39 protein-coding genes (1 of these 39 running past the window's edge) are annotated in these 57,671 nt (G+C 51.3%); 28 read left to right on the forward strand and 11 right to left on the reverse strand.

The annotated features are described in order from the left end of the window. Positions 1-333 precede the first annotated feature (333 nt). From QEH54_RS09930 to QEH54_RS09975, 10 genes are all read left to right on the forward strand, one after another. Complete coding sequence (locus QEH54_RS09930; RefSeq protein ID WP_309018514.1) at positions 334-1,473, forward strand: AAA family ATPase; 1,140 nt, start codon at positions 334-336, stop codon at positions 1,471-1,473. 647 nt (positions 1,474-2,120) lie between these two features. Beyond that, positions 2,121-3,107, forward strand: a complete 987-nt coding sequence (locus QEH54_RS09935) for a hypothetical protein (protein ID WP_309018515.1) — start codon at positions 2,121-2,123, stop codon at positions 3,105-3,107. Positions 3,108-3,759: 652 nt separating this feature from the next. After that, positions 3,760-4,698 carry a DUF4007 family protein gene (locus QEH54_RS09940; RefSeq protein WP_309018516.1) on the forward strand — a complete coding sequence of 313 codons (939 nt, stop codon included), beginning with the start codon at positions 3,760-3,762 and terminating at the stop codon, positions 4,696-4,698. A gap of 356 nt (positions 4,699-5,054) precedes the next feature. Next, the gene (locus QEH54_RS09945; RefSeq protein ID WP_309018517.1) at positions 5,055-8,117 is read left to right on the forward strand and encodes a hypothetical protein; all 3,063 of its coding nucleotides are present in this window, start codon (positions 5,055-5,057) and stop codon (positions 8,115-8,117) included. Beyond that, positions 8,114-8,959, forward strand: a complete 846-nt coding sequence (locus QEH54_RS09950; RefSeq protein ID WP_309018518.1) for a phosphoadenosine phosphosulfate reductase family protein — start codon at positions 8,114-8,116, stop codon at positions 8,957-8,959. The genes QEH54_RS09945 and QEH54_RS09950 overlap by 4 nt, the downstream gene beginning before the upstream one ends. Then, positions 8,947-11,319, forward strand: coding sequence for a sensor histidine kinase (locus QEH54_RS09955; protein WP_309018519.1), 2,373 nt, complete (start codon positions 8,947-8,949; stop codon positions 11,317-11,319). The genes QEH54_RS09950 and QEH54_RS09955 overlap by 13 nt, the downstream gene beginning before the upstream one ends. A gap of 23 nt (positions 11,320-11,342) precedes the next feature. After that, positions 11,343-13,235 carry a hypothetical protein gene (locus tag QEH54_RS09960; protein WP_309018520.1) on the forward strand — a complete coding sequence of 631 codons (1,893 nt, stop codon included), beginning with the start codon at positions 11,343-11,345 and terminating at the stop codon, positions 13,233-13,235. A gap of 85 nt (positions 13,236-13,320) precedes the next feature. Then, positions 13,321-15,117 carry a hypothetical protein gene (locus tag QEH54_RS09965; protein WP_309018521.1) on the forward strand — a complete coding sequence of 599 codons (1,797 nt, stop codon included), beginning with the start codon at positions 13,321-13,323 and terminating at the stop codon, positions 15,115-15,117. 275 nt (positions 15,118-15,392) lie between these two features. Further along, on the forward strand, positions 15,393-16,640 hold the full coding sequence (locus tag QEH54_RS09970) for a hypothetical protein (RefSeq protein ID WP_309018522.1): 1,248 nt from the start codon (positions 15,393-15,395) through the stop codon (positions 16,638-16,640). Between the two features lies 1 nt (position 16,641). Then, positions 16,642-21,849 (forward strand): FtsK/SpoIIIE domain-containing protein, encoded by a 5,208-nt coding sequence (locus QEH54_RS09975; protein ID WP_309018523.1) that lies wholly within the window; start codon positions 16,642-16,644, stop codon positions 21,847-21,849. A 42-nt stretch (positions 21,850-21,891) separates the two neighbouring features. Here QEH54_RS09975 and QEH54_RS09980 read toward each other — a convergent pair whose 3' ends face one another. Together QEH54_RS09980 and QEH54_RS09985 are read right to left on the reverse strand one after the other, a co-directional pair. Further along, positions 21,892-23,028, reverse strand: a complete 1,137-nt coding sequence (locus QEH54_RS09980; protein ID WP_309018524.1) for a cysteine desulfurase family protein — start codon at positions 23,026-23,028, stop codon at positions 21,892-21,894. 40 nt (positions 23,029-23,068) lie between these two features. Beyond that, complete coding sequence (locus QEH54_RS09985) at positions 23,069-25,003, reverse strand: DNA phosphorothioation-associated putative methyltransferase (protein ID WP_309018525.1); 1,935 nt, start codon at positions 25,001-25,003, stop codon at positions 23,069-23,071. Positions 25,004-25,168: 165 nt separating this feature from the next. Here QEH54_RS09985 and QEH54_RS09990 point away from each other — a divergent pair, with 165 nt between their 5' ends. After that, positions 25,169-25,384 carry a helix-turn-helix domain-containing protein gene (locus tag QEH54_RS09990; RefSeq protein ID WP_309018526.1) on the forward strand — a complete coding sequence of 72 codons (216 nt, stop codon included), beginning with the start codon at positions 25,169-25,171 and terminating at the stop codon, positions 25,382-25,384. Positions 25,385-25,922: 538 nt separating this feature from the next. Here QEH54_RS09990 and QEH54_RS09995 read toward each other — a convergent pair. The 3 genes from QEH54_RS09995 to QEH54_RS10005 all read right to left on the reverse strand — a co-directional run bounded on the left by QEH54_RS09995 (position 25,923) and on the right by QEH54_RS10005 (position 29,704). Next, complete coding sequence (locus tag QEH54_RS09995; protein WP_309018527.1) at positions 25,923-26,207, reverse strand: hypothetical protein; 285 nt, start codon at positions 26,205-26,207, stop codon at positions 25,923-25,925. Positions 26,208-26,436: 229 nt separating this feature from the next. Further along, the gene (locus QEH54_RS10000; protein WP_309018528.1) at positions 26,437-28,632 is read right to left on the reverse strand and encodes a hypothetical protein; all 2,196 of its coding nucleotides are present in this window, start codon (positions 28,630-28,632) and stop codon (positions 26,437-26,439) included. A 544-nt stretch (positions 28,633-29,176) separates the two neighbouring features. After that, a complete protein-coding gene (locus QEH54_RS10005) occupies positions 29,177-29,704 on the reverse strand; it encodes a hypothetical protein (protein WP_309018529.1) in 528 nt (175 codons plus the stop codon). A gap of 303 nt (positions 29,705-30,007) precedes the next feature. On the opposite strand from QEH54_RS10005, the gene QEH54_RS10010 reads away from it, so the two are divergent. The 3 genes from QEH54_RS10010 to QEH54_RS10020 all read left to right on the forward strand — a co-directional run bounded on the left by QEH54_RS10010 (position 30,008) and on the right by QEH54_RS10020 (position 31,437). Further along, positions 30,008-30,361, forward strand: a complete 354-nt coding sequence (locus QEH54_RS10010) for a CHC2 zinc finger domain-containing protein (protein ID WP_309018530.1) — start codon at positions 30,008-30,010, stop codon at positions 30,359-30,361. A gap of 259 nt (positions 30,362-30,620) precedes the next feature. After that, positions 30,621-30,932 (forward strand): hypothetical protein, encoded by a 312-nt coding sequence (locus QEH54_RS10015; protein WP_309018531.1) that lies wholly within the window; start codon positions 30,621-30,623, stop codon positions 30,930-30,932. Further along, positions 30,922-31,437 carry a hypothetical protein gene (locus tag QEH54_RS10020; protein ID WP_309018532.1) on the forward strand — a complete coding sequence of 172 codons (516 nt, stop codon included), beginning with the start codon at positions 30,922-30,924 and terminating at the stop codon, positions 31,435-31,437. The genes QEH54_RS10015 and QEH54_RS10020 overlap by 11 nt, the downstream gene beginning before the upstream one ends. A 399-nt stretch (positions 31,438-31,836) precedes the next feature. On the opposite strand, the gene QEH54_RS10025 is transcribed toward QEH54_RS10020, so the two are convergent. Then, on the reverse strand, positions 31,837-32,103 hold the full coding sequence (locus QEH54_RS10025) for a hypothetical protein (RefSeq protein WP_309018533.1): 267 nt from the start codon (positions 32,101-32,103) through the stop codon (positions 31,837-31,839). 49 nt (positions 32,104-32,152) lie between these two features. Between QEH54_RS10025 and QEH54_RS10030 the strand changes: the two genes are divergently transcribed. The 11 genes from QEH54_RS10030 to QEH54_RS10080 all read left to right on the forward strand — a co-directional run bounded on the left by QEH54_RS10030 (position 32,153) and on the right by QEH54_RS10080 (position 51,170). Next, positions 32,153-32,767, forward strand: coding sequence for a metallophosphatase domain-containing protein (locus QEH54_RS10030; RefSeq protein ID WP_309018534.1), 615 nt, complete (start codon positions 32,153-32,155; stop codon positions 32,765-32,767). 1,137 nt (positions 32,768-33,904) lie between these two features. Continuing rightward, complete coding sequence (locus QEH54_RS10035) at positions 33,905-34,702, forward strand: hypothetical protein (RefSeq protein WP_309018535.1); 798 nt, start codon at positions 33,905-33,907, stop codon at positions 34,700-34,702. 14 nt (positions 34,703-34,716) lie between these two features. Next, entirely contained in the window at positions 34,717-36,291 is a 1,575-nt protein-coding gene (locus QEH54_RS10040) for an Ig-like domain-containing protein (protein ID WP_309018536.1), read from the forward strand. 22 nt (positions 36,292-36,313) lie between these two features. After that, on the forward strand, positions 36,314-36,727 hold the full coding sequence (locus QEH54_RS10045) for a hypothetical protein (protein ID WP_309018537.1): 414 nt from the start codon (positions 36,314-36,316) through the stop codon (positions 36,725-36,727). Positions 36,728-36,777: 50 nt separating this feature from the next. After that, on the forward strand, positions 36,778-44,028 hold the full coding sequence (locus tag QEH54_RS10050; protein WP_309018538.1) for an RHS repeat-associated core domain-containing protein: 7,251 nt from the start codon (positions 36,778-36,780) through the stop codon (positions 44,026-44,028). A gap of 9 nt (positions 44,029-44,037) precedes the next feature. Next, on the forward strand, positions 44,038-44,892 hold the full coding sequence (locus QEH54_RS10055) for a hypothetical protein (RefSeq protein WP_309018539.1): 855 nt from the start codon (positions 44,038-44,040) through the stop codon (positions 44,890-44,892). Between the two features lie 95 nt (positions 44,893-44,987). Beyond that, the gene (locus QEH54_RS10060; RefSeq protein WP_309018540.1) at positions 44,988-45,977 is read left to right on the forward strand and encodes a transposase; all 990 of its coding nucleotides are present in this window, start codon (positions 44,988-44,990) and stop codon (positions 45,975-45,977) included. Positions 45,978-46,000: 23 nt separating this feature from the next. Continuing rightward, the gene (locus QEH54_RS10065) at positions 46,001-47,812 is read left to right on the forward strand and encodes a choice-of-anchor X domain-containing protein (protein WP_309018541.1); all 1,812 of its coding nucleotides are present in this window, start codon (positions 46,001-46,003) and stop codon (positions 47,810-47,812) included. Between the two features lie 185 nt (positions 47,813-47,997). After that, positions 47,998-48,186 carry a hypothetical protein gene (locus tag QEH54_RS10070; RefSeq protein WP_309018542.1) on the forward strand — a complete coding sequence of 63 codons (189 nt, stop codon included), beginning with the start codon at positions 47,998-48,000 and terminating at the stop codon, positions 48,184-48,186. Between the two features lie 724 nt (positions 48,187-48,910). Further along, positions 48,911-50,653, forward strand: a complete 1,743-nt coding sequence (locus QEH54_RS10075; protein ID WP_309018543.1) for a mechanosensitive ion channel domain-containing protein — start codon at positions 48,911-48,913, stop codon at positions 50,651-50,653. 67 nt (positions 50,654-50,720) lie between these two features. After that, entirely contained in the window at positions 50,721-51,170 is a 450-nt protein-coding gene (locus QEH54_RS10080; protein ID WP_309018544.1) for a BLUF domain-containing protein, read from the forward strand. A gap of 94 nt (positions 51,171-51,264) precedes the next feature. Here the strand turns inward: QEH54_RS10080 and QEH54_RS10085 are convergent, their stop codons facing one another. Together QEH54_RS10085 and QEH54_RS10090 are read right to left on the reverse strand one after the other, a co-directional pair. Then, complete coding sequence (locus QEH54_RS10085) at positions 51,265-52,245, reverse strand: malate dehydrogenase (RefSeq protein WP_309018545.1); 981 nt, start codon at positions 52,243-52,245, stop codon at positions 51,265-51,267. Between the two features lie 110 nt (positions 52,246-52,355). Continuing rightward, complete coding sequence (locus tag QEH54_RS10090) at positions 52,356-53,429, reverse strand: 3-deoxy-7-phosphoheptulonate synthase (protein ID WP_345785651.1); 1,074 nt, start codon at positions 53,427-53,429, stop codon at positions 52,356-52,358. Positions 53,430-53,714: 285 nt separating this feature from the next. On the opposite strand from QEH54_RS10090, the gene QEH54_RS10095 reads away from it, so the two are divergent. The 3 genes from QEH54_RS10095 (at position 53,715) to QEH54_RS10105 (ending at position 55,293) form a co-directional block, all read left to right on the forward strand. Then, complete coding sequence (locus QEH54_RS10095; RefSeq protein WP_309018547.1) at positions 53,715-54,638, forward strand: hypothetical protein; 924 nt, start codon at positions 53,715-53,717, stop codon at positions 54,636-54,638. Beyond that, on the forward strand, positions 54,638-54,844 hold the full coding sequence (locus QEH54_RS10100; protein WP_309018548.1) for a hypothetical protein: 207 nt from the start codon (positions 54,638-54,640) through the stop codon (positions 54,842-54,844). Before QEH54_RS10095 ends, QEH54_RS10100 begins: the two co-directional genes overlap by 1 nt. Before the next feature lie 134 nt (positions 54,845-54,978). After that, the gene (locus QEH54_RS10105) at positions 54,979-55,293 is read left to right on the forward strand and encodes an HU family DNA-binding protein (protein ID WP_309018549.1); all 315 of its coding nucleotides are present in this window, start codon (positions 54,979-54,981) and stop codon (positions 55,291-55,293) included. A 105-nt stretch (positions 55,294-55,398) separates the two neighbouring features. On the opposite strand, the gene QEH54_RS10110 is transcribed toward QEH54_RS10105, so the two are convergent. From QEH54_RS10110 to QEH54_RS10120, 3 genes are all read right to left on the reverse strand, one after another. Beyond that, complete coding sequence (locus QEH54_RS10110; RefSeq protein ID WP_309018550.1) at positions 55,399-56,292, reverse strand: prepilin peptidase; 894 nt, start codon at positions 56,290-56,292, stop codon at positions 55,399-55,401. Between the two features lie 23 nt (positions 56,293-56,315). Next, the gene (aroE, locus tag QEH54_RS10115; protein WP_309018551.1) at positions 56,316-57,233 is read right to left on the reverse strand and encodes a shikimate dehydrogenase; all 918 of its coding nucleotides are present in this window, start codon (positions 57,231-57,233) and stop codon (positions 56,316-56,318) included. 87 nt (positions 57,234-57,320) lie between these two features. Then, positions 57,321-57,671, reverse strand: the final stretch of a protein-coding gene (locus QEH54_RS10120; RefSeq protein ID WP_309018552.1) for a transglutaminase-like domain-containing protein. The gene runs 516 nt beyond the window's last position; only the last 351 of its 867 coding nucleotides appear in the window; the start codon falls outside the window, past its right edge — the gene reads right to left on this strand; its stop codon occupies positions 57,321-57,323.

Consider the following 57,671-nt stretch of genomic DNA (forward strand, 5'->3'; position numbering starts at 1 on the left):
TCGGAACGGACGAAGAGGGCGGGTTGGCTGCCTCTCGGAGTCGAGGATCGGCGGTCGGCGAAGGGTGGTCTCGCCTGCCTTGCAGGATCCTGATCCCGCTCGGAGGGTCGTCGGTCCACGCCGCTTTACTTCGTTCGTTCCTCAGGCTCGCTTTGGCTAGGGTTCAGTGCTTCGAACGGACGGTATGCACTTAGAGTTGAAGCCTTGAGTGGGCCGACAGGAAGCTATTCGGCATCTATTATATAGATGCGGTTCAGGCGATAAGCTATGAAATCCAAAAAAACTTGCTGGAATCATTAGGAGAACCGCGCTCGCCGCCCATAGGTAGCGTCTATGATTACTATAAAGACATGGAACATCGACCAACTCTGTGAATACGAACCTCAGCCAGGTTATAACCTGATCGGTGAGGGCGTCTTAACCAAGGGCTCCACTATGGTGATTGCCGGTCCGCCCGGTGTTGGCAAGTCGCTCGCGACTAGCCAGCTCGCGCTGTCCGGCGTGACCGGAGAGCCCTTTTTCGGTTTGGAAATCAAACACCCCTACAACACCTTGTTACTGCAGAGCGAAAACAGCTTGGCTCGACTGAGTCGTGAGGCTAGGGCTCTGCCTGACAGGGACGACTACGGAAATCGCATCCTCTACGCTGAGCGTCCAGCCAGGGGATTTCGGTTCTCCGATCACAATTTTGTAGCGAACCTCCAGAGGATAATCCAGGACGCGTCGGTGGGTGTCGTTGTCATCGATCCGCTTAATTCCGTTTGTCCGAACCTCTCGCTTGAAGGATTCCTCGAGTGTTTTGCAGTCATACGCCAGGCTGTTGGAGTGGGAGACGATGCCCCGGCTTTGCTCTTTATCCATCATACGCGAAAGAGCCTCGGTAGTGGAGGTGCCCTCCAACACGATGTATCAGGATCATACGCCATTAGCAGCGTAGCCCGCTCTGTCTTCTGCCTGTTGCCGGTTGGCGATTCCGTATCATGGAGTTGTGCAATGCTAAACGACGCCCAGAAACCTGCGACCTCCTATTGGCGTATAAATGATCTGAGGTTCGAGCCGATCGAGATGGAGGAAGTTGCCTCCGCAAAGGATCCTCAGGACACTGCGAAAAAGGATATCCTCTCGATGCTTAGCAAAGGGCCGATGACACGTAAAGAGCTCCTAATAGCGCTACAGGGTAGGCTGGATATCGGACGGACCACGCTTTATAAATACGTCGCTGAGATGGTCGAGGATGGGCGGGTTGTAGACGATAAGGGTAGTCTGTCTATCTTACTGAAAGATGACGAGACGATCCGTCCGTCCGAAAAGCCTAAGCGAGAGGACCGGACGGACGAATCAAAGGGTGAAGACGTATCCGATCTCGGACTACCCTCCGACGTCCGTCCGCCGAAAACTCCTAAGGCCACTGGACGGACGGACGACTCGTTAGGGTCTGATCAGGATACTGATCAGCTAGGCCTCGGACTGTAGCTACCCTAGTTGTCTTCTGTATTGCGATCTTCGACCGAAGTCCCCCAGCCGAAATGTTGGGGGACTTTTTTTCGAAAAAATCCTTTGCACCGCTTGCGCAGACCCTTGAGCCGCCCATAAGCTCGCCATGGCACTAAAGTCCAAAACCGTAAACTTAAGATTGTCAGGCCCCGCACTATCGGAGGCCGCTAACTATGCTCGGGCCCACGGGGTGAGCATCCCAGTCGCCGTTAAGCGTCTATATGAGCAGGGTCTAGCAGCTCGGCATAATCACCCTGTCGTGGTATTTCCGATCGTCGACCCTGAGTCCGATGCGTTCCAGCAAGCTCTGGATTGTATCCAAAGTTTGGAGCGTATTCTCGACGATACGTATGTAGGTGTGTCGCGAGCCTTTCCGGGAACACCAGAGGAGTTCGAGGATTGGCGCCGACTGCGAGAGCTCGCCGCAGATACCCTGAGCAGGGTGTCCGGTCGGGTTGGGATGTTGTTGAATCAAGTCAGGATTTCCAAGGACACTTTGGGGCCAATGAAGCTTATCCAGTTGATGCACAGGCTTGATCGTGGTGAGCTCTCAACAGATGAATTGGCGAATCTCGTACGCCTATTCGCGGGCTGCAGTTTTAAGGCTATAGCGCAAGGAGTCGAAGATGCTGATTAAACAAGCGCAATACAAAAACGGGCGTAAGGTTGCTCCGATTGTATCCAAGGTCGGTCTCCAGAAGGGCTTGAAATACGCGGAGAATCCAGACGATCCGAATCATAAAGACAAGGTTGAGATACATGGTCCGCTCGGCTTTCGCTGCAGTTCGAAAGATGATTTTGCATCCCAGGCGGTAGAGAGATTTAAAGCTTATGAGCAGTCCAAGATCGGTACCGCTGGACGGAAGTCCAAAGGCGAGCTTGTTGAGCAACTTATCGTCAATCCTGATCCTCTGTCCGACCTGACAGACTTTGAGCGTAGGCTGGTCATAAAAATAGTGGCAGATATGCTCGGTCCTGAGAGTGCTGTATTGGGATTTTGGCATGTTGGCATCAATGGCCGAAACCGAGATGATGCTCATGTGTTTATCGTAAACATCGTAAAATGCGGCGACCCGGCTCTCCGCAAAACTCGCCTGATCGACCGAGCTCCCAACATTCGCAACTACCGCGAGCTTTTGCGGCGGGTGGAAGATGAGATCGTAGCAGAAATCAACATACGGCGCTGCAAGGAAGGTCGGGATCTGCTACCGACAAACGAGGAAACTCGTTTGCAGCGTCAGAAAAAGAAGGCATGGAAGACGCTGCCATATCAGGTCGCCGAGCGCCTTGGTTTCACCGCGGCCCGCGTATCCAAAGAGTCTGTCACAAATGTACTCGTGGATCTTGGGTTCACGGTCTCTTGGGATTCGGCCCGCCAGAAAATGTATCTTGTCTATCCGGCGGAGGTGATGGGTAAGAAACGCAAGAAGCCGCGCGAAAGCACCCACCGGTGGAAAACTATCTGGCCTCAGATTATCAACACCTGCGACGACTATACGCGCCGATTCAAAAAGATCCGTCGAGATCTCGAAGAGAAAAAGAAAAAGCTGGAAGAGGAGAAGGCTGCTGAAAAGCGTCGCGAAGACGAAGAGCGAAATGGTCCTGAACGCTAGTCGTTTTTCCCATCTTCCGATTAAACAACCGCCGATGCCACGTTCCGTAGCGTCGGCGGTTTGCTTTCCGGGCTAGAAGCTGTCCTAGTGGTGTCGATACGCAATGATCATAAAAAAACTATAGCAAGTTACGAATCGTTCTAACGCAATCTGTGCGGATGATACGCTCAGCGTAAACTGGGTCTTCAGGGTGCGAACTGTACTATGGTTTGTCCGGTCCTTAGAACTACTGGGGCCCCTTGCCTCGAAAAGTGACGGACTTATCCTCTCCAGAATCGGTCAGGTTTTCATAGGGCATTTCAAATACCCCTGGAGAGTTCGACTTGACCAAGATAGCACAACGCTTGAACCGAATTTCGAAGGTTCGCTCGGCATCATTCAGTCTGGCCTCGGAACTTTGGAGGGCGCTGTGATCTCGGCTCAACCAACCCGGTGGCGGCAGAGCGGCAAAAAGAAAGCGACGATAGGCAAACCCATCGGACAGGGCTTGTCCTATACCAAATGCTAGTTTGTTTTTTGAATCTCACTTACCTACCTCCCCATTTCTAGGCTCGGTATTTGGATTTGGTGAGAATTAAAGAGCTCAGCAGAAACGAACCTGATTTCGCTCTCGCCGAGATGGCTGTTTGTAAGTTTTTTCGATCACACCCATATGATTCAAACCAAACCACAACCCCGCTACTCAGGGCACGAGACCTTCGTTTGTCGTTACGCCTGGCTACCTAAAGTGGTAGGTGCGTTGAGCGGCAAAGACAACGGCGCGCTTTTCAAAGACGAGGACGAAGCAATGGTTCGCCTCGGAATCGGCAAGAACATGGTTCGCTCTGCGAAATTCTGGGCAGAGGCTGCACAGATCATCACCGATTCCCCTGAAGGCCACCGCCTAACACCGTTCGGAGAGAGGTTGCTCGGCAGAGAGGGACACGATCAGTATTTCGAGCAGCTCGAAACACTATGGCTTATCCATTGGAAGATCGCGACCAATTCCAAGCGCCCCCTCTATCATTGGGATCAAATGCTCAACCACTGGCATCGCTCAGAGTTTAGCGAGTCTGAAGCTAAAATATTCCTAGAACGTGGGCTGCCTCCCGAGCAAGCCAAGCGATCAAAGCGAACGCTATCTGACGGTCTAAGAGTATTTATAAACTCCTACGTCCAAGCAAAAGGAAAGAAAGGTGAGATCGGCGAGGACAACCTAGATTGCCCGCTCGTCGAACTGGATCTGCTCCGATGGTCAGGCGACCGGATCAATAGCGACAATCAGCGAGAGTCCATTTATTCTTTCAACATCGAGGATAAGCCTTCGATTTCTTCAGAGCTGATAGCCTATTGCATCAATGACCTCTGGTCGAGCAGCCATCACCGAGCGAGTTCTTCTTTAGGATTTCGAATCGTATCGACTGAAGAGAGTAGCCCTGGGCAGGTATTCAAACTGCCGGAGGCTAGCATTCGGGCACATCTGGATGCTTTATCCTCAGTAACCAGAGGCGCTATCGTTTTCGAAGAATCTCAATCTATGCAGCAAATCTGGAGACGCGGAAACGTCTCTGAAATGGACCTTCTTGACGCAATTTTCGCCGACTACCAATGAGTTTCCCTTCCATTAGCAACTTGCTAAACGTAAACCAACGATTCCTCAGGTCAGTTAATCTCGAACGAGACTTTACTGACACCGAGGCTCTATCCGGATACATCGTCACTTCGGAGATCACCCAGAACCTACAGCGAATTGGACGAAATCTACGACCTGAATCCGGCCAACGCGCATGGAGAATCACTGGTGACTTCGGGACCGGCAAATCGAGCTTCGCCCTAGTGCTTGCAAACATACTCTGTCGTTCAGCCAAAAAGCTACCACGGGAGATAAAGCACCTTCGCCGCGAACTACCTATCCCTAACAACGCTCCCAAGCTTTTACCAGTGCTAGTGACTGGCTCACGAGAGCCAATGGCGAAAGCTATACTGAGGGAGTTGCTTTCGAAATTGGAGGCCTCGATCGATGGTCGAAAGAACTTGGTATCTCGCAGCAAAATTTCCGACGCACTTAGTTCAAGCGCTCTAGATGAGCGGCAAGCCATAAGACTTATTGAAGGCACTTCGAAAGAACTCGTCACCAAGAACCTATTCGGAGGTGTGCTGCTGGTTATTGATGAACTTGGCAAGTTTCTCGAGTTCGCTGCCTTGAACCCCGAACAGCAAGATGTCTATTTTCTTCAAGTTCTAGCCGAGTCGTCTTGTCGGAGCGGAAACTATCCGGTTTACACTCTTGGACTCCTGCACCAAGGCTTCGCAGAGTACGCGGCGAAGCTTCCTAGTGTTTCACAACTAGAATGGTCCAAAGTTTCTGAGCGCTTCGAAGAATTCGTATTTTCCCAACCGCTAGCCCAAGTCACGGCACTTCTGTCTCAGGCACTATCTTCAGACCTCGAGAATCAGAATATTCATGGTTGGAAAGGTCAGGCGAGAGGCGATATGGCCACAGCCATTGACCTAGGGCTGTTTGGTCCGAATGTTCCTAAAACAGCTCTTAAAGAACATGCCGTATCAATCTATCCGATACACTGCTCAGTTATTCCGGTGCTGGCGAAGTTCTTCAGGAGGTTTGGACAGAACGAGAGATCACTCTTCAGCTTTCTATTGTCATCGGAACCTTACGCCCTGCAAGATTTTGCGAGCAAGCAGCGGGCATCTCTGGAGACCATATTCCGGCTGTCAGATTTCTATGATTTTGCAGCAGCGAACTTTTCACATAGACTCAGCGGACAGAGCTTCCGCAGCCACTGGAATCACATCGACGCGGTTATCAGGAGCACGGGCAACGAGGAGCCAACGACCGTCGCCATACTTAAGACAGTCGGCATTCTAAACGTTATCGACGCTCCCGAGCTCGCACCCACCTTCGAGGTACTGCACCTCGCGCTCGGGGATTCAGAGGGACTAGACCAGGAACTTCGAAACCTCTGCAAACGAAACCTTCTGTTCAATCGCGGAAGATCGGGTTATGCACTCTGGCCATACAATAGCGTTAACCTGGAGCAGCGATTTGTAGAAGCCAGCGAAGCAATTTCCAAGGCAAGTCCAATCGCTGAAACCGTTCGGAAGCGCATCGACTCCAGACCAATAGTCGCACGGCGCCACTACATCGAAACAGGCAACCTTCGCTATTTTGAAGTCCTTCAACTCACCGCTTCTGAATTTTCTAAAAAAGCGGAAGATTTAGCCCCAACGCATCCGGCGGATGGATTGGTGGTTTCAGTTCTTTGCGAATCTAAAGCGGAAAGACTCCAATCAGAAGAAATTGCCACTGGCCTAGCAAAAAAGCTATCAACAATCATCGCGATCAGCCCACCGCTAGATGCTCTAACCAGCTCCGCCTTGGAGTTAGAGCGTTGGCTTTGGGTTGAGCGCCAAACACCCGAACTAAAGGACGATCGGTTCGCTGCGGAAGAAGTCTCGCGCCAAATAGCAACCAGCAGCCAAACGGTCGAAAACCGTATCCAAGAAATCGCAGGCATACGTGGAGTCGTCCGCAAGGAGTCCACGATCGCTTGGTATCATGATGGTGAACTCATCACGGAACGCCTTAGGTTTAAATCGATTCAGACTTTCCTTTCAGACCTTTGTGACGAGCTCTTTACCAAAGCTCCCAAAGTTGCAAACGAGCTTATCAATCGCACCAATATCAGTTCAGCAGCAGCCTCTGCACGTCAAAAGCTCTTCAAGGGAATACTAAGTCAATCCGATCTGCCGTTACTTGGGTTACCTGAGGACAAGTCGCCTCCTGAAAAATCCATGTACCTTTCTGTTCTGAAAGCAGGGAATATTCATATCCAAGATGACGATGGGTGTAGAATAGCTTTCCCAAATAAAGGAAAGCGGGGCGACCCCTTGAACTTGAGGCCCGCTTTGGATGCAATAATCGCAGCTCTCGAAGAGCAGCCAGACAGAAGAGTTCCTGTAATAGAAATCTACGACAGGCTCAGGCTACCCCCATTCGGGGTGAGGGATGGCTTGGTTCCTCTGCTGCTACTTACCGTGTTCACGGTTCACGAAAGCGAGATCGCGATATACGAAGATGATATCTTCCAAGCAGAAATTGAAGAGAACCTCGCGATGCGATTGGCGAGGAGACCGGAGACTTTTGAGTTTCAGCTTTGCAGAATCAACGGTGTCCGAAAGGAGCTCATATCAGAAATAGCGAAAACGATTAACACCGAGCACGCTGAACACACACATCTACTCTCAATCGTCCGCCCCCTTTGTTTGTTCATCGACCAACTTCCTGAGTACGTTCAAAAGACCGATAACTTGTCTGATCAAGCTCGTGAAGTTAGAAAAGCTATCGAAAACGCTCGCGAACCTTCCGACCTTGTCTTCAAGAGAATCCCACAAGCTTTGGGTATCGAACCGTCCGACAAGAAGAATGCATCTGTTGTCGGCCAAGAGCTCAGCAGAGTGCTCTTTGAACTCAGAAGATCATATCCCGAACTTCTATCGGGTATGGCCAAGAGCATTACGGCGGCCTTCGCTTGGAAGGGGTCTTTCGAAGACTGGAGAAGATCTATTTCAGAACCCGCTGAGACAGTACTCGTAGGTCTTTCTGATACCGAGCTTCGGTCGTTTTGCTTCAAGCTTATCGACGATGTCACATCTGAAACGGAGTGGCTTGAGGCATTGGGCAGCATCATAACTCGTTGTCCTCCTTCTCGCTGGAAAGACAGGGACAAGGAAGCGTTCGAGGAAGAAATCAAGAAGCTCGCAGGCAAATTCAATCGCGTGCTCGCAACTTGTTTCGACAAGAATGGTTCTCTGCCAGATTCTGCGATACGTATTGCAATTACGCCTAAGAGTGGCCAAGAAAAAGACGTAGTGGTTTCTCTCTCCCCATCCGAATCTCAAAAAGCAAAGAAGCTTCGTGAATCCATTGTTTCATTACTTCCGGATTCAAATGACGTTTCAATCGCAGCGATCTCTGAGTTGCTGTGGAAACTGATGGAGGGAAAACAATGAACCCGATAGAAGTTTCGTTTAATGACGGCCGCCCAGTTAGGCACGTACTCAACGTATCCGGAGGTAAGGACAGTTCAGCCCTCGCTTTGTTGATGGCGGGACGCGTCAAAGGATTCGAACAGTTTCGTATGGAAAACATGGAGTATGTTTTCTGTGATACGCAGAAAGAGCTCCCTGAAACCTACCAATATCTCGCCCGCCTCGAAGCAGAGCTCGGCTCTAAAATCACGTATCTAAACGCGAAAGCTGGTTTTGATCATTGGCACAAGGTTTTTAACGGCTACCTCCCATCACCTCAAAATCGATGGTGCACCAAGATGCTTAAGCTAAAGCCCTTTGAGGCACATGTTGGTCAAGACAATGTTGTTAGCTATGTGGGTCTCCGAGCAGACGAGGATCGAGTTGGCTATATTAGCAAAAAACCAAACATCAAAACGAGATATCCACTGAAAGAAGCTGGCTTTGACTATGATGGGGTCATTCAAATTTTAGAGGATAGTGGACTCGGTCTTCCGACCTACATGAACTGGGGCCGAACGAACTCTGGCTGCACATTCTGTTTTTTCCAAACTCCTTACGAATGGGTTAAGCTATACGAAACCTATCCGAAGTACTTCGAGCAAGCGATGGAGTACGAAACAATAGACCCCAGTGACCCGAACAAGCAGTTCACCTGGATGGAAAAAGCTCCCCTTAGTGCCCTCCTAGATCCGGAAAATAGAAAACGAATTCTTGAGGCTGGCATTAGGCAGGTACCTACCAAGGGAGACAATCGTCTCCTTTCAATATTTACAGGAAACAGCTCTCAGCGAAGTGAAGCCTGCCTTATGTGCCAGAAATAAAAAGCTTTCTAAACGTGTTTAAGGTATCAGCAAGAACCATACTGGAACTAGGTGCCGAATTGATCAGCTCTGACTTGATTGCTTTTTATGAGCTAATTAAAAATGGGTTTGATGCAGATTCGAAAAACGGAGTTGAAATTCATTTTGAGATTTTGTTGCGGCGAAATGATCATTTCGCTCTTAAAACAACCCTTCAAAAGAATGCACATTTAAATTCACTCAAAGAAGCTGCGATTTCTAAATTATTAAAATCCAGCTCTAGTCAATACGCAGAGGAATTAATTGAATCCATCAGGCGTACCGATACCAAAGATAAACTAGATGAGATTCTAGATTATGCACTATCGCTAAATCGTATTGTCGTAAAGGATACTGGTGTAGGCATGTCGAGAGAAGACTTAGTCGAAAACTTCCTCGTGATTGGCACTCCTTCAAGAAAGCGTTCTATAGACAAAGCAATCGCTAATTCCGACAAGTCGTCACCCTATCTTGGCGAGAAAGGTATTGGGAGACTGTCAGCAATGCGTCTCGGCAATAAACTCGAAGTAGTTTCGACGAAAAAGAAGGAATCACACTACAATAGACTCTCAATAGATTGGAATGAGTTTCGAGACCTCGATGCTATGATCGAAGATATTGAAGTGCATCCAATTGATGGAGGAAAAAAAGAAGATGCAGGCATTTCTGGTACAAGCATTGTTATAAGCGATCTCGTTGAAGATTGGTCACGCGATCGAGTCATCCAGCTTGTCGAGCTGAATTTATCAAAGCTCACTGACCCCTTTGCAAGACAAAGGGACCGCCCGAGAGTTGTGGTCATATGGAACGGTGAAAGGATTCAAGTGCCATTCATGGACAAGAATCTGATCAAAAACGCCCATGCAAAAATCTCTGGTTCATGGGAATACAAAGAGAAGACCCCACATCTCAGATGCGAGATATCAGCACTTGATCTTGGCTTTGAACATCCGGTAACGAAAGAAGAAAGGATCATTTCCTTAGATGACCTCCAAAGCTTGATAAGTGGTCCTAGCGCGACTGAAGTTCATGATGAAGCGATGAGAAGCATTGGGCCTTTTACTTTTGAAGTATACTGGTACAATCGTCGGAGACTCACGAAAATCGAAGCCATAGGCGATCAAAAGGCTGTTCGAGACCTACAAAGCAAGTGGTCAGGCGTGATGCTTTACAGGGACGGATTTAGAGTGTTTCCCTACGGAGAAGAGAATGATGATTGGCTATCTCTAGACCGTAAAGCTCTTGGGCAAAAAGGCTATTTGCTGAATAAAACGCAACTTGTTGGAAGGGCGAATATTTCCAGAACGTTAAATCCTCAATTGATTGATCAGACCAATCGAGAAGGACTAAGAGAAACTCCAGAACAAAAAATACTCTTAGAAGTAATGACGTTCTCTATTGATACTTGTTTGCGTGATCACATCAAGGAGATAGAAAGAAGCTACAAGAGTCCGAAGGTCAGCTTGGACACGATAAAAACTAGAGAAGTAGATTTGCGGAGAAGGGCTAGCGTCGCCATAAAATCTCTAAAGAAAAACGCTCCACCAGAATGTGCACCTGAGATTGAAGAACTCCAGCAGCTAACACTGGAGCTTTCCGCTTTGACCAAAGCCGCTCAGAAGCGTATCGACGAGGCTGAGAATGAAGCAAAGCAAATGCTAGAAATGGCGGGAGTTGGGTTGATGATTGAGGTTGTAGCACACGAGCTTGCGAGAGCGACAGAAGCGGCACTTGAGAATTTAGATCAACTAAAAAGCGTAGAACTAGCCACTCCCCAGCAATCGGCTGTTTCTTCACTTCGATCACATCTAAAAAGCCTTTCGAAAAGAATACGAATACTAGATCCTCTCAGTATCTCTGGTCGTCAAACAAAGGAAACCTTCAACTTAAAGCAGCTGATTGATGAGACAATTGAGGCTCACGAATCTCAGTTTAAACGACATGGGATTGATGTCATTTTCAATTCAAGCGAAGATATTGTTAAGATAAAGGCTGTTAGGGGGATGGTAGTTCAAATTCTCGAGAATTTGATTTCGAATTCCAAATATTGGCTAGAACTCAAATCTTCGAGAGAGCTCAAATTCCAACCAAAAATCGAGATCAGCATCACAAGAGATCCGCTCGAGCTGATATACTCAGACAACGGCAAAGGTATTGATCCTGATAATATTGATAGGGTATTCCATCCCTTTTTCTCACTCAAAGAAAATTCAAAGAGAAGAGGCATCGGTCTCTACATTGCACGGGAGTGTGCAAAATACCACGGGGGGGATCTATTTTTGTCCAACAAGAAAGATCCACAGACGCAGCGGCTGCACACGTTTGTACTAAACTTACCTTAGGAACATTCTGATTTAGACTTAAAGTGAGTGTCTTTGAACGGAATTCGCTAAATAAAGCGGTAATAATCGACGACGCCTATGATGCAGTTCCCACGGCAGAGGATCTAGCGAATCATCGACAAGAGCTTTATTCGTTTCTAGAAGATATAGAAGAGTCGGACAGCGATCTTTTGATAGAGCACTATTCGAGCTTCAATGAACAAGACTGGGACGAGCTGATAGATTCCAACGACTTCATATCGATCCTTTATTCGCTGAAGGACCAATTAAAAAGCAGCTTTGCGTTAGAGATCTTTGAGGATTTTGATTCAACGCGACGTCACGACCTTACCATCCTCTCTAAGATTCAGAAGGATCTAGAATCCCTTGGCCTGCTGGTAACAACAGCGGGGAGAAATGTATCATTAACAGAGGCAGATGCAGATATAATCATCATTGATCTCTTTTTGACACAAAGGCAAGGGTCCGACGACTACGCTAAATCTGCTTCAATTTTGAAGAACCACCTTAAGGAGTGCTCCCCCAAGCCTCCAATTGTCATTCTGACCTCACGCAGTCCTCGGGTCGACCATCTAAAAGAATCATTCAGAGATGAAGCTGGCGTTTCAGAATCGCTCTTTAGAATAGTTAAGAAGAGCGAGATTCTTCAGGGTGATAAACTGCAGCGAAAACTCAGGCGGCTTGCAACACACTACGGAGACGCTCAACGTCTTGTTGATTTTATTAATTCTTGGTCTTGTGCCATAGATGATTCAAGAAAGCAAATTGTAGAGTTATTGAGAAAACTTGATCTGACGGACTTTGCTCAACTTCAAAAGCTTCTACTGGTTAAAGAAAATGCACCCTTAGGCTCCTACCTCGTTGATCTTTTCGATCATGTCGCTCAATATCACATTGAGTCTAATGAAGCTCTTTCGAGATCAGCCAATCAACTAAACGAAATAGTAATAGAGAAATACCCGCCTCCGTACATTTCAGGCAAAAGAGAAACGCAGTCTTTCGTTCATAAGTACCTTTCTCAGGGGCCTAATAGACTTTGTTTGCCCAATTCCGCGAGTGTTTCTTACCAATTTGGTGATCTATTCTTCAGGTCCCAAGAGACTCCACTTGCTTCATCAAAAAACAAATCTGTAATAACCTCAATAAAGCCGGACGAGGCTCTCCTTTTGCTCACCCCGCCGTGCGACCTGATGCGGGAGACGCCAAATTACCTCCTTCTGATTTTGGGAAATATAAGCAGGATAACACCTAGCACACCCCAACGCTCCTTCAAGCCCAGAACGCATGCTTTTTATCATAATGAAATATTTTATTCGATAGAATGGGACGTAAAGTCACCTTTATCGGTTACAACAGAAGCCCTGGACTATGCACTGTCAGATGGTGTAATTAGCAAGGTAGCTCGATTGAGAGCCCATCACACAGCCGAAATTCAGCAAAGACTCTTGTCTGATATTGGTCGAAGTGGGCTCGCCGCGCCGATGCTGAAAACTTTTTCGGTATCGCTTGCCGTATACTACCCAAACACTGAAGGCAAACTTACAGCATTGAGAATAGAACATCCAGAGGGGAGTGCAGCGATGCACATAGCATCCGAAAAATCACATAGACTTACACTAAGCGAAGATGCGTGTGATTCGATATATAGTGCACTGTGTGCTCTAGAAGACAACAGAATCCATCCCAGCAGTCGATCAATGTACGGTGCGCTCAGGAATAGTGAATCACTGCTACTGTCGCTCGAGAAGGGTTTGGACTTCAAATGGATGGAGCAGGATAAGCCTCAGATAGTGCCCATTGCGGAAATGATAAAAGTAGCATTATTCGTAAACTGTCACAATATTGACGGATTGGTAATTCAACGTGGTGCGATCAGCGATCGCTCCATCGTATTCTGTCTAACCGAAGAACATTGAGTAGACATAAGCTTCAAACCAACCGGACCTAATGAAATGGATAAGCTTTCTCCGTAAGTACGGCCCAATCTCTCGCAACGACAACATGTACGACGAGACCATACGTCGTTCGGCGAGTTGGGCTGGATTCGAGCCTATCAATTTCGAGCACCCGGCCGAGAAAGAGGTCCTGGACTGTTTCGAGATAAACGGTCGCTCGCCGGTTTCAGTAATTCTCACTGGAACAGCTGGGGATGGTAAAACTCACCTTTGCAGACAGGTCTGGAGCAAGCTGGGAGGATCTGATGAAGAATGGGCATCAGATGATCCTTACCTCCAATACGAGATTCCCAACTCTGAATACAGGATACACTTCATCCGAGACTTGAGCGGTTGGGCCCCTCAGCAGGGACTGGACTGGGAATCAGATAAGATCACCCTGCTCAGGTTGTTCTGCACCTCTATTCTACAAGCTGATTCAAAAGACCTCTTTCTGGTTGCTGCAAACGATGGGCAGCTTGTTGAGGCCTGGAGGCGGCTACCTAATTTTCCCGAGATCGAACAGGCAAGAGAAAGCTTCGAGTCGCTCCTCGTTGAAGATAAGCGGGAACTCGAAGGTATCAGCCTTAAGATGTTCAATTTATCCCGTTGGAGCTCGTCTGAGATCTTTGATCGAGCATTCGATGCATTTGTCGAACATCCAGGCTGGCAAGCGTGTTACGACGAATCGGAGGGAGATCATTCGGCATTTGGCACTAATTGTCCGATTCGAAAAAACTACGAGCTCCTCAAAACACCGATTGTCCGAGAACGCCTTCGTTCGCTTATCGATCTTTGTCACCGCAACAACCTCCACCTACCTATCCGCCAGTTGCTTCTTCTCCTCACCAACGCTGTGCTCGGTCATTCAGACTGCAATCAGGATAGGCTTATGCGACCGGTCGATGTTTCTCGAATCATCGAAGCAAAAACGGTTTCGAAGGCGAGCATCTACAACAATATTTTTGGAGGGAATTTATCCGAGAACCGTCGTAGCTCCATCACCGTTTTTGACTATCTTGAGCGATTCCAAATTGGATATGAAACCACCAACAGAATCGATAGCATCCTAATATTCGGAGAAGACGATGAGCAGCTCGGTGGCTACTTCGATCAGTACCTAAAGTCCGATCCCTTTTACGGAGCAGATAAAATCTATTACGAGAGCAGGAACCAATATATAGAAGACGCTGAAGACGACACTGTTGCCACTAAGAGCTTCCTTGAGCTTCTCGCGTCTCAAAGAAGAGCGCTTTTCTTCAAAATACCAGACTCTGATGCAGAGGAGTTGAAGCTATGGGATCTAACCGTCTTCCGCTACGCCGGTGAATACCTGAAGGAAATCGTCTCCAGAATGGAGCACGAAAAATCGATCAGAAGCTCCATCAAGCATAGATTGATAAAGGGCTTGAACCGAATCTTTGCGGGTATGTTTGTCGAGACCGAACGCGAACTCCTTCTCACTACGAGTGGACACTACTCGCAATCCAAGATCAGTCGGATTCTTAAGGACAGGATCTCCTCCCAGCTAAAAAACGGCGAGCAAGTCGCAATCGAGGGAGATTCGAATGGGAAGATCCTCTTCAATGTTTGCTTCGATCCTGAGACGGTAGAGAGCCTCGAACTTAACCTTGTCAGATACGAATTCCTATCGCGAGTTGCCGAAGAAGGCGCGTTGCCAGCCAACTTCTCAAAAGAGTGCTACGAGGACATTCTGGCGTTTAAATCCCGCTTGCTCGCGGTACATGAGCTTCGGCGACAGACCGACGATAATTCCGATGATGACGACATTATCACCCTCAAGCTCATAGAAGTATCCGAACAAGGATCTTTAGATGACGGTTTTATTGAAATCCGGACATGATGACCCAACTCGAAGAAAGATACCCCGCTCCCATTCTAACCAATTCGAGCATGTGGATAGACGAGGCCATTTGGGGCCACCGTCTACATGACGAACAGTCTCCATGGTTGGTCTTCATGGAGTTTCTGAATGTATTTTTTCATGAATACAACGAACGTAGAGCACTCGAGGAACCGGAAGGTCCGAACTCGTTAAGCTACAAACCGCGGAAACGACTGCATCTTCGCAATATCCTTTTCAACAATCCCAAAATCAAAAGCATCCGACTCTCTTCGATGTCGGATAGCCAAAAGTGGAAAGTTTGGCAAAAAGAGGCAGCAAAGTTCAAAGAGATAGGCAGTCCAAACATGGAGTACCTAAAGGAACACTACGAATCCTTTGATGACTTTGCTGAGATAGTCGATCTGCTGCGCCAAACGAGCCTCGAATTAGCTTCGAACAAACGCTGGACCTCGAAGTTTGTATTTCCATATGGCGAGGATAGTCTGTACGAAGACCTCGATCAGAAAGCGAAAACGAACGATCGCAGATTCTTTGGCAGAACGGGTGAACTACTCTACCTGATGCTTTCAAGGAGTCAAAAGAAGGCTGAGCTTCTGCAGCTCCTCTCGAATCACTTGTTGCTAAAGAAGAATCCTTGGAATCGAATTGCTCGCACACTTCAACCCGAAGAAGTAGAAGAGTCGGTCGAGCCAAGGAGAGGATGTTACCTACCGTATAGGCGTAACGATAGTTTTGACCACCTTGCAGAAGACTGGATTTCAATTCTGAAGTTGGGAATGCCGGATTATGACGCACTGCCTTACCTTGTAACGCTCTCGGGACTGCACTTATTTCTATATAAGCTCAAGATTTCGAAACTCGTCATAGGTTCTGCTGATCCACTTAGAATAACCTGCGAAATCGTTGCCCCCAAGAAATCACTGGTTAGAGAGATCTCGAACCTAGACTACCAACAGAACAATCTGATCTCAACGGCAGCTGTTACTGCTTATATCGAGCAGCTTGAAGAATCTGAGGAATGGCAGCTGGCCTGCAAATCGCATGACCCATTCTTGGAGTGTAAGAACCTCCTGATAGATCGTCTTAAGTGGGGAGAGAAATACGAAGGAGCTGCAGACCCCAGTTCTCTCATTAGACAACTGAAATCCGGAGCGAGCAAACGCCACAAACAACACGTAGCGAACATCCACAGAGTCTTTGGCAGGGAGATCGGCTTGATATCAAAGCGAGGCACAAATCGTCTGAGGTATGCACCCAACGATGATCTACTGAAGACCCTTGTCTTTTCGAACGTGGAGAGCCGAACTGAACTAAGTGAGTTCCTCAATCGAATCTGGGAGCGGTACAGTTTTCTAATTAGCGACAAAGAAGCTGATAAGGTTCTCTCTGACGAGGAATTCGACAAAAAGGCGTTTCAAGCTAACGCTCGACGGCTTGAACAAAGACTTACTGGTCTAGGATTAGTCAAAAGGCTCTCAGATGGTTGCGCCTACGTAATCAACCCCTTCACGCAAAACTGATATGAGCCCCAAAGAGATTCTAGGCAAAGTCGCTGCGAGCTATCTTCGTGACAATTTTGACGACAGTGAGGAAGGAACCGCCCGATTCCTCTTAGACTGTTTAACAGCAGAGCAAACCGCGGCAGTCGCCAAAGCCGTTTTGGGTAATCCAGAGCTCTCACCAAAGGTCGAAATTAAGTTACCCAAGCATTTCCTTGAGAATTTAGGACTCCCGGAGGAGGTGCTAACCAAGGAGAGAACAACCTATTACCGCAACGCAGCATGCTCCAAGCCTGCTCTCCTGGTGGCTAACGTTGGCGATGATGAACAGCAGTCATTGAAGGAGTTGGTTCCCATCGGACAGCCTCAGCTACAGAACCACCCAGAAACGTGGGTAAAAGTAGCCGCTGCGAATTCGCACCTGTCAGAGGATCATATGATTTGGTGGGAAAGATCGCTCAAAGGTCTGATAGAAGCGAAACCCGTTTCCCTTGATCAATTCAGCAATTTTGTCGCGGCAACTCTCTCGGCGAATTCTGATGGGGGGCATCCAATAAAGAAAGCCATTGGCTATAGCCTACCGGAACTGCATCTACCACGGGACACGAATTTCTTCGAGTCCCTTGATGAGACCACTTCACGTCATACTTCGCGTTGGAAGGCTCTATTCAATACAGCGATCAAAAGACGTAGTTGTTTTTTGTATAAACAAACACCGAGTCAGGGTCTCCTCGAAAAGGATAAGCTGAACGAGACTTTCGAAAAGGTGAAAGATTCGATACCGGAGGAGATCCACCCAGTCATCGAGGAGTACATTGAAGCACCAAGCGGATGGAACGAGCAAGCCAAGCGTCTCGCTGAATGCGAATGGGAAGATGTGTTGCCCCTCTTCGATGGTTTAAAGCGAGAAAAATTCAACTTAGGAAAAGCAACTCGTTCGTTTTTCGAAGACTCGAATCCCGAGGCCCTTAGCGAAGACGATCAGGAGTATCTCGAGAGACTAGAAGCTCGAAGGACAACAGAGTCCAACGAAGAAGATGAATCGTTCTACCAAGAGCATAGCAACGAGCTTAAAGAGGATGTCGCGCTCAAGGCAAAGTGGGATAAGTTTATTTTTGGAAATGCGATTGAGGCGGAAGATCTTTTCGTCGGACTCGCCCAATGCTTTCAGTTTCTCTTCGACCAGAATCTAGAAACGAAATCAAAGACACTTAGTATCCGATCAGACAAAAGATTTCCAAAGGATCTTCGCCAGCTGAACACTGATGCTGGGTTGTATTTTTCTTTCAGATACAAAGAGCTCTCTCGTTTTCTCGGAGGTAATGTCAAATGCGAGTTCGGGGAACTTTTCAACTACGAAGATCATGACAAAAAATGGAGGGAAAGCGGTAGGAAAGGATATCCCAACCGTTCGAAATCTAAGAACGCCACCCAAATAAAGTTCTACCTTGAACTAGAAGCAGAGCTCCTCCACGGAAGCCCTCAAACGTTCACAACTCAACTAGTTTGGAAATTCAACCCCAGCACAATTGCTTCCGAGCTCAGAGATGATTGGCAGAGGCTCGCTAAGAAGCCGTTCATAAGATCCCAGACGACGCGCGAGTCCGTGAGTGGGAAAGGAAGATTTCAGACAGTCGCGCTCGACAATGTCGCAACCCTGCAACCTTCGTACGACAAAGACCGAGGATCGCTTGTCCCAGTTTACGAGAAGGGCCGAGATGTGGAGCTCCTTTGGCGTAGAAACTTAAAGCAGGCGCTCGACTCCGGCCTCATCACGAAAGAGACTTTCGAACTACTCGGTACACATTTTGACACTTTTTCGAAATCATATACCAACGCGTTGCATGAGTGCATGACGGATGGCCTTCTCGCGACAGATTCGCTCCTCCAGCAGTTTACTGATTACTCTTCGCTACTAGAGTCTGTTTTTTCCAATGCTCAAGGAGATCGAAATTCTGAACTGTTACTACGACCGCTTCTCTACATCGGAGTTACCCATGTTCATGGTGGTCCCATAACCGCAATAGTCGCTCCGTGGCATCCGCTTAGGCTCGCCGCATTCGCAAACAAATCCCTCATTGTATCGAAATTGATGCGACAGCTGATGTCGTCATCGCAGGTGTACTTTGGCGACACACGATTGTATTTCTCAGAACTGGTCGCTGATTTGAATCACGTTTTTTATCCTGAAGTTATTGTCGCTTGGGATGATGAGAAGCCAGAGCTTCTGACAGTTACTGACAACTACTTGGGATATTCGCTTCACGAGCCTCCAATCGCCGCACAGGATTCATATGCCGATACAAATGAAAATCCGATTCACGGAGCAAATCGGATTCTGGAAATTCTAAAAAGGTATCTTTCTCTTCATCCGCACGAACAAGCAAACCTATCGGTCGTTCTGTATAATTGTGACTCTGCTCGATTGCCTCAAACCATTGTAGACAAGGTTCAAGAACTTCATGAAGACGATGGCGATTTGCGCTGCCAAGTGGTCTTGCGGCATCGCGATGGAACTAAACTTCGTCAGCTTTACGAGAGCATCATAGAGTCATCGGGGAGCGATATAGATTCTTACGTTGCGAGTGAAGCATCCTCTGACTTCATGGCGCGACTACGAATCGGTATTATGGCAGACCAAGCACCTCCGCCAGACGAGGGCGATGGGCCACCAATCGATGTGGTATTTCTACAAGATGTTATTGCTCGCCATGCTCAACTCGACTGGTACCCGGAAACCACGAAGCCAATTCCAGTATCAGAATGGGTTCCGCAGCGGTGGTCAAAGAGACGGCCTGCAGCAAAAGACGACCTAAAGTCAGTCGTGTACCTTTCAAGCCCGGTCGCTCCGGTTGAGGGATGGAACTACCTAACCGCCATCACAACCTTCTTCCGACCCGATTGGGACCAAGGCCCTGAGAAGCGCTTGATCCCTGCCAGACAACTCAACTTCCGCGATCCAACAACAAAGGAGATTTTTGAAGAGATCCACAATCTCGGCAACTGGGTTGTGAACTACGATGAGTTGCTTGATCGTCGCCAGCTGCTCAACCAAAACGTAAAAGTTATTCGATACAAGCAGACGGGCTCTCAAGGGCGAAATACTCTGATATCCTCGAATTGTTCTACTAGTTTGCTGAAACGAATGGTGAGAAAAAGACTCGACGATCTATCGCTCGGACTGAGTGACGTGGAGCTTCAAGGCCTGACCCAACGCCTAATCGACGAAGCAAACCTCATTTCAGGAGACTTAGTGCTTCGTGCTGCTCGGCGCGGACGGAACGCCAGCGAGCTTATTGGCGTCGTACTAAGCAAGTTTCTGATCGAAAACGAAGTAGGAACTGACCAGAGATTTGGTTGGTATTTCTTAGACGACTACGCGAATTGGCTAGGACAAAAGGAAGAGCACATTGCAGACATACTAACCTTGTCGCCAGAATTTGACGACAATGGAAAAAAGCGACTGTCGATAGTTATTACTGAGTCAAAGTACATCGACTACTCGAATCTATCAGCAAAGAAGAAGGAGTCTCAGAAACAACTTCGCCAAACAGTCGAGAGAATAGCGAAAGCACTTTTTGGGAATCCATCGAGACTGGATAGAGATATTTGGCTGAGCCGATTTTCAGACATGCTCCTTTCTGGAGTTCAATACTCGGAAAAAGATAAACTAGACCTTTCCGAATGGAGAAGAGCTATCCGGGCTGGAGAGTGTAGCATATATCTTAGAGGGTACTCGCACGTATTCATATCGGGTCCGTCCGACTGCCCCGAATGCTCCTCTCTAGTAGAGGTACAAGGATGCGAGTCATCATACCAAGAAGTGTTTTCTCGGGCAAAGGTAAGGGAATTACTCTTAAAATATCTCAGAAAGGACAACCCAACTCCGACCCGCATCGAAATATCGGGAACCGATATTTGGACTAACAAGGATTTCTCTGCTCCATCCAAGGATGAAAATGAACAGATACTCGAAAGCGAAACCGCTACAGCGGAAACAAAGGACGAAGTAGAGGAATCAGAATCTCGATCCTCGAAAGAACCTACTGCTACGAGTATTGAAGTCGCTTCAGAGGCACCTTCGCCACCAGCTCAACGCACGTCAGTTTTAGAAATGGTTGCGAATTTAGAAGCCGATCAACCAGAGGACGAAAAAGCAGACCTAGAATGGCTCAAAGAAACAGAAAGCAGAGCCAAAAGCGCCCTTCAACAATTTCAGCTTCGATCTAAGCTTCTAAACTCAAGCTTAACTCCGAATGCAGCTATCTTGAAGTTTGAGGGAAGTGCCGATCTAACTGTAGAGAAAGTAATCAAACGTCGTTCTGAATTCCTCACCACCCATGGTCTCAACCTGATCTCCGTTAGAGCCGAACCCGGAATCGTTTCTATTTCAGTAGCACGAGAAAAACGGAAAATTCTATATTTAAGCAATGTTTGGAAATCGTTGAATTTCGGCAATAGTGAATTCAACTGTGACTTGTTAGTTGGTCTCAAAGAGGAAGACGGTTCCCCTTTGTTTGTTTCTCCATTGAAAAACGCTCCACATACCTTGATTGCAGGAGCAACGGGTAGTGGAAAGTCGGTTCTGATTCAGAATATTATACTTTCAATTGCGGCAACAAACTCGTCCCGCAATGCTTCTATCGTCTTAATCGATCCTAAACGGGTTGATTTCAATAAATTTAAGAAACTGCCTCACGTAAAAGATGGCGTAATAAAGGACAAGGCAGCCGCAGTTCAAAGATTGACTGAGCTGGTCGAGGAAATGGAGAAACGTTATCAAATATTTGAGGAACAGGACGTTTCAAATATTTCTGAGCTAAAAAAGAAAAACGTTTCTATCGAAATGCCAGTGATCTGGGTGATTCACGATGAGCTTGCTTTATGGATGATGGACCATGAGTACTCGGAGCAAATTACGAATGCGGTTAACCAATTGGCTGTAGCTGCTAGAGCTGCTGGAATATTCCTAATCTTTGGAGCCCAACGACCAGATAATACAGTTGTACCTATGCAACTCAGGTCAAACCTTGGTAACCGCTTGGTCCTGAGAGTCGACGGCGAAGGCACGTCAGAGATAGCATTAACCGAGAAAGGTGCCGAAAAGCTTCTAGGTAATGGGCACTTGCTCGCAAAATTGGAGGGAGAGCAGGGTTTGATTTACGCTCAAGTTCCATTCGCGAGCGATGAGCAAATTAGTTCTCAGGTGTTACAACTGGCCAAACGCTAGCAAATCCGACTTGTTTTCATCAAAACCAGCTGCGGAATCGATTTAGAACAATTCTCGAAATAGCACTATTTCATTGATCAGCTTCTCTATCTCTTCGGAAGTATTATCGAGACCGAAGCTAATTCTCACCGATTCCGACGCCCTCTCGTGTGATCCAGTCATGGACAAAACTACATGCGAGGGGGTGATAGCTTCTTCAAGACAGGCAGAACCGGAGGACACGCAAATGCCTCGTTGGTCCAAATAGGTGACAAGCGCGTCGCTATCTAAACCTGGAATATAGACATTCGACGTGTTCGGTAGTCTGATCGCTCCTTGTCCGTTAACGTCAACATCCGGAATTCTTACGGCCAGCCGAGATTCGAACTCGTCTCGTAGCTTCTTGATTCGAAGAATCTCGGCCTGAGCTTTATCAGTCGATCGGATCGCTAGTGCTTTGGCGAGTCCAACTATCGACGCGACATTTTCTGTTCCCGCACGTAGGCCGTTCTGCTGTTTGCCACCGTGTAATAGAGGTACGAAATCCCCCGAATTCCTAATCAACAAACCTCCTATGCCCTTCGGAGCTCCGAATTTGTGACCACTAAAGGAGAGGAAATCTGCACCAAGGTCATCGAACGAAATTGGTGATTTTCCCACAATTTGAACTGCATCCAGATGAAGCAAAACGCCGACTTCTCGACAAATAGCTGCGATGTCTCTCGCGGGAAGCACAACTCCGGTTTCGTTGTTACCCCAAATAACGGATACAACACATGTTGATGCGCGAATATGCCGCTGCACTTCAGCTAAATCTAGCTCACCCGTCCTAGATGCGGGGAGATAGGTAACTTCGGCTCCGTGCATGTTCTCCAAAAAGCGACATGTGGAAATGGTAGCTGAATGCTCTACAGATGTAGTTAATATGTGATTACATCCATGGTCTCTGCCTGAGAAAAAGGCAGAACAGATAGCCGTATTTATTGATTCTGTCGCACCGCTGGTGAATACAATGCTGCCTGCGCTGCAATCGAGCACACCGGCTATCGCGTCCTTGGCTTCTTCGATCGCCTTTCTCGCACTCCGGCCGAGCTGATGGCCACTTGATGGGTTACCGTATGTGCGCCCTAGCCATGGCAGCATGGCATCTAGAACCTCCTTTTCGATTGGAGATGTGGCATTATGGTCTAAGTAGATCAAGGGGTACAGATCAGCAGATTTTGACTTGATGCTGCAAGCGCTAGTTCGACCCACTACGCTTCTTGTTCAGCCCCCAAGTGAGACTTTTCGAATCTAGAAAGGCCTGGAACTTTTCTTTTGAGGGAGCAAAACGGTCATTTTCCCCAAGCGAATCCTTCACTATGCCGAGACTTGCCAGTTTTTCCGATAACTTGGCCAGCTTCTCGATGCCTTCGAAATCGTCACTCGTAAAACGTTCCTTGAAGAAAAGTATTTGATGCTCTGGACCTTCCGAGTGGTCGAATACATTTACGAACATTCTCCTGAGATCGATCTTTATCCTAAGCTTTAACTCGGGAAATGGATCGTCGGTGAACCCTTGGTAGTGCATTAGAGTTAGCTTCCGGCTTAGTTTGTGGATCTTAATGAGATCGGCTTCTTTGGGGTTTCCGTACAACGTTGTCCCGCAAGCTACATAAATTCTGAGAATCGCCGGTAGTCGATCAAGTAGAGGTGAGTGAAACGTGAAATGCTCCTCAGTGTGCCAACCAAATGGCACTTTCTCACATGCTAGTTCGATCTCGCCAGGATCGCCAGCGGCAAAGAGCAACTCTGTAGCTTTCTTGATAGCTAGTTCATAGCCTCCGAAGAACGTACGAATATCGTTCTGTAACTTCTCGGAGTACTCCTTGAATGGAACTCTTTTCTTAAATTGAGACGACGCGAGATAAACCAAAATATCTTCTCTCCGCTGTTCGCGAGCTGCCTCCATTGTGTCTGAGCCAAAGCGATCTTCGAAGAGAGCCATCGCCCTCGGAATAGGTCCACAAGCTTTCCGGACTTCCGAAATTCGATCAAATTCTGATTCTTTCGGTTGCCTTCCCAAGTCTAGCAAGCGACCCCAATAGTCATCGAGAAGCTCTTTGTGCTTTTCGTAGATCGTGAGACGTGGACGTCTTTCCTTCTGTATGGGACGTCCCAAGCCAAGCCTAAGTGACAGGCTTTCCCAATCGATTCGTCGTCGATAGCGGGTAGATAGAAAATCCTGAGCATCACTCTCTCGTCGGAAAACAACGAACATGCAAGGGCCCGCAGGAATTGCATCTGCTTCGAGAGTGTGTTCGATTAGACCCTGTAGTTCTGCTTGGTCGAAATACTTCTGAAAAGTATTCAGTTTGGTGCGTACTCCATCCGAATATCGTTCTCCAGATAGTTCAGGCGCATCACTCTTTCCAATGATAGTTGATACGAGCAAAGCCTTACTTGCCAGGGACCAAGCTCTAGAAAGAACCTCGATCCTTTCAGCCGGATCTTCGATCACGTTCAGCACAAAACCTAAGTTAACGACATCTGCCTTGCGGAAGGGTATTTCTGGTGCGTGGTGTGGATCCCACCCAGAGGATTCGTAGCCAAGTCCCTGTAAGCCTTTCACATCGCTACCCAATCCACATCCGTAGTCGAAAAATGATTCCCCCCTTAACAAAACCCCGCACTCCAAGAGCATCTTCACAGGACGTGAAAGCTCGTAGCGCTTGAGAGCTGTCTTTTCTCTCTCGATTTCAGATCGGGTTCCTCCTTCCGAGTTTCGACCAGTGGTCCGAATCAGTGAGTGGCCATCAATCCGAACTCCCTTTGATTCCAGCAAACGTTCCCAATTCTGTTTGAAACCGATGGTTTTCGTTTCCTCATAAAGACCAGCTTCTTCCTCCTTTCGAGTAAGTTTCGCGAACATCTCAATCCGCGGATCCCCGGGAGCGAGAAACGACTCCTTTCGATGGAGGATCGGAGGGTTCACGCTCTTCGAGTATGAAGTCTCTTTGGCTCTTCCGACAAGGAAATCAATAGTGATAGAACAGGCTAGGGACGGGTGGGCAACGGTATCAAATTCAGGATAGGATAGAAGGGATATCTTGGGTTGGCTTAGATGGAGTTTAATCAGGTTCATCACACCACCTACGTCTCTTTCAATGAGTAGTCGCTCTACTAGTTTTCTCAAGTCGTGTGTGACTTTTGGAAGGCAACTCACATGGATGTATGCCGCTGTAGGAAGTCGTTTCCCGAATTGAAGACTGTGAGTCGACTTTTTGAATGCAGCTAGGTCCATAGCAATTGCTTAGCAGCATCTTGCCCAGAGACAAGAATCTCCCATCTTGCTGGCTATATGACAGATGAAACAGATAAACCCCGACTCATCGAACTCCGTGATGGAGTCTTGCCCGTGAATGTGGTCTTCACGCTCGAGGAGGTCGCCGAGATTCTTCGGGTGACTCCCGAAACGGTCAGGCGGCTGATCAACGACAAGAAGCTTCGGAAACTGCCGATCCGGCATATTCGCATTTCAGCTGTCGAACTTAACCGCTTTCTCGCCTTGTCTTAAGGCGACCAATTTCCTCGGAATTCCCAATTTCGATATGGCGCCAGGACTGCCATGACCGCCCATCGCGATCTGCGTTTTCAGATGGTCAAATATCACTATAGCAAGTTACGAATCGTTCTAACGGTGATCTGTTAGATCGATTCGCATCGGCTAGTTGTTGGTGCTTGTTGGATGCAGATTACCAAACCCTTTTGCGAGCCCTTCAGGCAACAGGTGATCACAAGCCTCAGGGCTTCCTTGTAGGTTGATTCTATCTAACGGAACTATGGAAAAACGAGAGTCGTTCTTTCGTAGGCCCTGAGTAGAGGTCGTCTGGAAAAATTCGTTTCGGGACTTATGACCAGTTGATAGCCGCTCTCTCAAGATCGACCCATCGGGATCAAAAAGGATTAGTCTTTATCGGGTCGCCGAAGCATCTAGTGATCTTCTCCTTTTCGTGCAGTGCTCGTATCCGGAATACTGATTGGGCGTAGTCTACCTTCGCCTTCACTGCCATTCATTGGTTCTACCCGTTCGGAAAGTCCATTTCCTGATGATGTCAAAGATGCAGGCTCATTCGATCGCGAATCTCATCGAAAAGATTGTCTCTAGCCCAGTCGTCGACCTCTTCGTGATCCCACCATTCTTCGAAACCCACTCTATCAGTGAACATCTTAAGTATGGTCCACGCTTCTTGCGTCGGTCTGTCCAGCGACTGGAAGTACTTGTTCCAATCGCTCTCTCCAAGTACTTGGTCGTGTTGGAATCGTAATTCGGAGTACGAAAGGGGCTCTGCCGACTCGCTATCATCGGAAGTGAGGATTTTGAAATTCGGAGGCGGCATTTGGAAACGGTTTGGATTTCGCGAATATCCGGTGAGGTGTTTACACGAGCGGACGTGATTATTGTGTAGTCTTCCTTGTAGGAAAATCGAGTGTTTCCAGCAACGCTCGTCTACCAAGTTAACACTGTCGGTCCAGTAGTGGGTTTGATTACCAGATGGTCCGAAAGCGTTTTTGCTTGAACACCATCTTTCAAAGACAAGTCAAGGATCTGGGTCGGCTTCAATGTATTCAGTCGCTGGTGCTTAGCTGAAAAAACGAAGCATCATTCTGTGCTGGAATCTCGATTTGAATACTTGCCCCATCTTGGATCGTTCGAACTGGCATTGCTTCGTTCCAAGCCTTCAAATCCGATGACTCAAGTACGTTTAACATCAGCACAAAACTGTTGCCTTCCGTTTTTCGAATAGTCTTCAGATTTAGCGATCCAAGAGTTGTTGCATCGCCATTCAAGAGTGATAGATAGAGCTGCGGATTTTCCTTAAGAAGCTGGATCGTATTCAGGTCGTTGACAGCAGGGTCGAAAATAGTTCCCGCCTCTTTTCCGTCCGGAAGTCCGTCTCCGTCAGAATCCACAGAATCGATACGAGTACCATAGATCGCTAGCTCCTCGAAATTCGTAAGACCGTCACCATCCAAATCGGATGTGTCTTTAGCAAATGTAGCAGTCAAGAAATGGTCGTCATCCATCGAAAAAGTGATTGGGTTCTCTTGGCTTGAGATGCTGCCGACCCAGCCCGTGAAAGAGTATCCCAGAGCTGGATAGGCCTCCACTGTAGCGTTTTCACCTGAGCGATAAATTCCATCTCCGTAGTCTTTCGCGTATCCATAGAGTGGATTGTTTGCAGACATGGTTAGCCTAAAGCTTTCCTCGACCAGTTCACCGAATTCATAGGCTCCTAGGTCAATCGCATCGTCTTGGATGCGTAACCTTCCACCTAAGGACAGCTCATACGATTGATCCCACAATTCAGAAAGACCTGAGTCGATCGAGCTGGCAGATTGCTTGAGCTGGAGTCCGTCGTCGGCAGTGTTCCAAAGGCCGTCGGGTCCAAGTGGATTGCTGGAGTCGAAGAACGGATCAGATTCGTTGACCAGAGAACCTTCGAAGTCGATCGTCACTGAATTCAGCGAATCCAAGCCACCTTCCAGCAGATTAGCAGCATGAACAGGATCAGGAATTGGAACCGAGTTAAAACTGTAATCTTGAACCTTAGGCATGGCGTCCGAGCCAGCAATCGCGTTGCTCGATCCATTTTCACTATTTCTCCACAAGATCGAGTTGGTCAGCGATATGTTGCCAGAGGTGTATATAGCACCTCCCGTAGTCGAAGCCGTGTTTTGGACAAATGTGGAATTGACGATCGAGTGCTCCTTGTCGAGGTGAAGCGCCCCGCCCGACATCGCGGAGTTTCCAACAAATAGCGACCCCCAGATCCATGTCCTTCCGGTCGACCTTATAGCTCCCCCTTCGCCGGTCGAGCTGTTGCTATTAAAGATGCAGTTAATTACCTTCGACGTCTCGTTATTGTCGTTGTTTATGTAAAGCGCTGCTCCGTGCAGCGCTTGATTCTCTGAGAATATACAGTTTTCGAGTTCGACGCTACCATGCATCACACCTCCGTTCCCTGCGGTTGTGTTCTGCGTGAAGGAGCATCGGTTCGCTGAGATATTCCCGTCGGAATCCCAGCTGTAGATAGTCGGTCCTTTGGCTAGGTTTTCTTCGAACTCGCAATCGAGTAGATTGAAGGTGTTGCCGCATATTATAGAATTGCTGTCCACGGAACCATTGTCGAAAAACTGGCAAGTCGTCGCATCTAAATAGTTCGCATAGATCGCGGCGCCATTTTCGCTGCAAACATTGCCGCTCAAGATGCAATTGCTTAGAGAGACTTCATAGCCGAAGACGCCGCTTCCTCGAACCGCGGTATTGTCTAGAATCGTGCAATTCTTTGCCGTGATCGTGGCTTCGAAGCTGCTAGCCCACAGGCCGCCCCCACGACCATGATCTCCTTCGAACCCGTTAGCGTTGCCATTTTTAATTGTGAAACCGTCAATTGTTGCACCCCCACGAAAGTCTACAACGTGAACGCTCCAATATGTTTCGTCCTCGTGAATGGCGCCGCTTAGTATGGTCGGGTTGACTTCCCAGTCTCTTTGGAAGGCATCGGTTTCTGTGCCAGCAAAGCCGCCAAGTAACGTTACTCCCTCGCCGAGTTTAAAGGAGAGGAGGCGATCGCCTTGTGTTAGACCCGATCCCTGATCTGGATAGTATGTTCCGGCTTCGACCCAAACTTCGTCACCCCGACCGTCAATGGTTTTGGCCAGGGCATCTTGTAGTGAAGTGAGAGCTGTGTCCCAGCTGGAACCATCGCCACCAGGCTCCGCTTCGTCCGAAACGTAAAATCGCTCAGATCCAGAAGCCATTGCTAGTAAGGAGTTAAGAATGAAAAGACAGAATGGTCTCATTGGTTCCGACCCTGCAAAAGGGAATATCTCATGCGAGAAAATAAGACCGTAGGTTGCCTGAAAAATCCCTAAGGGTTGCCACGATGTCTCGCCTAGAGCTTGCGCACGATTCTTCACTGGAAAAGAGGAGCCTTATACCAGGGCAGAGCTCTTGGTGATGGGCTCTACTCGAATGGCTTCTCTAGAATTATGTTCCCGCTGTACAGCCTTGTGGTGGGTTGACCTACCTCAATCCAGTCTTTAGATTTGGAGATTATCTATTTGGTGAGTCACGCCACGAAAGCTTCGTGTTAGACGAGAGTAGGAGTGGTGCTACGAACGACCGACTTGGATAAGTTCTTGGGTTGTTCGATGGTCAAATATCGCTATAGCAAGTTACGAATCGTTCTAACGGTGATCTGTTAGATCGATTCGCATCGGGACCTCGCAGCAAATGTTGGTCGACAGAGCCATGGTTCTGACTCATCTGGAAGCTACTTGATGCGGTAACCGGACGGAGTCGTCAGGCTGCTATTGAAGGCTTTTCGATCATGTTGATAAGTCGATAGGGGACCCAACAGAAGCTTGAGGTGTATTCGAAACCGTTAGCTAGTTTGGTGCGTTGTTTATGTTCACGCAGAAAGTACGACCACTCGACCCGGCGCTTTTCTACGAAATCGACTAAGTCTTGTCGCCGCACGAGAATCGTTCTGAGCGTGTCCGAAAAGATCCAAAGGACGTAGTCTGCGTCGCCGCCGTATCCGGCGATCTTGCGCTCGCAGACCGAGTATAGCTCGATTGGGACCACGTCGTGATACTCCCTAGTAGCAGTTGTTCGGGGATCCTTGCTAAGGAGTTTGACGTCGACCTTCTTCGTTCGCCTTGTAGTTCGAACAAAGTAGTCAGTCCCGCTTCGGTCTTCCTCCGTGGATGCTTTTTGATAGCTATGGAAATCGGGAAAGACTTCGGAAAAGACCTTTCCCAACGGTAGCGTCGCTAGGGCGTCGTCTGTTTGACGCCAGCTTTCGGTGAAGTTAAGTGGAGCGTTCATGTCCATACTATCGTGCGAGAAGTCTGATAATCCAGCGTAAAACGTATCCAAATTAATTGTACGCGTGTAGTTGAATCGAGCCGCATTTAACTGCACTTCTTCGCAGCAACTTTTTTCGCGAGAGTATCATCTAGTGTGTTCTTAAAGGAGATGAGATCCCAGCCTTCGGCAGTGATCTCATCATCGTATGGTCCAGTTTTTACGAGTTTCGAATAGTAGGAGAGGTAGTGACATCTCCGTCGGAGCTCGTCGCATTCGATCGACGATCGAATCGCGATCCAAGTCATAGAACCGAGATTCCAAATGATGAAAGACGTGAACGTCGATCGGCTAAGAAGTGCCATCGACATAGTAAGGCACATACAAAAGACAGTGCCTCTTTCTGCATCTAACCACGGCTACCTAATGGGCAAGTGCCCTTGGAGCCGAGACGGCCGCATAATCGTTTCGCACGAACTTAAATCCTTTACCTGCCCGGAGACAGGCGAGTTTGGGGATGTTCTAGATTTCGAGCGGAAGCTTCATGGCCTGAGTTTCAAGCAGGCCTTGAAGAGGCTGGCCTTTGCTTATGGAACGGCGATTTCACCGAGCTGGAAATCGCGAAAGTTGAAGAGCGGACGAGTTCGTCCAAAGGGAAAGGTAACCTATGCAAAATGAAGATAAGCTAGTTGATGCTGTCGGTCTGCTTGAAGCTCTATTCGACGAGAAGAGTCGGCCATCCCTGCGTTGGGTGCGCCAAATGCAGGCGCAGCGAAAAATACCGTACCTCAAGATCGGACACCTTGTGCGATTCGACTTAGTGGAGGTTCGGCAAGCCTTGAAGGAGAAGCTGACCGTTCGGTCTCGCAGAAAATAAAGACATCAGCGGCCCGCTCATTGAAGAGCGGGCCTAATTGTATCCAAATATCATTACGAAATGAAGAATTACCGAATTTGTCCCTTTTATGTTTCGACCTATGACGCGAGAGTGACGCCATCAGAAAACTGTCCAAGCTGTATCAGGCATGGCTATACGGTTAGGTTAGCCTCAATCGACCAAGTGAAGGAGTTGGTTGACCCAGATCATCTAAAGACCTTGTTGGAAGCCCTGCACGCGACGCCGCAATACGTCCTGGCGAACAAGACCGCCTACGCGGATAGACTCTACGCGATTCTATTGCTACGTCAGCAGCTGATTCGAGATGCACGATATGGTCGAGGAAGGGAGTGTGAAGAAGATGAAATCTAGATCCTCAAAAACCAAAAGAAGAGCAAAGCCGGTTAGCGAAAGAAAGCGTCTTAGTGGTAAAGAGCTAAAGGAGCTGAAAGCGCAAATCGCCGCGGGGAATGAAGCGCCAAGCATCGCGCGCATGAAATTAGCGTACGAAGCGGATAATTGGGACTTCTTGCGGTCCTGCGCGGCGGCTCATTGGGATCTTGATCCGCAGTCGCTGCTATCGACTATATACTTGGGGATTGCCTATCGTGCCTTGGAACGAAAACGAGAATACGAAGAATTGATTAGGCTTGCCGCTAAATCGAATCCCAGTCACTCGAAACTATCCTATGCGGTTGCACGATGGTATTCGCTGCATGGGTACAAGTGCATCTCAATGAGCTTTTATGCGATGCACCTATACTTGTCTTCCGATTCGAAACCCGAAAACCAAAAAGACGTAGAGTTCGAAATCGCTTTCGAGGCATTTCAGCGATCACAAGGGATTGAGCCGACGTTAGAGGACAAACAAGAGTGATGAAGGACTATATTGTAAACACGCGAAGGCACTCGGTAGAAGAGACGGCCATCTTACGGAGAGCTCGGCTATACACAAGACTGAATCTAGCTCTATTGCTCCTGCATTCAGCAATCGCGGCGTATGACCTGCTACGTATATTCATACGGTGAGCGATTCGCTTTGGGGATCGATCTGATGTTTGCGGAAATTTCGACAATACATGCTAATGGGCGTCGTTCTTTTTCTAATACGAATAGTTTTTGTAGTCACTGGATTGGTGCAATTATTTGGATTCTGAAGTCTGACACACAGTCTCTTAACGCAGATGACTATCGAAAGCACACATAGCTCATCGTACCAAATTACCTAAACCAGGCCCGCATCATTTAGAGACGCGGACTTTTCCTTTGTTTATTCCTAAACCTCAAACTCTACAATATGACTTTTACATACATTTGCCCGTACTGTCTCGCTCAATACACTCACAATGAGTACCTCAAAAATACGAAATGCTTTGAATGCGGCGTTGAGGATGGTCCGGTGCATCTCCTCGAGCACTCGTTTTATCTGCATTGGACTGATGTGTTCCGTCTTGCAGAATTCAGGATGGCCATAAGGCAAAACGACTTTCATTGTCCGAGCCGCCGCGAACAGATCGTCGAACGGATCGATAAGCTGCTTCAAGAACTGTCGCTCGCTAATGGAATGGTGTACCCACAAAGCTGATCATAAAATGAAAATAGTAGCTCTGTCCGACACCCATTTTTCTGCCTTGCCGAAGCGTCGACTAGAGGGCGATATCCTTATTCACGCCGGCGACTTCTACGACTCTTGTGATCAATCAGATATCGATCTGGTGCAGCTCAACCGCTGGTTCGCCGATCAGGATTTCAAAGAGAAAATATACGTTCCCGGAAATCACGACTATCCCGTATTCAGATCTTGGAGTAGAAACGAAACAAAGCTAACTGAGGCCAAGTTGCTAGTCGACAGAAGCCTAGCCTTCGAAGGGTATCGAATTTACGGCTCTCCCTGGGTCCCCAACTGCGGGATGGCCTTCGAAATCGATGAAGAGGACATCTTCGAAAAATGGGAAGCGATCCCGAACGATACGGATATTCTGATTACCCATATGCCACCTCGATACATACTGGATAGCGTCCCCCATATTGGGAATCTTGGTTGTCCGGACCTTCAAGCGAGAGTTTTCCAGTTTCGGCCAAAGGTGCATGTCTTTGGCCACGTCCATGCCTGTTTTGGTTGCGCTCGTCTCGAATGCATCACCTTCGCGAATGCCTCTCAGCTCGGTCCTCACGGACCTAGGGCGCCTGTCGTATTAGATATGTAATTACAGATCGGGAGACGATTCCTCGAAGGGGTCGTCTCCTTTTGCTTGTTCCATCTTGAAGCTTGGTTCAGGCCGAGCGCTGAAACTTCTTTTTCTTCTTTCCCGTTTCTTCTTTTTCTTTGCCTAGATTTCGCGATGGAGGGTGTATGGGTTTGTAGTTCAATCTAAATTGAGGCGAGATAGGTCCATGCGGTGCGCGCAAGACTAACATTGTTTGCTCGAACTCCGACCAAGTGTGTTCCGATGACATGGGTTCTTGTGCGATGTGTGGCGGTAGATGAATTCTGCTAATTACCGGCTTTTTTTTGGGGGGGAGGGTGCTTATTTCTCTGTTTGGCTTCCGAAGGTATTTTGAGAATCTCATTCCTGCGGGGAGGAGGGGGCTTAGATTGGGGTTTGTTGGGTGGAGCAAACTATCCACACTGCAATGGATGTTCTTGCGGGTTCTCCTATGATATCTGGCTGAACCAACTGGGGTAATTCTCAGATGTTTCAATGAAATCTTGATACCTGCGAACAGAGACCTGCGGTCGGCAGATCGCCAGGCAATTTTCGATCTCTTGTTCCCTAGGTTGGCTTGTTGTGGATCGCGAGGAGTCTTGCTGAAGCCTTTGATTGTTTTGGAAGGGATCGTCGTGCATTGGCTCGCTTTGCTAAAACTTGATCTCGATTTCGCCTAACTATCAGGGGCAAAACAGCTTCGTTTGATCGAAGCGAAAAAGCGGAATGTCGTTTTGCCTTTTTGTCATCCCGTTTCACCGAGTTGTGGTGGCCTTTTGCGTGACGGCTGTATTGAGTAGTCTTGGTCTGTAGCGAGAACTCGGGGTCGCTGTTTTCGTGTAGATTGAATGTTGAATCAGGGCGTGACTAAGAAGCAATTGATTCCGATAACCAATTAAACTTACGTATTTGCGTGACAAGACCGAGTAAACGTATCAGAGAGTAATTAGGTAGGAAAACTGGTTATTTTTCCGCTTTACCCCTCGTTAATACCCTCCCTTTTAGAATCCCGAACCCCTCATCCTTATGAGAATGCGTCTCGTAATTGCTCTGGGTGCTTGTGTGTCTGGAACTCTCCTGACTGCTCAAGACTTGAAGTCGAATGCTGCAACTCCCAGCCCTCACAAGGTTACAACGATGGAGGAAAACGCCATCATTGATGAGTTGGATAAGCTCACCGAGATACTGTATTCAGAAACATACAGTCGAAAGGGTGACGGAGAAGAGGCTCGCGGGCTTCTAAAAAAACTCTCCGGCGATCCTAGAATTAAGAAAAGTCTACTTTTTGAAGTTGATGCTCTTATTCGGCACCTCGATCTTGAGCAAAGTGACCAGTCGGAGGAAGGGAATCTGAGTGAGCCACTAACTTGGGTGGAGTTGGAGGAGCAACTTATCGATGAGTTTCCCGACGTCGCTTATCCCTATGAGGCTCTTCTAAAGGCTGCAGAGCATGCCAATGAGCGTCCCTTAGCGGATGGGGTAGCTCAGGATTTAGTAGACCATCCCTTTGCTCCCACGTGGATCAAAGATCGTGCTCAATTGCTGCTTGCCCGAAATGATGTGATTGGACTTTCGATGGCATACATGCTCGATGCCGAATGGCCAGAAGCGGCCAAGGAGACCTCTGGTTCAGTGGTGTTGCTGTACACTTGGAGTTCTAAGGAATCTGAGAGGCTGAAGCTCTTTGGGAAATGGCTGAGAGACTACCCCGATCCAACTGTAGTCTTTCTGGGGGTATGTCTAGATCTTGATTCGCCGGAGGTTAGGAAGGCAGCCAAGCAGTTGCCTGGTAGCCAGTTGATATACAAGGAAGGTGAGGTGCAGAGTGTATTGACCCGCTTGCATGCAGACATGGGCTTTCTCGTGTACCGATCGGACTCATTTGGGATTATACAATCCGTAGAGTTCAAGCATTCCTTTTCAAGTCAGCCGTAGAGATCTAGTTTAAGATGAAAAGTTTTGTTCTATCCATCGTAGTCCTGTTGCTTTCTGCGAACACGTTTGCGGCGATTGTTTTGCAGGTGCCATCATCAGTTGATGTAGGCGAGCAATATCAAGTTTCCGCATACGATCCCCAAGGGGGGCCTTCTGGCGCTCCGTACGTCCGGCTGTACAAAAATGGCGTCCTAGTTGGGCAGGGCTCTGGAGGCACCGGACTCACTACTGCAGACAATTCTGCTGGAACTGTTACTTGGCGTGCAACTAGTACCATGTCTAGCTCGGTCACAAAGTACACTACCGTTATTGCCACCAATACGCCACCAATTGGTGCATTCGATTCGCTCACGTCCTCTGTTACCCAGGGCAAAACAATTTCTGCAACAGGCTGGGCGGCGGATAATGAGATGGGGTCGCCGATTACGCGTGTCGACGTCTTTTTGAACGGTGTGGATGTAGCAAATGCAACGCTCGGAGGGGTGCGCAATGACGTGGCGAGCGCCTATGGTCGAAGCGATTATACTAACTCGGGTTGGAGTTGGTCGTATAATACAAGCTCTTTGGCGTTAGGCACGCATTCGGTCCAGGTGAAATTCGTAGACAACCAAGGAGCCGTTACGACCAAGGCGAGCAAAACCTTTACTGTTTCCAGCTCGGTGCCGACTACGACTTTGAGCGCGGCGGACACAACCCTCTATGCGGGACAGACAGCTCAATTGACTTCTGTGACGACGGATCCTGGGTCCGAGTTGACGACGCATTATATGGATTACCTCGCTCCGGGAGCTTCTTCGTGGACTTTGTACTCTCCGAACTGGGCAGCTAGTGGAAATAGCTATTGGTCGGGTTCGCAAAGAGCTTCTCACTCGATGACTGTTTCAAAGGTCCTCAATATTCCTGGGACTTGGCAATTTCGATCTAGAGGTCGCGATGCAGCGGGCAGGTATAGCTCCTATAAAACTCAAAATGTCGTCGTTTACGCTGCTCCAACAACTTCAATTAGCTCGAGTCAGAATTCCATCTTAGTCGGGGATAGTGTTACTCTAAGTGCTCCTTCCTCAGATGCTTTGAGCAAGCTCACTCAGATATACATCGATCAAAAGGTGCCAGGCGGATCGTGGGAGGTCTCAAAGTACTATTGGTCTGGATCCGCTCGCAGTTCCTACACTTTCCAGAAGACGTTTGCTTTGGCGAATGCTGGGACGTGGCAATTTAGAGCTCGGGGTCGGAACTCGGAAGGCGTCTATGGACCATACTCCGCCACGATCAGTGTGCAGGTGGCCGATATAACTATGTATTCAGACTTTGATAACGACGGTCTTCCGGACTGGTGGGAGGAGGCGTTTTGGTACATGGGGCTGGATCCACGAAACGCTAGCGACGCAAGTGCAGATTTCGATGGGGATGGGGTATCCAACTATAACGAATTCGCTCAAAGCTCTAATGATCCTCTTAACAAAGATCCATACAGTTGGTTTGTCAGTCCGCCCCTGCAGGTGCCAATGCCGACTGGAGCGACCCTTCTGATTGTTGAACCAGACGGTGACTATCGAGGGGTGGAAATGCCGGCCCTCAAGGTGCAGTAATTAAGGAGTTTCGATTCAAAAGATGAACAAGAAGAAAGCCGTTTTTTTCACTGGAGTGTGCGCGGGGGTTCTCGTTTCCGCTTTTTACCTGATTTCTAATAGAGCAGGGGACCAGTCTGTGTTCTCTGATGAACTGAAAGCTGACGGAGCCGAAGCAAGCGAGACCGACAAAGAAGAGGCGGTCGATCTTGAGGCTCTTTTCGCCGAGGGAGCCACCCAGACTGACGTTCAGACCATCGACCTGAGCAAGGAACGTCCTGCAGTTCTGGAAACCCGTCGCATGTATCAGGCGCACGCTTCGCTCAGATCGCCGGAGGTGAGTGCTCCGGACTCGGCCACCAACACCAGAACCCGGGCCATCATGCTGGACAAGATGGCTCTGCTCGCGGCTCGCTTGGACGAGCGCAAGCGGGCTGAGCAGGCGAAACAGCCCTAGCATCCCTGTAGTCTTCGCTATCTTCGAATCCTTTTACCTCCCAGACCCAAATGTTCCTCCCGATATATCGACCCCACCTCGTTCTCGTCGCCTCGATTGCGTCGCTATTTGCCTCCACCGCCTTTTCCGCTGAACTCGTGGGCACGCTCGGTGGCGAGGTCTCCGTCGACAACAAAGGCTCGGCCAACTACTCGATTCCTATCCATACTCCTCCGGGCCGGTTGGGTGTGGAGCCGTCGATTTCGCTCAACTATAGCAGCCAAGGGGGCAACGGCATTCTTGGGGTTGGCTGGGGGCTCTCGCATGGCTTTCCTGAGGCCATCGTCAGGGGGCGCAGCATTCTCGCTCGAGATGGCGAAACGCGCGGCATCGAGTTCGACTCCAGCGACAAGTTCTATCTCGACGGCAAGCGTCTTATCGTGGTCAGCGGCACCTACGGGCACCACGGCAGCGAATACCGTACCGAGGTCGACAGCTTCGCCAAGATAACCGCTTCCGGTTCGGGCGACAATATCGACACCTTCACGGTTAAAACCAAGGACGGCATGACGCTGACTTTCGGGAAGATCGGATCGGAGACCGACGGCTACCAGCAGGGCGAGTTCGAGACTCAGGGCAAGGCCTACGCCTACGCGTTGAAGCGAGCCATGGACGCCCAGGACAACTACGTCGACTTCGACTACGTCCACAACGGGCACGGCGAGTACGTCATCAGCAAGATATCCTACACCGGGAACGTCTCGACCGGCCTCTCCCCTTTCGCCTCCGTCGAGTTCGTCTATTCGACTTCCCGCCTCGACCAGCCGTCTCGATACATCGCCGAAAGACGATTCCTGAGCACGCATCGTCTGGATCGGATCGACGTCAAGTTCGGCACCGAGGTCAAGGCGAAGTACTTGCTCGCATACGAGTACTCGGGCGGCAACGGGCCGACACGGCTCGTCAGCGTGACCCCTTCCCATCGTGTCCCGAATACTTCCAATTTCGATAACCTGATATCTACAACCTTCCAGTGGGAAGACACCGCCTACAGTCACTCCGAGGTTAGCAACGTGTTGGCCTCACCGAGCTCCGACGGCGCGGACCGTCATTTCTTCGCCGACGTGAATGGGGATGGTCTGGACGATTTCGTCAAGGCGACTTCCACTGCGGTCAAGGTGGCGCTCTCCACTGGAAACAACGTCGGTCCCGAGCAGACGTGGGCCACGACCTCCACTGGCTGGGTTGGGGGCAACGACGTGTTTCGCAGCTGCGACATCAATGCCGACGGACTCGCCGATATCATTTTCGGTAATCCCTCCGTAGCCGGAGGCAAGCTCTACGCCCTTGTATCCACTGGAGAAGCGAGCACCGGTTTCGATCCGCTCGGCGGCGGCTCTTCTCCGAAAGTGATCCATACCTTCACTGACGAGTTCAGGGATCCAGGCCAGTCGACCTACAACTTCCGGGCCAAAGAGGGCTCCGCGACTGGGCGGCGCATCACGATCGCCGATTTTACCGGAGACAGCCGCCCGGACATCTTGATTCACCGCTATGACGGGGACGTAAAACTCGTGAAGTGCAATGGCACCACTTACTCGACAGCGGGCACCTACGATATCGGCGGGCGGAGCCTTCAGGGAAGCCCAAGCGCGGAGCCTTTCAATGTGCGCAGCGTTGGCTTCCATATCACTCAGGAACTTAGCGTTTCGAGCATGCCTTGCGACCTCAACGGCGATGGGATCACCGACTACGCATGGGTAGAGTCGCAGCAGAAACCTGAGCGTCAAAGCACGGGGCCGGGAGCTTGGATTCATTCCGTCCACGGTTGGAAAGAGGTCTATGCGGTGACCAGCCTACCAGAGGGCGGCTTTTCTCCCCGTGCCTCAGTTGCCAACTACGGTTGGATGGCTAACCAGTCCAGCCAAGCATGGCGTCGCCTAAACTCCTTCTATATCAGCCCCGGCGATGTAAACGGCGACGGCTTGACCGATTTTCTCACCCTGATGCCTGGAAACGTGGTCACCGAAGCGCCCTGGTCTGAGAACCAGAAGGTCCTTCACCGCACTATTCACTATTCCAAGGGTGGAGCGGGGCAGCCGAAGTTCAAGCACGTCAACATGGACGAGAACTACGATCCGACCGACAATCCCTACGTGAACGCGGGCGGCCGGACCGTCCGTCCATGGTTCGACAAGATCAAGCAGGGCGAGTGGGTCAACGACATGTATCAGACCCTCAACTTCGGGGATAACTCGCAGACCAACGACAAGCTCAGCCTGATGCTGACCCTAGGCACGACCTCACCATCGGACAACGTCATGCTCGCCGATCTCAATTACGATGGTATGCAGGACTACGTCTGGTACCTGGATACTGGAAGTGCCAGCACCAGTGGATGGTGGGTGCAGTACTCGCTTGGGGAGAGCTTCACCGACCCGCAGCCCGCTCCCGTCAACTGGAAGCCGTCAGTCCGTCTGAAGTCCGGCCAGGTGGTGATGGACGTCTACTCGCGCACCGGGCTGGATCTTAATGGCGACGGCATCACCGACTATGCCCAGGGCCTCACCGACCACACCGCCGCGGCTGGGATCGACGGCTTCTACCTCAGCAGCGGGAAGCCAGGCACTCGCATTTCCAAGATCGTCAACGGTCTGGGCTACGAGACCGAAATCGACTACTCTCCCCTCACCGATCCGCTGGTCTACACCCGAGGGGAGAAGCTGCTGGATCTCTATCCGATCCGCGACGTCATGGACACGCGCCGCGTGGTGTCGCGTGTCGCCAAGGACAACGGCTCGATATCCGGCGCCACCCATCTTAAGAACGAGTTCCTCTACACCTACGCCGGCGGACGTACCGACCTTTCGGGTCGCGGCTTCCTCGGCTACCAAGCCTTCGGCACCCTCGACTACAACACCGGCTTCCTCAGCTACCAGTTCGTGGCCCAGTCGTTTCCCATGACTGGCCTCGTCCGCCGCGAAGAGGTCTACGCGGTCGACAGATCGGGCTCCAGCCGCTATTTCCGCTACATGTCGCAGACCATCAACGAGGTGACCTGCGACGAGGTGGTCGACGCCAGCGGAGCCCGCTTGGGCACCTTGTATCCCATGATCAACACCTCGCGGGTACGCAAATGGGAGTTCAGCGAGGTCAGCAGCTCCTCCAAGGATTTCACCGTCTCCAGCGACAAGCCTTGGGAGGTTCAGACCGCCAACGGTTCCGAACCGTCCGTCAATCTCTACAGCGACGTGTCGGCCTACACCTGGTTCGACTCCATGACTCAGGGCAGCTATCCGCTGACCACGCCTCCTTCCATCTTCGTCAACGACGAGGGGCAGTCCGGCAGCCAGACCAGTTCCGGCGCGGGCGTCACCGGCGGCTTCGACCAGACCAATGACGGTCTCGGCGTTCAGCGCGACTACGATCTTAACGACCATCTCGGCACCTCCACCTTCCCGGCCAAGATCAAGTACGGCCATGTCGTCAAAGTCGAGACCGACATGGGCGAGGGCAATCGGGACGTCTCCTACACCACCTACCATCCCATCAGCTATTTCCCCGGAGAATACCTGCCCAGCAAGGTGAAGGACTCCTACACCGTGTCAGTCACCAACACCGGCGACGCTTCCTACGACGTGACCAGTCCGGTCAAGCGCTACGCCTATTTCCGAAGCGGTGACTCGATCGGTCTTCTCCAGACCGAAACCGTCGACGCCACCGACAACGTCCTCGATATCTCGACTTCCTACACCTACATCCCCGAGGGGCTTGTGAAGACTACCTCGATCTCCGGCTACAATAGCAGTTCCCACTACCGCCACGTCGGCGCCTACCAGACCTCCGACGTCATCAGCTACGACAGCCACAAGCGCTGGCCGCTGCGCGTGGAGAACGCTTACGACCACTGGACCGAGACACAGCGCGAAGACGTGTATGGTCAGCCCGTGCGGGTGATGGACACGAACCGGAATACCGCCGCCAAGTCCACAGAAACCACCTACGACGCCATCGGGCGTCCCTTGGTCGAGACCGACCGCCTCCTGGGCAACGCCGTCACCACCACTCGCGGCTTCATTACATCAATTGAAGTCAAGCCACCCGAAGCCGACGCTAGTTACGACGGTCCCGATTCTGGAGGAGTGTCGGTACCTTCCCGATACTACGAGACCGTCGCCCCCGACAACCAGCCCTCCGTCACCACCTACTACGACTTCCTGGGGCGCCAGATCCGCACCGTGAAAAGCGGCTACGCTGGCCAGGCCGGCACCACCGACACCGTCTACGATGAACTTGGCCGCACGGTCGCCAGCTCCACCCTCTACACCTCCTCCTCCGACAAGTTCTGGACCGTCAACGAGTACGACGACGCGGGCCGCGTCTACAAGGTAACCGCCCCCAATGGCACCGTCACCACCACCAAATACCACGGCCGCGTGACTCAGGTCGAAGTCGACGCCACCGACCGCGCCGCCCAGACTAATACCACCCTCGTCGATACCAGAGGAAACGCCGTCAAGGTCTGGAACGCCGACATCGCGGTCTCCCTCTCCAATACCACGAACCACTACAAAGGCATTGGCTTACCCGGCGAATCCATCCGCTACGATCTCGACGGAGCGGGACGCATGCGACAGACCGTCCTCAAGGATACCACGCCGACCGTCAAGGTGATCTACGACGCGGTGGGAAACCAGTCCCAGCTCGACGACCCCGACAAGGGCGTGTGGAACTACCAGTACAACGGACGCGGCGAGATGGTGTGGCAGAAAAACGCCAAGAACGAGACCACCACCATCGCCTACGACCTCATCGGCCGCAAGACCTCCACCGTTGTCGATGGCATCGGCGCTCGCGATAGCCATTCGCGCTGGCACTACTACGAGGCCTCGCCTCAGTCCGCCACCAACGCGGTGGTGGGAGCGACCGGCGCCTGGATCGGCGCCCTGCAGCGCAGCGAGATCGACAACGGCACCACCGCCTTCTCCGCGCCCGATCACGCCACCTCCGTGACCTACAACGCCAAGGGCCTGCCCGAGCTCAATCTCTCCTACGTCGACGGCAAGTACTACTACACCTATATCGACTACGACTCCGAGTGGCGCCCCTTTCGCAAGAACTACTTCTGGCGGCCTTCAGGCTACGAGGACGACTACCTGACCCAGCCTCAGCTCTGGCAGAAGTTCGGCGTGCAGTACACCTACGACTCCAAGAGCTACGTCACCCACGTCAACGACTCCCAGGGCCGCGAATGGTGGAAGGCCGACCCCTCCACGGGCTACGACGTCTACGACGCTCCCGTGAAGTTCCGCAAGGGTGGCGACAACCGCAATACGGTGGGATGGACGACAAGGACTTACGATCCGAAGACTCGCAGTCTCACCCGGATCAAAACGGGAAGCCACGGCGGGGACGGCTCTATTCAGAACTGGACCTACGCTTGGGATGGACTCGGCAACCTCAAGAGTCGCCAGAGCTCCCTGCAGGATGGAAACGCGGTCGAAACCTTCACCTACGACGAGCTGAACCGGCTCGAGACGAATGTCGTTTCGGGGCAGTCCGCCCGCACCTTCACCTACGCGGACAACGGAAATATCACTTACAAATCCGGCGTCGACGGCTCCTCCAGCTCCTACACCTACGACGCTTCGTCCAAGCCGCATGCCGTTCGCTCCGCTTTCGGCTACACCATAGGCTATGACGCGAACGGAAACATGGTCAGTCGCAGCAAGTCCGGCCAGACCTGGGGCTTCGACTGGACGCCCTTCGACAAGCCCAACTACATCGTAGCCGGCTCTTCGGCCAGCCTGTTCCGCTACAACGCGGAGAACCAGCGCGTGGTGCACGTGAAGTACAATTCCAGCACGGGCAGTCCGCGTGAGCCGCTGCATGCCAAGAGCAAGAAGATCTACGTCGGATCCCAGATGGAGGTGGACTTCGACAACCTGATCACCAGCACCGGAAGCTCGGGAACGAACTGGGAGATGTCCAAGGTGCGCATCTACATCGATGGTCCCGACGGCCGCACAGGAGCCTACGAGCTCGACCCCAACACCTACACCCAGGACAAGGTGCAGAAGGGCTACCTATACCATCAGGACCACCTCGGATCCACCGACGTGGTGGTGGACTACGTCAACAATTTGCCCGCCCCTGTTCCGCCGAAAACAGCTGCGGACAGCGGAGTCAACGCATACGCAGATGATGAGGGCGGCAAGAACTCTGTGTTCAGCTACGACCCTTGGGGCGAGCGTCGCGATCCTGTGGATTGGGTCGGCAAGCCTTCTGCGACCAGCGGAGCCAACGGAGACGAGGTCCTCACACCGCGCGGCTTCACCGACCACGAGATGCTTGACAATTTAGGTCTCATCCACATGAACGGAAGGATATACGACCCGCTGCTGGGAAGGTTTTTGTCGGCGGACAAAGTCGTCGACGGAGTCATGACTCTGCAGGGGTGGAACAGGTATTCTTATCTTAAGAACAATCCGTTGCGTACGACTGACTCTACCGGATACGAATCAGATGAGGACAAGGCTGCTAGGGAGGCTGCTGAACGGGCTGCCAGGGAGGCCGCTGAACAGGCTGCCAGGGAGGCCGCTGAGAAGGCTGCTAGGGAAGCAGAGAAGGCCGCGAGAGATGCGACTAGGGCTCACATGATCGGAACGTATGGTATCGCGGGTCTTAATATGAGTATTAATGCCAACGATAAAAACGCTATCCGATCTAACCTTTTAGATGAAATAAATGATGATCCAGAGGCCCGAAGGGGGAATCCGGACAAAACTAAAGAACTGTCAGCTAACTACGCAAATGACCCAACAACTGACATGGAGGCTTTGGATCCTTTGCTGAAAGGAGCAATCGATTACATGTTTAGGCGTATTAATGATATCGAATACGGGATAAAACAATCAGATAAGAACAGAGTCGAATATGGGTGGGTTGTTAGCTATTTTTATGACAAGAAAAATCCCGATGTTCCTGTTTACCTACTGACGCAGGCGATAAAGGGCGAGACTAACAGCATCAACATATCAACCTTCAATGCTGGTTTTGAAGCGTCGTTAAGAAACTCCGACTTGTATTTACAGGCAAAGCCGATTTTGTACATCCATACGCACTACGCAGAAACTGGTGGGTGGTATCAGACTTCTTCTGGGAGGATTCCCGACGATACCTTTGGACCTGGGGGGGATGATGTGAAGTTCTCAACTTCACATGGTCCGCTCGTGACAACACGGGGGTCTAGTCACTTTGAGCTCGTTCGTAATGGGAAGGTCTCAGTATTGCTCAGGGGCAACCCGATGGGAGATAATTAGATTACGAATATGAATAATGTAGTGAAAAAGTGTTTGGTCCCCCTTCTTTGGATTGCATTTTCATGTGCTACCTTTGGGAGGAATGATATATTGAGCGTCGATATAGAATTTACGACGGAGGAAAACGGCAGTTCCTTTTTGATTCGGAAGAGTTACAACTTGCTTGAAAACCAGGGAAGGTTCATTTCAAAAACGCATAAATATGCTACGAATCATTCTCAGGATGCAAATGATCTAACCGTAGAGAGGATAGAGGATTTTGGGTTGTCGAATGCGAGGACGCTATTTGATGCTGTCGCTGACTTCTATGGTAATCGCCCCGAATTAGTAGAGGAAGTTAACGGAATCTGGCATTCTGGCCGTTTAAATGTTGGCCTTTTCTCGGAAGGCACATCCATTACGATAATGAAGGAATACCCCTCTGCCACTCGAGAAGAAGTAGAGTTCTGGGAGTTCTTCGAAAGTGAAGTGGATCGATTCCAACAGTCGTCCAAATTGTTGGAAGAAACGCGAGGAATAAGGGCAATTTTAAATGATTTTGAGCAAAATGGCATCCTCGGTTTTAGAGAGATTCAAAATGGGTCCTCTACAAAATTTGATAGACAACACCTCTTTATTAAAGGCGTCTTGGATTTGGATGAATGGAACAATTTGTGGTTAGCTTCCCGTCTCGAAAGTAATGACGAAAAAGGCAGGAGTACGCAGATTCTGGTGGATCATATTTCTTTGCCTGTGAGTAATGCGATTTTGGAAGATTATTATGGTAAATTGGTTGTTCTCGAAGGTGTGTTGCGTTGGGATGAGGACGGCAAAAGGTATACCTTTACTGGACGATTAGAAGGAGAACCGGGGGCGCGAAAATAGGGTCAGGGCTTAAGGGGCTGTTGCCCAAATAAGGGAGAAAATAGGGTCAGGGCTTAAAACTTGACTTCCAGTTCTATCGGTTCTTATCTCCTTCTGTGGCGAGACCCTTGCGATTCGAATACCCCGGAGCGATCTACCATGTGATCAACCGTGGAAACTATCGGTTCTGGATCTTCGAGGATGTGAAGACGCGGGATGCGTTCGAGAAATGCCTCTTCGAGGCCTGCGAGCAGTTTGGCTGGGTATTGCATGCGTATTGCGTGATGAGCAACCACTACCATTTGGCCTTGGAGACTCTGGAGCCGAATCTGAGCGCGGGGATGCGTTGGCTGCAGTCTACGTTCGCGATGCGCTACAATCGGTACCGCAAGGAGCACGGTCACTTATTTCAAGGGCGGTTTAAGAGTATCGTGGTGGAGGATACGGATCGGTTGGCATGGCTGTGTCACTACATCCACCTAAACCCGGTGAGAGCTGGGATCGTGACGTTGGGGCGTTTGCAGACGTATTCGAATAGCAGCTACGCTTGGCTGATGAAGGGCAAGCGCGGGCGGCCGAATTGCCTGCGGTTTTCGGACATGCTAGATTCTGTCGGTGGATTGAAGGACGGTCCGGTGGGGCGAAGGAAGTATGCTGACTACTTAAAGTGGCTAGCGACGGATGAACCCAAGCGGAAAGAGATGTTGTTCGAACGGATGAGTCGTGGCTGGGCCATGGGCACCAAGGCGTTTAAGACAGCGTTGCTCGAAGATGGGAAGCGGGAGGTTGCTCGAAGAGTGATTGAAGGCAAGGCAGATGCGGAGGCTCGGGATTTGATATGGAGCGGCCGGTTGGAGGCTTGTTTGGCGATCGCTGGCAAGACGTTTAAGGATGCGGAGCGGGAGGCGAAGTCGATGGAGTGGAAGGTGGCGATCTGCGCGTACATGCGGGAGGCTTGGGGGTGCAAGGTCATTTGGTTGAGCGAGCGGCTCAACATGGGAGCGGCGGCGGGGGTGAGTCGTTGTTTGCGGCGATTGCGAGAAGGAGAGCTGAGGGAGGCGAGGCAGTTGCTTGAATGTCTCAAGAGGGAGTTAGGCAAGAGTTGAGTGTTTTTTGGGGGTATCCTGATATGAAATACGTATTTGCGACTCTCGTTTATTGTTGGATAGCGGTTTCGTCCTTGCGGGCGGGTGGACAGGTGCATGCCCATTTGCTGACAGAGGACGGGGCGCCCTTGATTGGATTCGATGCGAGAGGGGTTCCGATTCGTTGTGGCACGGGCGACGAAGAGTTGATTCAGGTGTTTGCGGAAGGGGAAGCTAGGTGGCAGCGGTGGGAAATCGTGCCTTCCGTTTTGCGAGCGAGTTCGCGAGATCCGTTTTACATCTTTGTTTTTCCCAACCGTGCGGTATCCAGTGTCAGATTGGTATTGCCGACGTCGGACGTAGTGAAGCCTGAGAACTTGGATTTTCACGACGATGGTTTGAATGGAGATGAAGAGGCTGGGGATGGAGTGTATACGCTTGGACCTTTTTATCTTCACGAAAACCAGTCAGAGATGACTTTTCATCCTACTGTGCTTTCACCTGGTTTTCTCCAAGTGATCGATACGGGTGGGAGTATCAGTACCTTTGCCATCGAGCCAACGATTGGCGTTTTACCTGCAGATTTTGATGGGAACCCGGTGCATGTGCTCGGTGACGAGGCGCAAGTCACCCGTAATCTGTTAAACGTTAAGCGAGAGCGTTTGGGCTTTCAGGAAATGTTGAGAGGGTTCGCTGGCAGTGAGTCGTGGAATTATGTGAAGGAGGTGTACAAGTTCGTTCAGGACGAGTACGACGAGATGTTTCTCATGTCGTCGGGGAAGCTGGAGTTGTATGCGGGTCGCGTGAATTGGAACCAAAATGGAGGCGTTCATTTTGGCGTTCAGAGTCAGGACATCTACGATGTGACCTACGACGAATCGAGACAGTGGGGCAGCAACGGGGTGCTGGAGTCGCTGAATGTTCTCGACTACCAGCAACGAGGGATGAACCCGAATAATATGATGCATGAGTTTCTGCATCGCTGGGGGGCGTACCTATCATTGTCGTTGGGCTACAAGAATGACACAGGCCATTATAGTCCCTATAGCGACGCAAATAGCCTGCTTGGGGGCTATGAATGGGTAGCCCAGGGTGACGGAAGCTTTGCGAGGAAGAATGGGAAGCAGGTGTATCGGGCGAGTCCGGTGGATCTGTTTAGCATGGGCTTGTTGCCTCTCGATGAGTTGCCGGATTTGCATCTTTCGAGGGAAATCGAGTTTGTTGGACGCGAGACGGTCCTGCAGGCGGGCGATATTGTGAAGACCATTGCTTCGGATGACATTCGAATCGCCCACGCGGAGCGAATGCCTGATTGGGAGAGCCCGAAGACTCACTTTAGAGTGCTGTTCGTTATCGAGAGTCGGGACCGTCTACTGACGGAGGAGGAGATGGCTTTTTATGCGGGGTTCGTAGGCGAGGCGATGCGTGAGCTTGAGGACGGGGAGCCCGACCCCGCAATGGGTGGGAGTTGGGCTCCAGTGACGCGTTTCTTTGGAGATCGAGTGACGTGGGATTCTCGAGTGAAGGTCAAAGAGAGCTTGTTTGCCTCGGGGCTGGATCATGACAGGGATGGATACGAGTCGAGACTGGAAGCAAGTCTTGGACTGGATCCGTTTGACGATGAATCTAAGCCGTGGATACGCGTGAAGGTGACTGGCGGAGGCGAGATGGTCGTCGAGGTATACCCCTACCAAGAGGACGGGTTGGTTGAGCTGCAGCGTTCGGAGAATCTGGTTGAATGGGTGTTGGTGGAGGGAGGTGAGATCGTGCAGGAGCATTTACGATATGAGGTGCCGGAGAACATCGCGGGTTTTTTTCGAACGCGGATCGATGTACCTGCGGTAGCTCAAGATTGACACGGATGTGTGTGGGGCGGGGGCAGGAGCGTTGGGAGAAGCGATCCGAAACGGGGCAGGCCGTAGCGTTTTAGTTTCTTGATTTATCGTAAGCGTGTTGGGACGCGCCATGATTTAGCCCTATGATCTACGTCGTAGATTTCGTAGGTATTGAGGTTTTGACATCTACGATCGACGAGGATGCCATGCTTAAGGTTAGTGCCTTTAGCTGGGGTCGCATGCCCAAGGAAAACGTGATCTGGATCCAGAAGCGTCGCCGCGAGCGAGGCGAGTGCAGAGCTCAGGAAGGCCGTGCTGGCAAGTCTTCGATCTCGCTGTTGGAGGCGGTGGTAGAGCAACGGCCGGTATCCTCGCCCTGCGGCTGGAAAGTGTAGGAGAGACGCGGATACAACTTGAATGCTCCGAGCAGATCCCAATGGCCGTCGCCTTGCCGCGACAACTAGGCGATGCTAAGCTTTAGCGGGAGTTTGAGGGTGTTCATAGTTCCCGAGCCTTGCGATATGCGCAAGGGCTTCAACGGTCTCGAACCCTATAGCTGCATCAAGGAACTGCTGCTGCGACCGCCCGAGTCGACCAACTGGCAGATCGCGCAGTTCACTCCCGCCGCCTTGGCGAAGGCGAAACTCGGCTTAATCGTAAGCTTCGTAGCTACGATACTTACGACGCTTACAGCTACGAACCGAAACGGTTCGTCAAGCAACACGACTTGGTGCTTGGCGACACGCTTACGAACGACTGAATATGGGAGCGGTCACGGGGGGTGAGCCGTTTTTAAAGCAGCTACGAGCTGGCGACCTTTCTCTTGAAAACGTTGCGGTTGGAGCTAAATTCTCAGCGTAGTTCAATTGCTTTTGATCCACCCTCGATGTTGCATAAACTTCGCATAAATTGCGTAACAGCGTGCTAGATTTCGTAAAAGATTATCAATATTAGTAGGATTAATGGTTCGTAAGTTGTTGATAAAAGCGATGTTTAAGTGAATTTTCAGCTAAACCCGCCTAAAAAAGACGCGGGTTCGACTCCCGCCACCTCCACCAAGAATGGCCCCGTTCAGGGGCCTTTTTTGTCTCTAGTTCTGGTCGTCGCCCCTGCGGGGCGATGCCTCGCTGCGCTTGGGTGTCGTCGCAGGCTCCTCGGTGCCCGCCACCTTCACCTTTTGGGGTTCGGCTGTGGCTGCCGTTGCGGTTGGCTGTTTCGTGCGGATCGAATTTCGTCAAGCGTGCTGCGCAGGGCGTGGACTCTGGTAAAGGGGCGGGATGTAGATTGTCAAAACATGTTGATTGGCAGGGGAGTTTGGGCTTTAGTTTGGCAATGCCTTTTCTGCCTTTTGCCGTTCTGGATGCCCTGTTGGAGCATCCTGTGGTCCGCTATATCATGGAGTTCGCCGAGCGCGCGTGGGAAGCTTTCACGCAGTATTTCGTCGGCGAAGATCTTTTGATTCAGGTTGGAACGATCATCGGCTTGTTCGCTTTGGCCTACTTGCTTGCCATGGCTTTGCGTCCTTTGTTGAGACGGACGCGCGATATGGCGGAAGGTCGAGCGGCTTGGGTGGCTGTATCGGCGGATTGGCTACATGTGAACTTGTTTCGTCTGCTGCTGGTTTTGCTGCTGTGGTCGGTGTCGATTTCGTTCGATAGCTATCATGCGAACTTGCCTGGCGGGGCGGAATCGGTGTCCGTTTCCAATGCCTCGGAGTCGGTCGTAGTGGAGATCGAGGACGAGGCCAGTGGGAAAAAGGGGCCGGGGCTTGTCGCCAAGCCAATCGATACGGGGGGCGGTTCGAAGAACTACATCCTGCTGCGAGCCGTTGCGAGTGTCGCGACGCTTTTGCTGGTGTCGGGCGCGTTGCCGCGGGCCATTCGCGAGCAGACCTACTACAAGACGCTGTTCTTCGTGCTGGCGGTGGTGCTGATGCTCAATTTGCTGGGTGTCTGGGAGGCGATTCGCAATGGTTTGGATAGCTTGCAAATCCTGCCGATCGCTGAGGGCGACGATACCCGCGTCACGGTTCTCACTTTGGTGAAAGGGTTGGTTGTAGTGCTGATGCTGATACCGTTGACGTCGTGGGTGATGCGTTTGAGCGAGGGTCGAGTGCGTTCCGCTCAGAGCATGACGCCGGCGTTGCAGATGCTGGTGATCAAGGTGCTCAAGGCGCTGATCGTGGTGCTGGCCATTTTGTTTGGTATCAGCTCCATGGGGATAGATCTTTCGGCTCTAGCGATGTTTGGCGGGGCGATTGGCTTGGGCTTGGGCTTCGGTTTTCAGAAGGTGGTGTCCAACCTGATCAGTGGGGTTATTTTGTTGAGCGATCGTTCGATCAAGCCTGGCGATGTCATCGAGGTGGATGACACATATGGCTGGATCAACAAGCTGAGCGCTCGCTACGTGTCGGTGATCACGCGCGATGGAATGGAGCATCTGATTCCGAACGAGACCTTGATCACGGAGAAGGTCACGAATTGGTCGTTTAGCGATGACAAGGTGCGTGTGAAGGTGCCGTTTGGCGTGTCCTACAATTCCGATATTCACAAGGTGATGGATCTGGCGATCCAGGCAGGCAGGGCCTCGCCGCGCGTGATACAGGACAAGGAGCCGGTTTGCTGGCTTTTGGGCTTTGGCGACAGTTCGGTGGACTTTGAATTGAGGGTTTGGATACGGGATCCGGCGAACGGGTTGAACAACCTGCGCAGCGGCATTTACGTGTCTCTTTGGGACCTGTTCAAGGAGCACGGGATCGAGATCCCGTTTCCGCAACGTGATTTGCATGTGCGCGATTCCAAGCCGATTCCGGTGGTGGTGCGACGCGAGGAGTCGACCGAGAAGGGGGATGAGCTCGCTTAGGGTTGAGGGTGTTCGAAAAGTGGCGCCGCGAGTAGACGGGCGCCGCCTGAGCGCGCACAGTTAGGGTATGCGAACTGAGGACGAATTGCTTTTGGTCTGCTATGTCAGCAGCGCGTGCGAACAGGTGGACGAATCCATGTTGGACGAGCTGATGAAAGGTTCGCGCGAGCGCAACGAGCGTCGAGGGGTCACGGGCTTGCTGCTGTACAGCGATGGCTCGTTCATGCAGATCCTGGAAGGACCCCCTCGTTCCGTGATTTCACTGCTGCATCGGATCGAAGAGGACCCGAGGCACCGAAAGGTGCAGCGGCTTTTGCGACGCAGGACGAATGAGCGCTTTTTCGGAGATTGGAGCATGGCCTGTCGACGGATGACGGAGGACGAGCGTCGAGGCATCGGCGCCTATGCGGGCTTGCTCGATCAGGCGGATCAAAGCGAGGAGGACCTGATCTATCGGGAGACCTTGCCGAGCTGGATCCAGCGGTTGGTACGCGAGTTTCAGCGCATCAATCGTTGATCCTAGGCTCGGGTTCGCCTTTCTCGGGGCGAAAGAAAAGCTCTCCCGGTTAGGGGAGAGCTCTGATGGGGTATAAAATCTGCGTTCGCGAAGACTAGAGGAGGTCGGAGACCATTGTCTTTTCTTCCTTCAGCTCGTTTTCGGTAGCGGCGACCTTCTCCTTGCTGAAGTCGTTGAGCTCGATGCCGTCCACGACGCTGAGCTTCTGTCCGTCGCTCTTGATCGGGTAGGAGAACATGAGGCCCTTTTCGATGCCGTACTGGCCGTCGGAGCAGATGGCCACGGAGAAGGAGTCGTCGGCAGCGGTAGGCGTGATGATGTTGCGCACGGTGTCGATGGCCGCGTTGGCGGCCGAGGCGGCTGAGGAAAGGCCGCGGGCCTTGATGATAGCGGCGCCGCGTTGCTGGACGGTTGGGATGAAGCTGTCCTTGTACCAGGCTTCGTCGGTGATGACGTCGGTAGCCGCTTTGCCGCCGATGGTCGCGTCGAAGTAGTTCGGATACATGGTCGATGAGTGGTTGCCCCAGATGGCGAGGTTTTTCACTTCGGTGGTGTCGACGCCGGCCTTGATCGCGAGCTGCGTTTTGGCTCGGTTTTCATCCAGCTTGGTCATGGCGAACCAGCGGTCCTTGGGGATGTCCGGGGCGTTGTTCATGGCGATGAGGCAATTGGTGTTGCACGGATTGCCGACCACGAGCGTGCGGATGTCGGACGCGGCGTTGTCCTGGATGGCCTTGCCTTGGCTGGTGAAGATCTTGCCGTTGATGCCGAGCAGGTCCTTGCGCTCCATGCCTGCCTTGCGAGGGACGGATCCGACGAGCAGAGCCCAGCTGGCGTTGTTGAAGCCCTCGTTCAGATCGCAGGTCGGCACGATGCCCTTCAGGAGCGGGAATGCGCAGTCCTGGAGTTCCATCACCACACCCTCCAGGGCTTGCATGGCAGGCTCGATTTCGATGAGCCGTAGGACCACGGGCTGGTCCGGGCCGAGAAGCTGTCCTGACGCGATGCGCACGAGGAGCGAATATCCGATTTGTCCGGCGGCGCCGGTAACTGCTACATGGACTGGGTTTTTCATAGCGTGGTCAAACTACAAGGGCTTGTAATGAATGCGAATCAAATTAGAACGTTTTCTAATCATTAGCCGGCGTTTTGGAGCTATTAGCGATCTTTACGTCCGACCGCATCCTAGCGGGCGCTGAGATCCTGTCCCATGCGGGCGGAGAGTTTTTCGTAGGCCTCGAGGATGCTCGACTCGGTGGTTTGCCAATCGATGCAGCCGTCGGTGATGGAGACGCCGTATTGCAGCTGCTCTTTGGGGGCGGGGAAGCTTTGGTTGCCTGCCTTGAGGTTGCTTTCGATCATGACGCCGATGATGCTGTCGTTGCCCGCTTCGATCTGGCGCATGATTTCCTGAAGCACCTGGGGCTGGCGCTCCGGCTCCTTGTTGCTGTTGCCGTGGCTGCAGTCGATCATGACTGCGGGTGTGAGCTTGGCGCTTTTGAGGTCCTCCACGGTTTTGGCGACGCTTGCTTCGTCGTAGTTCGGTCCGCTGTTTCCGCCTCTGAGGACGACATGGCAGTTCGGGTTGCCTCGGGTGGTGATGGATGAGGCGATGCCTGCGGTATTTATGCCAAGAAAGGTTTGAGTGCCGCTGGCGGCCTTGATGGCGTTGACGGCCACGCCGACGGTGCCGTCCATGCCATTTTTGAAACCGAGCGGCATTGAGAGACCGCTGGCCATCTGGCGATGCGTCTGGGACTCGGTGGTACGGGCTCCGATGGCAGCCCAAGAGACGAGGTCCGCAATGTACTGGGGGGTGATCGGGTCGAGCAGTTCGGTGGCGGTAGGCAGGCCGAGCTCCAGGACCTGTAGGAGAAACTGTCGGGCTACGCGCAGGCCTTTCTTGATGTTTTCGCTGCCGTCGAGGTCGGGGTCCATGATGAGCCCTTTCCAACCGAGGGAGGTGCGTGGCTTTTCGAAGTAGACGCGCATGACGAGGCATATGCGGTCCTTGACCCTTTCGCTCAGGGCGGCGAGGCGTTTCGCGTACTCCAGACCAGCCGCGGTGTCGTGGATCGAGCATGGGCCCACCACCACCAGCAAGCGCTTGTCGTCGCCGAAGATGATCTGGTGGATTTCCTCGCGTGACTTGGTCACGAAATCGGCCAGTTCGTCGGTCTTGTTGTACTCGTCGATGAGTTCTTGGGGAGTCGGGAGCGCGGAGGTGCGGACGACGTTGATGTCGGAGGTGTTCTTCACCCGGCAATAGTTGGTAAACTGCGGCTCGAATTTCAAATGCGAATTCCGCTGGTTTTGCTCTAGGCGTCGCCGCCTGGCGGCTCCCCGAGTCCGACCGAGCGTTTCGGGCAAGAAAAAGGCGGATCGCCTACCCCTAAGCGATCCGCCATCTCGTTTTCTTAGTTACCCCAAAATCTCGCTAAGCGAGAAAGTGTTTGTTGTTGCGGCGAATAAGTGGTCGGATTTTTGCCCTTGTCAAATTCAATTTGGAAAAAAGATACGTTGTTATACGTAAGTTGTTGGTTTATGGCAGTTTCACATTATCATCTTTTCACTCCCGCCTGCGTTTTGGAGGCCAAGGGCCCGGATGCGAGGGGGTTTCTGCAGGGGCAGTTCTCGAACGATTTGGGTCCAGCGCGCCAAGGGGATTGCGTTTACGGGCTATGGCTTGACCGGAAGGGCAAGATCGTGGCGGACAGTTTCGTTCTCTGCCGGGCGGACGACGATTTCCTTTTGATAAGCTATTATTCGGATGAAAGGCGCATCCGCCAGCGTTTGGAGGACTACTTGATCATGGATGACGTGGAGCTGCGCGGCTTGAGCGCCCAAAGTCGAGGGTGCTCGCTTTGGGGAGAGCGTCCGGTCGAGCTGCTGGCGAAAACCGACGCGCCTCCGCCCGAGCCGGGTAGGTGGAAGGCGTATGGCGATGTAGTTGCGTTCTGGGGACGTCGAGGGGCGGCTCCGGTTTTGGAGGTTTTGGAGTTTTCGCGAGGGATGCCGGAGAATCGTATCGACGATATGGTTACGAATTTGTCTCGCGTAGGGGCCGCTGCGTTGAGTCTGTCCGACCTTGGTCGATTGGCGATTGAGGGGAAGGTTCCTCGCATCGGTATCGCGTTTGGGGATACGGATCTGCCGCAAGAGCTCGGATTGCACGAGGACGCGGTTTCGTTCAACAAGGGTTGCTATTTGGGTCAGGAGGTGATGGCCAGATTGCATTCGATGGGGCGAGCGAGAAAGGGGCTCGTACGAGCGCGCTGCGCGGAGCAAGGAGCGCTGGAGATCGATCCGCCGATCGAGCTTCGGGATGCCGACGGCAAGAAGCAGGGGCAGATAAGGGAGCTGTCGTATTCAGATCGTGGAGCGCTGGCGCTCGCAATCGTATCCTTGGGGTACGCCGGAGAATCGCTGATGGCAGGCGACAGGACCTTTGTTTTGGAGAGGGATTGATGGGAAAGGAAGAAGAGGAAAGGCAGATCGCTCAGCTGTTGCAGCAGATGGGAGCGTCGCAGAACCAAGCGGTTGTGATGGCGAGGCAATTATCGAAACGAGCGGATCAGATTTCGAGCGACGAGGGCTGCAGTCGCTTCGACGCATTGCGCAGATTGCTCGAAATGGTGAAGTCGGGAAGGGAAGGAAACGCCTACGAGCCCTGATTTCATGCGGGATAGAGCCTCATAATAAATGCGTCGGAGGCGCGTTTTGTTTTGACCATGGTATCGCAGGGTATTCAGTTAGCGTCCGTATCTGAATAAGATCTACCCTAACCCTCTACATAAATACTCCACATATGAATAAATCAGAACTTGTTGCCGAAATCCAAAAGAACCTGGGCGATGCGTCCAAAGCAGAGGCTGAAAAAGCCCTGAGCGCTGTGCTGAGCTCCATCAAGTCCGCTGTCAAGAAGGCCGGCAAGGAAGTGAAGCTTCGCGACAAGGACTCCAAGGATGCAGTCGCAATTCAGCTGGTAGGATTTGGCACGTTCTCAGTTGGCAAGCGTTCCGCTCGTTCCGGAATCAATCCGCTGACCAAGGAGCCGATCAAGATCAAGGCCGCCAAGACCGTTAAGTTCAAGGCTGGCGCTGGTCTGAAGGACCTGCTCTAGTCGCCGCTAAGCCGCTAATTTTTAGGACTCGCCGCTACGTTAGCGGCGAGTTTTTTTGTGCTTGGAACGCGGATACGAGTCGGCGTTTCGAAACTGGCCGCAGTTCTATTGGAAAAGCGAGGTGACTTGGCGAAAGTACGCGTCGACCTGATTTTCGAGCAGCAGGGTATAGAGCAGGGCGCCTGAAGACAGCATAGGGCCGAACGGAATGTGGCGGCCGAACAGTTCGGATTCCTCCTCCTTCGATTTGTTCTTTGAAGCGATCGCGCCGGCGAGTTTCCATGCAACTACGCCGATCAGTCCGAGGAGCGCTCCGCCAAAGATCGAAAAGACGGCTCCCTGCCAGCCAAGGAACGCTCCGATGCCTCCGAGTAGTTTGACGTCGCCGAATCCCATGGCCTCCTTGCGAAGTATCGTTTCCGCGATCAGGGCGATCCAAAGAATGACCCCTGAGCCAATGAGCACGCCCATGCCGGATTCGACCGCCGAAAACAGGGGAGGAGCGGCATAGGTCTGGTTTGTTGAAAGGTGTAGCGAAGGGATGAATACGGAGATGGCGAAACCGATGATGGCTAGTCCAACTGAAAAGCGATTTGGAATCTCCATGATATCGAAATCGATGAAACTGCCGCAAACTAGCATGGAGACAAGGAGCATGATGCAGAGCGCCTTGAGGGGCGCGTCCTGATGAGCGTTCCAGGCGGCTAGGAAGAGTAGGCCGGTCAGAAGCTCGATCATCGGGTAGCGAAAACTGTAGGGTCGGCCGCAGCAGCGAGCTTTTCCTCGAAGGATGAACCAGCTGAGGATGGGAATGTTGTCGTGCCACGCGATCGGCTTGCCGCACGCGCAAGTCGAGCCTGGGTGGACGAGCGATTTTCCGGCAGGTATCCGGTAAATGCATACGTTAAGGAAGCTGCCGACTATGGCCCCGAAAACAAAGGCGCTGAGGTAGGGGAACCAGGGCAGCTCCGCTTGGAGGAATTTTAAGGACTCGAGCATTGTTGTGCTACTCAATCGGCGATTTATGCCATGGCTTGAAGCGCGGCTTGTTGCATGGTTTCCACCGGCGCCGTTTGCCCGGACCACAGCTCGAGGGAGCGCGCTCCTTGGTGGATCAGCATGGATAGTCCATTGGCAGCTTGGCCGTTTCGGTCGCGCACGCATTGCATGATCCTAGTGGTAGCCGGATTGTAGATCATGTCGAACAGCTTGATGGAATTGGGTAGGGATTCTTCGGGAATCGGGGTGGGATCGTCCTGTTTGAGGCCTAGCGACGTGGCGTTTACCAGCAATTCGTTGCCTTCGAGGTCGAGGGTCGCGTCGGGTTTGGCGCCGCGAAGGGGAATCGCTTTCTCCCTTGCCGCTGGTTCTAGCTCGCTCAGGAGCTTGGCGAGGCGATCCTGGTTGCGGTTGACGATGGTCAGGGAAGCGCAGCCTTCGGCCAAGCATTGCATCGCTGCGGCCCGAGCTGCTCCGCCGGCTCCAAGCAAGGCGATCGAGGTGCCCTTTAGGGGCAGGCCAAGATTGAGAAGCACTCCGCGACTCAAGCCGTGCCCATCGGTGTTGTACCCTTTGTATCCACTTTCTGTTTTCAGCAGTGTGTTGACCGCTCCGATCGATTTCGCGTGCGGATCGATGGCGTGAATCGCTTCGATGGCCAGCTCCTTATGTGGCACGGTCAGGTTTAGGCCGATAAAGCCTTTTTCGTAAAACAGGGGCAGGTGTTCGATCAAGGCTTCCGGAGGAACGTCGAAGCGGAAGTAGCGCCAGCTGGCGAAGCGGGAATCGGTTTTCGCGAGTTTCGCCAGAGCGGCGTTGTGCATTTGCGGGCTGATGGAGTGGCGTACTGGGTGACCCAATACGGCTAGCCCGACGCCGTCAAAGCGCCATTGCTTGAGGTCCTCGATGGAGTAGGTCTCATCCGGAGAGTAGCTGCCCATAGGGCGGAAACGTTGCGAAATGGCTGGGCCTCGAGCGAGAAAAATCTCTGTCCGGAATGGATCTCCCGCGGTTGCGCCGGGGAGGCGCTAGCTGGTCTGTTTCTGGTGGCAGCGTTGAAACTCCAGCACGAAGCTGTTGAAGAGCTGGGCCATGTCGTCCTGGTTGCGCAGCTTGTAGTGGTTGACCAGGTTGCGGCAGCAGCGGGTCAGGACTTCGCGAATGGGCGACGGAGCGAGGTTTCCGAGCTGGGTGACGCTGATTTGGCCGTCGGTGTATTGCAGCAGCTGGCCGGGCGTGCTGAATTTCCCTCGACGAAACGCATCTATATAGAAAGGGAGATCGTCCTCGAAGCTGCCTACCAGAAAGTGTCCCGGATAGGCGATCGGGTCGAGCTCTGCGCCGAGGCGTTGAGCGACCAGGATGTAGAGGATGGAAAG

The organism is Pelagicoccus sp. SDUM812003 (genome assembly GCF_031127815.1).
Lineage (GTDB): Bacteria > Verrucomicrobiota > Verrucomicrobiia > Opitutales > Opitutaceae > Pelagicoccus.

Excerpts from the sequence above, each read along its gene's own strand:
- QEH54_RS09930 (WP_309018514.1), top strand. The coding sequence starts at position 334 with ATGATTACTATAAAGACATGGAACATCGACCAACTCTGTGAATACGAA.
- QEH54_RS09935 (WP_309018515.1), top strand. The coding sequence starts at position 2,121 with ATGCTGATTAAACAAGCGCAATACAAAAACGGGCGTAAGGTTGCTCCG.
- QEH54_RS09940 (WP_309018516.1), top strand. The coding sequence starts at position 3,760 with ATGATTCAAACCAAACCACAACCCCGCTACTCAGGGCACGAGACCTTC.
- QEH54_RS09945 (WP_309018517.1), top strand. The coding sequence starts at position 5,055 with ATGGCGAAAGCTATACTGAGGGAGTTGCTTTCGAAATTGGAGGCCTCG.
- QEH54_RS09950 (WP_309018518.1), top strand. The coding sequence starts at position 8,114 with ATGAACCCGATAGAAGTTTCGTTTAATGACGGCCGCCCAGTTAGGCAC.
- QEH54_RS09965 (WP_309018521.1), top strand. The coding sequence starts at position 13,321 with ATGTACGACGAGACCATACGTCGTTCGGCGAGTTGGGCTGGATTCGAG.
- QEH54_RS09970 (WP_309018522.1), top strand. The coding sequence starts at position 15,393 with ATGTCGGATAGCCAAAAGTGGAAAGTTTGGCAAAAAGAGGCAGCAAAG.
- QEH54_RS09975 (WP_309018523.1), top strand. The coding sequence starts at position 16,642 with ATGAGCCCCAAAGAGATTCTAGGCAAAGTCGCTGCGAGCTATCTTCGT.
- QEH54_RS09990 (WP_309018526.1), top strand. The coding sequence starts at position 25,169 with ATGACAGATGAAACAGATAAACCCCGACTCATCGAACTCCGTGATGGA.
- QEH54_RS09995 (WP_309018527.1), bottom strand. The coding sequence starts at position 26,207 with ATGCCGCCTCCGAATTTCAAAATCCTCACTTCCGATGATAGCGAGTCG.
- QEH54_RS10000 (WP_309018528.1), bottom strand. The coding sequence starts at position 28,632 with ATGGCTTCTGGATCTGAGCGATTTTACGTTTCGGACGAAGCGGAGCCT.
- QEH54_RS10005 (WP_309018529.1), bottom strand. The coding sequence starts at position 29,704 with ATGAACGCTCCACTTAACTTCACCGAAAGCTGGCGTCAAACAGACGAC.
- QEH54_RS10010 (WP_309018530.1), top strand. The coding sequence starts at position 30,008 with ATGATGAAAGACGTGAACGTCGATCGGCTAAGAAGTGCCATCGACATA.
- QEH54_RS10015 (WP_309018531.1), top strand. The coding sequence starts at position 30,621 with ATGAAGAATTACCGAATTTGTCCCTTTTATGTTTCGACCTATGACGCG.
- QEH54_RS10020 (WP_309018532.1), top strand. The coding sequence starts at position 30,922 with ATGAAATCTAGATCCTCAAAAACCAAAAGAAGAGCAAAGCCGGTTAGC.
- QEH54_RS10030 (WP_309018534.1), top strand. The coding sequence starts at position 32,153 with ATGAAAATAGTAGCTCTGTCCGACACCCATTTTTCTGCCTTGCCGAAG.
- QEH54_RS10035 (WP_309018535.1), top strand. The coding sequence starts at position 33,905 with ATGGAGGAAAACGCCATCATTGATGAGTTGGATAAGCTCACCGAGATA.
- QEH54_RS10040 (WP_309018536.1), top strand. The coding sequence starts at position 34,717 with ATGAAAAGTTTTGTTCTATCCATCGTAGTCCTGTTGCTTTCTGCGAAC.
- QEH54_RS10045 (WP_309018537.1), top strand. The coding sequence starts at position 36,314 with ATGAACAAGAAGAAAGCCGTTTTTTTCACTGGAGTGTGCGCGGGGGTT.
- QEH54_RS10050 (WP_309018538.1), top strand. The coding sequence starts at position 36,778 with ATGTTCCTCCCGATATATCGACCCCACCTCGTTCTCGTCGCCTCGATT.
- QEH54_RS10055 (WP_309018539.1), top strand. The coding sequence starts at position 44,038 with ATGAATAATGTAGTGAAAAAGTGTTTGGTCCCCCTTCTTTGGATTGCA.
- QEH54_RS10065 (WP_309018541.1), top strand. The coding sequence starts at position 46,001 with ATGAAATACGTATTTGCGACTCTCGTTTATTGTTGGATAGCGGTTTCG.
- QEH54_RS10070 (WP_309018542.1), top strand. The coding sequence starts at position 47,998 with ATGCTTAAGGTTAGTGCCTTTAGCTGGGGTCGCATGCCCAAGGAAAAC.
- QEH54_RS10075 (WP_309018543.1), top strand. The coding sequence starts at position 48,911 with ATGCCTCGCTGCGCTTGGGTGTCGTCGCAGGCTCCTCGGTGCCCGCCA.
- QEH54_RS10080 (WP_309018544.1), top strand. The coding sequence starts at position 50,721 with ATGCGAACTGAGGACGAATTGCTTTTGGTCTGCTATGTCAGCAGCGCG.
- QEH54_RS10085 (WP_309018545.1), bottom strand. The coding sequence starts at position 52,245 with ATGAAAAACCCAGTCCATGTAGCAGTTACCGGCGCCGCCGGACAAATC.
- QEH54_RS10095 (WP_309018547.1), top strand. The coding sequence starts at position 53,715 with ATGGCAGTTTCACATTATCATCTTTTCACTCCCGCCTGCGTTTTGGAG.
- QEH54_RS10100 (WP_309018548.1), top strand. The coding sequence starts at position 54,638 with ATGGGAAAGGAAGAAGAGGAAAGGCAGATCGCTCAGCTGTTGCAGCAG.
- QEH54_RS10105 (WP_309018549.1), top strand. The coding sequence starts at position 54,979 with ATGAATAAATCAGAACTTGTTGCCGAAATCCAAAAGAACCTGGGCGAT.
- QEH54_RS10110 (WP_309018550.1), bottom strand. The coding sequence starts at position 56,292 with ATGCTCGAGTCCTTAAAATTCCTCCAAGCGGAGCTGCCCTGGTTCCCC.
- aroE (WP_309018551.1), bottom strand. The coding sequence starts at position 57,233 with ATGGGCAGCTACTCTCCGGATGAGACCTACTCCATCGAGGACCTCAAG.